This window comes from Aquimarina sp. BL5 (assembly GCF_003443675.1).
Lineage (GTDB): Bacteria > Bacteroidota > Bacteroidia > Flavobacteriales > Flavobacteriaceae > Aquimarina.
Genome location: NZ_CP031963.1, coordinates 461,371 through 519,041, shown reverse-complemented (window position 1 = coordinate 519,041; position 57,671 = coordinate 461,371). Strand labels below are relative to the sequence as shown.

Genomic DNA, 57,671 nt, shown 5'->3' with positions numbered 1-57,671 from the left:
TAAAATGATTACCAATGTTTCTTCTAATTCCCCAGCTTATTGCTGTAAATGGATGGCTTGATAAGTTTCTTTGAGTATCTGTATCAACATCATCATAAAAATAGTAACTACCTCGTAACGAAACATAATTACCACTGTTACAATCTATTCTCTTTCCTTGACTTGCTCGTTTGTTTAAATTATAGTACCATCGAGGTTCTAAAGCTACTATAGGTAATGAATAACCATTACCGACTTGGGTATCATTACCCTCTGCCCATAGACCTACAATTGCTATTCCTACTTCACTTCGTAAAACGACTTGATTAGATAATTTTAATTCATTATGAACCCATACGCCCATAACGCCGATTTGAATTCCAAAGATTGATTTTTCTACAGATGCTTCTTCTGCATTTTGTGAGAATCCAGAATAAGAAGTGTAAAGGAATAATAAAACAAAAGCTACTTTTTTCATACTAAATATTAATTTAAAGGGTATTATTAATTAAGACTAAGTAGTGTTGATTCATTCATGTGTTTTTTGATTTCCCGATATAAAAGTATCGGAATCAAAAAGGAAAGAGAATAATTTTAGTGTTGGAGAAGTACTAAAACAGTAGGATTACACGAATTAGGACGTTTTTTGAAGTTTTCTAAAAGCACCAGGAGACATACTTAAATTAGTTTTAAAAGTACTATAGAAAACACTCTTAGATTTAAAACCAGCTTCTAAGCCTATGGCCTCTATAGAATATTTATTAAATATCGGATTATGTAATAAATTTTTAGCGGCTTCTATTCGATATTCATTTACAAACTGAATAACACTTTTATTAATTTCTTGATTTATAATCTGCGATAAATATCCTTCGCTTGTTTCTAATCGAGTTGCGAGATCTAACCTGCTTAAAAGAGGGTTTTTATATAATTCCTCTTCTTCCATTAATATGTAGAGTTGAGTAATAATTTTAGAAACTGTGGTTTCATTTATTTGTTTTTTTATAGGAGTTTTATCGATCTTTCCTGATACCAAATATCGATGTATCTCTTCTTTTTGAACAATGATTTGTAATCTGAATATTCCATAATACAAAACCCACCAGAATAAAAACGAAAGTGATATCCATAAAAAATTTGTAACATATTCCGAATCGTATATATATAGTTCAATATTAGACAAAAGCCAAACGATAATAATGCATATAATGAAAAGATTTAATCGTAATAACCAACGTCTTTTGTCTTCAGAAATAGTAGTGGCTTTTTTTATTAATCTCCTTGCCCAAAAAATTAAAAACACATTATAAGCAAAACCTAAAATGTCCTTAATGTCATATATTATAACATCAAAGTCTGAATTATAAAGATTAAAAAAAGCATGAAAAAAGGTAATAAAAACCTCAATTGCCAAAGAGCAAAAAAAAGGAACATAAAGCAATTTGTACCATCTTTTTTTTAGGTATCTATGCTGAATTTGGATTAGAAAATAGGTAAATAAAGTAACGGTAACCAAAAATTCTAACATGATATTGTCTAAAAACTGTAAGACATAACCTTCTATATCGTACCAACCTAAGAAGGTCAAACTTGTCAATAAGAACAGAGAAAAGGCTAGATATTTGTTTGCACGATTCTTATAAAAAGAAGTCGTAACTAATGAAATACTTATAAAATATCCCATGATTCCACTAGCAATTACTATAAAATCTAGTATTGTTGTATCCAATCTTTAAAGAATTAATGGTATTAAAATTCAATGAGAAATATAAATTATTGTAGCACGAATGTTTCAGATACCAAATATTCTATACATCATACCAATAACTGTAAATATTCTGGGATGTTACATGAGTTTTACAATTAATTATAAAACTAATTTTTAATATCTACGAGTTCATCTAATTATTCAACTAGTAGGATAGGAGTATAATTTATGTAAAACAATTATTTATGTGTTAGTATATAATTCTTTAATTATTTCATTTAAAGATAACCTTGCTTCTTTCATAATGGGTAGAAATGGCCAAATATGTGGCATGTTTTCACCTTCAATTACTTTAATTTTCACTTGAGCTGATTTCAACTTATCGACAACCAATTTTTGATCAGGATAAGTAATGTCCTTTTCTCCTAGAAATAGAATAGTCTCAGGAAATCCTTTGAAATTTCCATATAACGGTGAAATCATCTCGTTTTTTAAGTCAACATTTCCAGCACACATTCTTTTGGCACTTAACAATCCAGCTTTTGAGAGCATTGGGTCAATTACATCTATTATATCAATTTCTGAATTAGTCATAGATGAATCCATTACTGGAGAAACGAGAATTAGTTTATTGGGTAGTTGTTGCTTATTGGTTATTAACCTTTGTATAAGTGCAATAATTAATGTACCCCCTACAGAATCACCTATTAACGAAATTTGATTTGATTTGTAGTTCTTTAAGGCCTCATTATAGATTGAATTTATATTTTCAGAGATTTCGGATATTTTATGCTCAGGTGCTTTTGGATAATTACACATCCAAACGTTATAGTCAGTTTGCTTGGTAATAGTTTTGATTGTATCCCAATGATGTTTTGCTGGACCCGAAATGAATGCGCCTCCATGAATAAATATCAATAATTTATCTGAATTATTTTTTTGTCCTATTTCTGTTATTAAGGAATTAGATATTTTAAAATCTCTTGTTACATTTTTGTTATAAAAACTACCTTTTGGTTTATAAACATCCTCCTTTCTAAGTTTCTCAAAATCTACAGGATCCTTACTAAAAATCTTTTTTAAACCTTTTATTTTGATAACCGATAACGTCAGATAATATGTAAAACTTTGCTTCATTATTTTCTTTTTAGTAATTCTTAATAAACCTCATTCATATATTCCTAAATGTACGATTTTGTTGTTTGTAAATTAGACGAGTATTTTACTTTAAAAATTAGTCATATCCATGACTTTTGTTTCATTATCTGATAATTTTATATGCTGCATTATACCTCCGCCTGTTTCATCCCAAAGCATAAATGCGATAACATAATAATCTCCTGCAGGCAAATCTTTAAATTCGAATTCTCCTTTTTCATTACACATTGTCTTTCTAGTTTTATGATAACCTTCTGGATCAGGAACAAACTTTGGGATTCCATTTTCTATATATACATAACCAGAATCATCATTCTTGTAAATATGGTTTAATCGCTCTTTGGTATAAGTTGAATATGGATTTAACTCTATTCTAAAATCTTTTCCAAAACGGACATCTCCACTTTTTGACTTGAATTTTGCGACTCCTTTAATAGCAGAAGTTCCAGTATTCTTAAACCAGCGAACTTCATCTTCATTAAACTCGTTTTCTATCTTTATTGTTGTTTCGTTTTTTATGGTCTTATCTGCACAACTACAAAAAATAATAGTTAGGAAAAATAGTATATATCTCATTGACTTTAAGTTTCTAATGGTTAATCTAAATTCTTTTTTATACTTTTTATTGTAGAATTAATTCTTTCTGCATGTATTAATCTCACTTTTTCCTTATCTAATGTTCCACCCAGAATTATCATTGCTTTCTTATTAAATCTTTTTCCAAGTCTGTCATCAAGCATTACATTTCTCATGCTTCTCGCTATTCCAATCTCTTCCAAAAACTTATTTGGATGACCAGCTGTACAAATTACAACACCCTGAGGTACGCGTTTCATCATCTGAGTATTATCCTTTTCTTTATTTTCTCCATATGCATATCCAACAGCATAGACTCTATCAAACCAACCTTTTAACTTTGCCGGGCAATCGCTCCACCAGACTGGATATAAAAATATAATACAATCCGTTCCAGCAATTTTTTGATGTTCTTTTTTCACATCATTTGCTATTGGTATATCTAGATTAGCAAAACCTTCTCGCCGATATTCTTCTTCACTCATATCAGTTTTAAAATTCATTGCATATAAATCAGAAACCTGAAACTCAATTCTTTCTTTTTTTAGGTCTAATTCCAATTGCTGTAAAATCTCATAAGTATATGATTTTTTACTTGGGTGGCAATATATAATAAGAACTTTCATGTCTTTCTATAATTACTTATTTAGACAGTACTTGTTATAACTTTGTTATAACGCATTATTTCCTAATATTACTTTTTCGATCAATTCATTTTGTTTCCTGTTTAAAACATGTTTAGAATCTTTAATTAGTTTTATATTTTTCAAACTTGGGAATATATTTTTTGCTCTTTTAATCATTTTATTTCCTGGAAAAAGAATATCATTTTCTCCAGCAAATACCGTAATGGGTGTCCTAATTGCATTTGCTTTTCTTGCTTGGATTATAGGAACCGGTGTAAAATCCATTGAAAAATGCAAAAACACTTTTGCTAAAAACTTAACTGCGAATTCGTCACGCTCAGTGAAAACCTTTGATAAGAATTGTTCAACATATTTATTTTTTTTGGTTTTTATAAACCTTTTCATTGGAATAAATATTTTGAATAAAATTTTAATAGGATTTCCATTTACAATATAAGCAGGTGATGATAAATAAACTTCCTTGATTTTGCTTTCATCATATTCAAGAGTTTTTAGTATTACTAATCCTCCAAACGAGAAACCAGCTAAAACTACATTTTCAATTTTTAGAGAATTAATGATTTCACTCATCCATCTACCATAAGAGTCATCTTTCATACTTAATCTAATCTCGGCACTTTTGTTTGGTTGGGCCAATACATCAATTGCATAAACTCTAAATTTTTTACTTAGATTGGGATACGTTTCAAGAGCAATTGGAGCGCAACCATTAGAACCGTGTACCAAAATAATAGGAGGTTTGTTAGATATCCCTGTTGCAATAATATTAGTTTCCCCATATGAAGAATTAATATTCAGGTATTCATATTTAGTACAAAGTTCATCTAGTTTCTCTTCATATAATCTTAAAATGTCTTTTCTTCCTTGACTTGATTTAAAAAGTGATGTCATTAGTTTCTTTTAACTTTCTAAAATGATTTCCCTATAACTTTTAATTTTCTTTTGTGCCTTTTGGTTTACGGACCATAACTATTCCTATCCATAAAAACCAAATTATCTGACTGACTCCAAAGATTTCTGTAAAAATATCTAATGGATAAATTGTTAGTATACCTGCAATCCCTACAAGTATTCCTAATAGAGCCAAACCTCTGGAAAATGATTTATTGTTTAACACTATGATACTGATTAGTAATACCCAAATTCCACCAACAATCTCATTTCCACCACCAAGTCCTTCAGAAACAATGCTAACACTAGACCATATTTGCATGGCATTTTCTGGTGATGTGATTCCAATTTCAAGTACCGAATTGAGTCCAATATTTGTTATCATTCCGCAGGCAATCACCAATCCGACCCAAATAACACCAAAGATAAAAGCTAATTTAGATAGGTTTGGTGAATCCTTTTTTAGACGTTCATGAATTGCTAGTACTAATACCGCTAATAATATCCCAAATAATATATAGCTAGTGAAGTTTAAAATCGATAAGGTTATGTAATTCTCAGACAGAAAAATTAATTCTTCATTTGCACTTGCATTTTTATCAGGATATATTAGAACACCTCCATATATAATGAAAGCCATAATATAAATAATGGCTTCAAAAATTGAACATACTCCGCCTAACTTTTGTATATTTTTTATTTCCATTTTTTATGTTTAGGTTATAATTTCAAAGATTATAATTTAGAAAACGAAAAGAATTGATATTTATCAAATAATGTATATGATTAGGTTTTAACCCATTATTTATTGCAAAATAAACATATTGTGGTAACAAAAATTATAGTTAATAGTCTATTCTATAACATCTAAATACTATATAGACTAAAAAATGCAAAACTTGATAGAGACATTTAGGGAAATTGGAAATCTCTCTAAGGAGAATGAGAAAGCATTATTTAATGCGATAGAACGTATAGAATACCCTCCAAAAACGATGCTTCATGAAACAGGTAAAGTATGTGATAGTATTTATTTTATTGAAAAAGGAATTGCCAGAACGTTTTATTATAAAAAAGGAAAAGATATTACCTATTGGATTGCCCCTGAAAATGAATTTGTAGGGGCAATGGCAAGTTTCTTTTCTAGAGAGCCAAGTAATAAAATGGTTGAAACTATAGAATCTTGTATTCTATGGAAATTTGAACACCATAAACTAGAACAATTATTTTCTACTAATCGTGAATTAGAGAAGGCTGCAAGATTATTTGCTAATCATGGAATTTCACTCTTAGAAAAACGATTTGATACTTTACATTTTAATACTGCAAAAGAGCGTTATGACTTGTTGGTACATCAACAATCTGACATTTTGCAAAGAGTTCCTTTAGGGATGATTGCTTCATATCTAGGAATTACTCAAGAAACTTTAAGTCGAATACGACATCAAAAATAGTTTTGGATGAAAATTAGAAACAAAATTATTCACAGAAAAAGATAGAGTAGGACTTTTTAATAATCAAATATCAATAAGAAACGAAATTGAAACTCTGGAAAATGATTTTAATTTAATGGTAGATTTCTTTAAAAAATGAAATCATAAAACAAGATTTAGTAGAACAGAATAAAAATCATTAGTAGATTCTGTTCTAATAAAACTGACCTAAATTTAATAACAAAAGGAAGAATTTAAGAAGTAGAGTTATAACTAAATTCAGCTATTATTTACATTAAAAAAACCTCGCATACTAAGATACGAGGCTTTTATCGAGATACTAGTTTTATAATCTAATTTTCTGTTTTCATTATCGAAAACACGTGTAATACTTAAATAATTACGATTGGCTTAACTCACTTTTATTCTTTTATTATCTTAAATATTGTACTAGTCCTTTTTCCACTTACTTTTCCATAATATATACCTGTACTAAATTCACTTATATCTATAATTTCATTATCGCTAGAAATTGATTTAGTAAGTACTTTACTTCCCTTGATATCATAAATTGTTATGATTGAATTTGCAGCATTTTGAATAGTAGCTGTTGTCTTTACAGGGTTTGGATATATAATTATATCGGATGTAATTTTAATAGTATCAATATCACTATTATTACTTCTCAAACTTGTATTGAATTCGATCCAGTTAACATTGAATAAATAACCACTTCCACCTGTAAATACTAAGTATATATCCTGTGTTCCACTAACATTACTAATGTCTGTGTTTACTGTAGTCCAATTCTGAAATCCACCGGTGTTACTTACATTAACAGACCCTATTAATGTTCCCGTAAGACTTCCAATACGAACCTCCATAGTTCCTCCAGCATTTCTTGTCGCAATACATGCATCCATATTAGAAATACCTGAAAGATTAATATTATCAAAGCGGAGCCAATCTCCATTATTTATCCATCCCACATTTTCTCCACTTTCTGTGCTGTTTTCCGTTTGAATGCCTGACATATCATTATAATCTTCTGCTTCTAAACGAATATCTACGGTAGCTATAGGAGTTATATACCATTGTAAATTCTGACTAGAAGAACTTGAGTTCCATAGATTAACATCTCTGCCTTCTACACCTCCTGATCCACCATTGATTGCGAATCCAGTTGCATTCCTTTTAATCAGCTTATAACCACCATCAGCCAGAGCTATTTTTTGCCATTGTTGATTTTGATTGGTATCATTCGTTTCCCACAAGTATACAGTTTGATTATTCGCACCTCCGTCATCTCCGTCAAGACTGTAATTGGTTCCATATTTCTGATAAGAATAATATCCATTTCCACGATCTATTTCGACCCAAAGTTGACCTTCGTCAGAGGTGTCGGCAGAGGAGAGGGTTACATTTTGTCCATTCGTTCCGCCAGTACCTCCATCAATAGCAAATCCTGTAGTATTACGTTTAGTAATATGAACTAAAGTTTCATTTATAGGGGAATTATCCAATATTTCGTAGTCAAAGGTTTCCCATGTTCCATCAGCATTTCCTAAAGGAAAAAGAGTACTGTTATCCACGTTCCAATTTGCTTGAACCCATCCATTATTGAATAGACTTTTCAGTGCTACTTGATTGGCACCTTTTGGTTCCCATCCAAAATTCTCCCAGGTTCCCGGAGCATTCCCATTTGCACGGATTGCTGCATTTGTATTCGTCCCAACTACTTGAACATATTTATCTGTAGCTACTGATCTAAGAGCGATGCATCCATTAGTATGCTGTTCTAAATAAAACAATGCTCTGTCGGCTTCTTCTCCATTGGCGATGAGATTGGAATTGGAGCTGTCAATAGTAATCCACTTTTGATCACCTCCAGATTTTCTAAATGCAATTATTTCTCCTATTGGTGTATCAGTATCACAGGTTGGAGTAGAAGGATTATCACCCCATCCTAATGTTTCTAAATCCTCGGCCGGAAATTCCGTCTCGGATTTTATTCTCATATTACGATAGTATAATTCTGCACCTTCAGATTGTATTTGTATTTGACCACTAGTAACTGCATTTCCATTCCAAGTAGCATCTTGCAGTGCATTTACCATAACACCATTTACATAATGAATCGCTCTATCACCGATAACAATAACCTCTAATAAATTCCATTGTCCATTAGGTAATTCCGGGTTTGATCCTGCTCTTATTAATGTTCCGGTATTTAGCGGAGCCATAGGTGTGAATGTCAATCCACCGTTATTCTCTGAAGGTACTAAGCCCCGAGTACCTGCTAAACCGATATAATCTCCCAAGTCACCTTCTTGCACCTGAAACTCCAAAGAAGATTTCCAAACATCCCAAAACGATCCATGTTCTCCGTTACAGTGATAAAGAATACCACTGTCTCTTAACTGGTTTAATCTAGGTTCCCATTTTAATTCTCCCCATTTAAACTCCATACTAAGATGGTAATTCTCATATTCATTTAAAGTGGTAAGACCACCATATACTTCTCCTGTGATATATAATTGTTTTTCTCCTTCAACCCCTATAACTGAATATACATTTCTAGGATCATTTTCTAATCCAAGAGGAGTTCCTGATCCATTAGTTACATTATTACTGCTGCCAGGTAAACCTGTAGTAGTATGGGGTACTCCCATCCATATTTCCCAACATTCTAAATCATTTTCCAGTAAGTCTGTCCATTGATTAGTTAATGTCGCACCACAATCATTTATAATATCTGTATCCAATCTGTTAGCAGTCCAAAGCACCGCCTTTTCAATCATTTGCCTAAATGTTTGATTATTCTCATAAGTACTTCCATTATGACCTAGTGCTGTATAAAATGACCTTCCACCATCGAACTCTTTTAACCAAGTTATTGGACGAGTGGCATCGTAACTTTGATTACCTGTAGCTTGAACTTCTAACAGGTTTTGATTTGTGTTACTTAATTGACCTCCATTAAGCTCCCAATAGTACCATTCTTCTTCATGTGACCAAGTATCTCCAGCATTCCCAATGTGATCAGTAACAGGATGATTTACCAACAAATTCATAACTCCTGGTAAATTATTAGAAGTATGATTAGGACTTGTTTGAACAATTGCGCCAACTAACTCATTATACCATGGCCAAATCGACGCAGCATTCGTACCTCTGTAGGTATCGGTTGCAGAATGAAAACCAACAAAACCACCTCCATTTTGTATAAAGGATTCCATGGCGGCTTGTTGACTATCGTTTAGAAGATCACCACCAGTTGTATTAGAGAAAACTATAACTTCATAATTAGCTAAATTTTGCGTTGTAAACACAGATGCATCTCTTGTGGCATCTACAGACCAAGTATCATGACCGACATTAGATCCCAATTCTTCCAACATTGTGATACTGGCATTTATCGCACCCGTATGTCTAAATCCATTAGTTTCATGAAAAACTAATACATTAAAATCTTGGCCATATGTAAACTGAATCAACAAGGAAAAAAAACAGACAGCTAACAGGAGCACTTTATTCTTAAATTGAGATATCTTTTTCATAATTTTTACTTTAACTAATTTACTTCTTTATAATTTTTAAGATCGTTTTATCCTTTTGTGATAACACCTTAGCATAATATAAACCAGTTGGTAAATTGCTTAAATCTATAGTTTCAGTGTTATTAGCGATCGTTGCACTATATACTTCTTTACCATTTACATCATAAATACTAATAACAGAATCTGCTGCTCTCTCAATAGTGATAGTATTTACTACTGGATTTGGATATAAACTAGGTGTTAGAAGTTTATTATCATTTACTGAAAGTAAGGTTTCTTCTGAGAAGTTAAAAGAATCAATATCTAACAAATATCCTGGATCTCCAGTAAATACAAAATAAATATCTTGCACTCCTGTTACCAATGAAATATTTGTTGAAACCGTTTCCCAGCTAGTCCATGATCCTGTATTCGGAACTTCTAAAGTTCCTAGCAAATTACCTGTAATACTTGTTTGTCTTATTTCTATATTTCCACCTGAATTTCCACTAGATACTAATGCAGATATTGATGTTGCTCCTGATCTAAAATCTATTCCTTCAAACTTTATCCAATCACCATCTTCTATATAACCCACAGCATCACCAGTAATTTGTACTCCTAACATATCACAAAAATCCTCTGCTTCAATTTGTGTAAATGCATCCTGACTGTCGCATGATGGAACAATATCGTAACAGTCATCAGCATAAGTAATATCATTGTTATCACCATTATCACTTACTGGTCCACAGCTAATTATTGTATTTCCACTGGCAGATGATTCTAGAATAATCCGATATTCTGTTTCGTTTACAATGGTAGAGTTATCGCCTGTGATTACAATGGCACGTGTTTCGTCAGTATCCAATGGACCTGGCGTTCTGTGAAAAATAATGTTATGGTTATTTCCTAGAATATCTGCTATATTATGAGGACCAATAGCATTAGGAGAAGGTATAATCGTCATTTCAATATTTTGACGAGAACGACTTAAACGAAAGTCACTTAAGGGAGCATATGTGAAGTTACCACTAGATCCAGTAATTGTTCCACCTGCAGGCATATTATAATTCGTCCCACCAGAACCACAATCAATAGCTTGGCTGTTTTTTACTGTTGCACTAGAAGCTAAGTAAAGACGAATACCGCCTCGCATTTGTTTTACTGTACAGTTTTCAACGGTTACACTTCCCGTATTATTATATGAACGAATTCCATCTTCAGAAAGAGGATATACGTGGTTATAAGGAATATCATAGGATTCTTCAAAAGGTAATCTCCAAGAACCATCTCCTGTTGGAAATTTATAATCTGTTAAATAGGGAAGGTCATAGGTTTCTGTGTCATTATACATATCGTCACTCAGGCGCATTCTACCTTCTATATAACAATTTTTAATTGTCGTTTCTGTAGCTCCACTTTGCATGAAAATACCATGACCAAAAGCATAATGATACATTGTAATACCATTTAGAGTATTTCCAATTCCTCCACCATCAATTCCTGTAACTAAAATTCCGCAGCGTTTGCTCAAGCCAAAGGTGTTTTGTGAGCCAATACCATATTGACTTCCATAACCATAAGGAAAAGATCCTTTTACAATCATTTCGAGACCTTCTACTAAATTCTGATTCCCTGTAATTGAAATAATAGGATCACCTCTTAACCCGTACGCCAAATTATCTCTATCGTTATTGTAAGCACTAAAATCAGTTACTTCGTCCAAACCATTTCTATAGAAATCTTCAATAGCACCATTTCGTATAACATTATTATCACCAGAAATAATAAAATAAACCTCTCTAATAGATCCAACCAAGGTATTAATACGTGCTCCTGTCATATCTATGGTATTACCAGACCCAGTACAATTAATAACTCTAGAATTGCTAGGTAAATCTTCTAGATAGTAGTTACCTGCTTCTAAAACAATCTCTTGATTACTATTTTGAACCGCGATTCGAAATTCTTCTAATGAACTCACAACGGTTGTTTGTGCATTTATAGAATGAGTAGGATATAATAACACTATTAAAATAGGAAGTATTATATATTGGTATTTCCGTTTTAGTTTTTTGCAATTTATCTTTAATAAGTAATGAGGACGAATAGCTTGCATTAGGTAGTTGGTTAATTGGTTTTACTAGATTAACCAAACTATAAATTGGTCAACCAATTATCTAATGTATACAACCGTATAGTATTTCAGAATTCCTTTTTAGAATTCGTAAGTAATCCTTTAGAATATGAAGGCGATATAATGAAATCAAAAACTTGAATTATTTGGCTTAGCATATTTTTCCTATGAAATTATGATTATGCATAGAATTTTCAATGTTTATAGAATGTATCGAAGGGAATGAACCATACTTTGTGCAGAATAAGAAGTTTACAAGGATAAAAAATCTTCTTCAAAACTAGATATAAAATCATGAATATACTTCTTATTTCTGTGCTTCTTTTTTACCACTAAGAAATGATTACGTTTTAAGCCGTTTTTACTAATACGTTTAAAAACAACATCTTCAGATAGTTTAAAAGAGTTTAATTGCCATTTTGGAGCACACATAACCCCCATATTTGCCTCAACCATTGATAACGTAATTTCTGTAAATGGAATAGCAGAAATCTTTTTAGGATTTATTTTATTAGATTTTAAGAAGTGTTCATAAACGTATACACCTTCTAGAGGAAAAGAATTTATCAATAAGTGTAAATCTGAAAAATGACTCGCTTCCAGATATTCCAGACTATTAAGGAGGTTTTCTTTATGTATAACAGCAAAAATCTCGTCTTCAAAAACTTTAATACTTGTTAATTCTTCAGAGGCAGGTTTAGATGTAACAATAGCAATGTCTATTTCTGAAGATAATACTTGTGATATTGTTTGATGTGTTGCGCCAAGAGTAACATCTATATCAATTTCTGGATAAAGTATTCCCATTTTCTGAATGAAAGATGGGATAGCATGGAAAAACGACTGACATTCTGCGCTCAATTTAATAGCACCTTTTGAACCTTCCATAATATGTTTGATGTTACTAAAACCTTCATCAATTGATTGAAATAGCTTATTTGCCAATTTATATAATTCAGAACCTTCTTGGGTTAACTCCCATTTATTTCTTGATCTGTGAAAGACTTTAAATCCTAATCGTTCTTCTAACTCACGTAATTGATGACTTAAAGCGGACTGTGTTAAAAACAGTCGTTCGGTAGCATTAGCAATACTACCTTCTTCTGCAATTGTTTTTATTAATCTGTAATATTTAAGTTCCATACCTACAAAGATAGAATAGTTGCTTATAAGTTTTAGTTGAAATAATTTCAACTAAAACTTTAAATAGCTCAATTTAGAAACCATAGAATTCTTACTATACATCATAGTTTTGTCTATACTAATTATAAGATTATGAAAACGATAGGATTGATAGGAGGTATGAGTTGGGAATCTTCAAAACTGTATTATGAGTTTTTAAATACCAAAGCAAAAGACTTGTTAGGAGGCTCACATTCTGCAAAATGTGTGATGGTTTCAGTAGATTTTGCAGAGATTGAACGATTAACTTTTAAAGGTGATTGGGATGCTATTGGAATACTTATGAAACATGCAGCGCAACAGTTAGAAAGGGCGGGAGCTGATATAATTTTACTTTGTACAAATACTATACACTTAGTAAGTCATTATATTTCTGAAAATGTGAGTATTCCGTTTATGCATATTGCTGCCACTACTGGTGAATCCATCAAAAAAATAGGTTTAAAAAAAGTAGCATTATTAGGTACGAAATTTACAATGGAAAAAGATTTTTATACAAAATCATTAATAAATGATTTTGGACTGGATGTTTTAATTCCTGATGAGCATGATAGACAAGTTGTTCACGATATCATTTATAACGAATTAGTAAAAGGGCAATTTACAAATACTTCAAAACAAACAGTTATAGAGATAGTAAAAGAATTGCAAAATCAAGGAGCGCAAGGTGTTATTTTAGGTTGCACAGAATTACCAATACTAATTTCGGAGTTAGATGTAGCTATTCCAATTTTTGATACAGGCAAAATTCACGCGTATGAAGCTATTGAATGGAGCTTAAAGAGCAGATAGTTTATTATGGAGTTATATTTTAAAAAATTAAACAATCTATTTACTAAACTCTTTACTATGTATATAAAAGCCATGAGTAATTGTTTGTTAAAATCAGAAAAAAACGATTCTTCATATGAGGACAATATTGGTAGAATGATTCATAAATAAATACATAGACTACAGTCAATATATAACGAATACTATAAAATCAAAACAATAAATTATGAAAACAACAAAACTATTATCCATTTCTAGTATGTTCTTTTTACTAATTACATTACAGTTATTGTCGCAAGAAAAACTATTAAAAGATCATATTCTTTTTTACAGTTCTTTTGATGGGAGGACATCTGCCGACCTCGCTATAGGTGATTCTTATATATATACCGTAGTAGACTATAAAAAAAAGGCTAATGCAAAAAAAGGACTACATGACCCGAACGTTGTTTTAGCCAAGAATAAAGGTATTTTCGGCGACGCGATTCAGTTTAAAGAAGCAAAAACATCCGCTGTTTTTTATAAGGCTTATAAAAATGTGGGATATAATAATACCTCATGGAGTGGTACTATATCATTTTGGCTACGCTTAGATCCCAACAAAGAGCTAGCGCCTCATTATTGTGACCCCATTTGTATTACAGACTCTAAATGGAGTGACGCTGGCCTATGGGTAGATTTTACAGATCATAGTCCAAGACAATTTAGGTTAGGAGCGATGGGGGATATTGCAGTTTGGGACCCAAAAAATGATAGTAATGAAACAGATTGGAATAAACGAACAGTAACTGTAAACCCATCTCCATTCCAATCAAAGACATGGACACATGTCAGCATTGTCTTTTCTAAGGTGAACACAAAAACAGAATCTGAGTTTAAATTATATATTAATGGTCAACTCCAAGGTGTCATAAAAGGTATTAATGATCCTTTTACTTGGGAAGCAGAAAAAGGAAAAATTATGCTAGGCTTAGGATACATTGGCTTCTTGGATGAACTTACCATATTCGATAAGGTATTAAATCCTGAAGAAATAATCGCTGTATACGAACTAAAAAAAGGTATACAAACGTTACTCAAATAACCTGTTGATAACTATCAAGAATAAAGGTTAAAATATACAATCAACAACCCTCAACCTAAGCAAAGGGTTATTGATTTATAAATTCATATTTTCAATAATTGAATAGAATCTAATTTTGCTTTAGCAGCTTCGTACGTTTTTTTCAAGCTTTCACTGTTTTCAAAGTATTTTCCGTAAGTCTTTGCCTTTTCAATAGACTTCATTGTTTTTTCATAAAGACCATTTTTGTAATAAGCGATGTGCTCGTATTCTGCAAAATAGATATCATTTTTAGTTTTTGCGCCATGTTTTTTGGCCAATTCTAGATATGTTAATGCCTTTTTATATTGTTTCTTTTGATAATACATAACCGATATGAATTCATATCCTTTTGGTAAATTATGAATTAATTCTGTACTCTTTTGGTAACATTCTAAGGCCTTATCATATTCATCATTATAATAATATGCCATCCCTAAAGACCAAATAGCAGCGGCGCTATCAGGATATATATCTACTACTTTTTGAAAATACTTTTGAGCTTTTATATAATCTTCTTCTACCAAAAGAGAATACTCTGCTTGTATAAGATCTCGTTCAGATTTTAATGTAGTTTTTTTAGAAAGATTGTAGGCTTTAGTAACCAGTTTTTTATATTCTTCTGGATCCTGTACATAAAAACCGCTCATTAAAACACCACTAGGGTAGTTGGGATCTAATTCTATAATTCTAGCTGATTTTTTTTGATACTCTTTTTTATTACCGTAAAAGTAAAAGTTTAGTTCTAGGTCATTTAAGAGTTGATGTACTTCTGGCACTTTAGAATCTACTGCTAATGTAAAACCATAGGTATTTAAATCTGAAGGAGCATATTTTTTTACGAATTCATCTTCGATTTCACGTTCTGTTTTTTGTGCTTGACAGGAGCATAGGCAAATGACTAATAATATCGTACTGAACTGTTTTAACATAATTATTTTTTTAATTAATTTATGTCAAAAGTAGATGCATTGTGAATGGCTTTTTTAAAAAATAGAGAATAGAGGGTTAAGTAGTGACAAAAACAGCAAAAGGGTATAGCAATAGCTTAGATTAAGACATTTTTAGTACTGAAGAGATCTTATTAATATAACTTGATCCTACTGGAATCTCTAATTCTTCTATTTCTACATCTTTTTGGGTATAAGCTGTTACTTTGTTTATAGCTATAATATAAGAACGATGTATGCGAATAAATAGATGTGAAGGAAGTTGTTTTTCTACTTTACCAATATTACCTTTTACAACTATTCTTTGATTTTTGGTATGAATCCTAACATAATCTTTTAAACTTTCAATATATAGAATATCATTAAATACAATTTTAATATGTTTCTTATTTACATTAACATAGAAAAATGTATTACTTTCTTTTTGGTTGTTTATTGATTGATTAGTTACTTGAGTTCTTTCATAATAGCGATCAACAGCTTTTACAAATCGATCAAAAGAAATTGGTTTTAATATATAATCTACAATGTCTAAATCATATCCTTCGATAGCATATTCTCTATAAGCCGTAGTAATAATTACTTTTGGAGGGTTTTGGAGAGTTTTCAGAAAATCTAATCCTTTTAAAACAGGCATTTCAATATCTAAAAAGAGTAAATCGATTTCCTCTTTTTTCAGTACTTCGAAAGCTTCAACAGCACTGTAACAACTAGCTACAACATCTAAATCATTAAGCGCTTTAATATGATTTTTTAGTAAATCTATTGCGGGAGACTCATCATCAACCAGTAAGCATCGTACCATATTAATCTATGTTTAAAGTTAGTTTTAAGCTAAAAGACATATCGAATTCTTCAATTTTAAAAGTATGCTGTTTGGGGTATATTAAATCTAATTGTCGTTGAATATTGGTAAGACCAATTCCGTTTTTATAAGTTTTTGTCTTATTACTTAATTCCGTATTTGGTTTTGTATTCCAAACACTAAATTCTATATGACTATCTAACTGCAATAACTCTATTTTTATTTTTTCTACACTATCCCTAACACCATGTTTAAAAGCATTTTCTACTATAGATAGCAGCAATAATGGTGTTATTGATAATCTATTTTTAGAAAGTTTTTTTTCAAATTTCACTTGTAATCGTTTACCATACTTAATTTGCTCTAAAGCTATATAATTATCTATAGTATGTACTTCTTCTGTTAAAAGAACTGATTGATGTTGACTTTTATATAAAATATAATCTAATATTTCAGAAAGTTGTAATACCATATCTGGTGCTTTAGGAGATTTGGCTATCACGTAAGAATATAAATTATTTAATGTATTAAATAAAAAATGAGGGTTTAGCTGTGCCTTTAGATATTTAAGTTCTGTAGCTATTTTTTCTTTTTCTAACTGAAGTATTTTCTCCCTTTCTAATTCTTGCTCTTTATTAGTTTTTAAAAAAAACATAATCAACGCGGGAAAATGAAACGAAAACATATAAAAAGGAAAATCTACAAAACTAATTAATGGGTAAGGGCCTTCCGAACAGTACTTATCCAAATGATAATACCCTATCAACCGAAATAAAAATACTGATAGTATGATCATAAAAACCATAGACCCTCCAAAGGCAAGATATTTTTTTTTCTTTAGATAATAAGGAACTTGCCAATTATTAAAAGCGTAGGCAGCCATTATTAATAAAGGGAACTTAAATAATGTTGTTTCTAAAGATTGTTCGAACAACTCTGAACTACTAGAGGCAAAGACATAAAAGAGAAAAATTATAATCCAAAAAACTATATGCATTTGGATAATTTTTTTATTAAAATTCATATTTGAAATATAGATAAATTATAATTTTAATGATTATAAAGTATATGTTTATTTACCCTAAGTCTATGAAGAGTGGATAACTGTATAAAAACACAAAAATAAGGAGGTATTCGCTATACTTAGTCAGTTATTACCATTTCATCTATTTCATGAAATAAGGCAACTGTTGTTTTTTATATTGGCAATTCTTTTTAAAAAATTAAACCTAATATGTTAAGATTAAAAATAATAATTGCAATAATCTTTATTGCCGGAGCCTTGTTTAGTTGTTCATCTATAAAAAGATTAAGTAATAGACCAATAGGCTTAATAAATAATGTCTCTTATAAAGATTCATCATTTGATAATCCAAACGCGTCTAATGGATTTTTGGTAGAATATGAAAATCGCGTCTATGGAGTTACCGCTAAACATATTCTTATCATGGCAAAAACGGACAAGATGAAGTTTGTTGATTTTGAAGGAGAATTAAAACAATGGAAAATGCATCCTAAAAATGACAGTAAGAACTATGTTATTTTAGATAAACTCTTAAGTACAAATAGAAAAGATTCACTTACCTGGAGTTATTTGGATACCAATTGGGACGCTTTTAATGATTGGTTAGTGTTTTCAGTTAAAGAAAATAAAACAACCCATAAACCTTTAAAGTTTAGAAAAAAACCACTTAAGAAAGACGAAAATGTATACGTGATTGGCTGGTCATATAAAGATAGCATCGGTCCACAGCGTCTGTATACCTATAAGTTTAATGAAATAGAGGGTAATTACTATAATTTGAAGCAGATAGAAGGGCCTAAAAGTTTAGGAGGATTAAGTGGTTCGCCTGTAGTAGATAAAAAAGGAAGAGTAGTGGCTTTAGTAAGTTCTGGTTGGGAGGATGAAAAAACTAAAGAGGTTTTTATACAAGCTACCAGTATAAAAAATACCATTGAATTTATTTCTAATCTAAACTGATCTTAAACCTTCAATAACGACAAATCTGTACATCAAAAAGATTTATGAAAAGAGTATTAGTTATAATAATGATACCGGTTTTTATTTTCAAATTTATTGATTGAGAATTGGATGATTTTATTCTTAAAGATTAGACAAAAGCTATTCTAAAACCACTTTGCTTTTATGTCCTTATATTTTGTTCTTCCAATAGGAATACGTTCTCCATTCTTTAGCTCGGCAATATATTTACTTCCGGAGGAGACACTAATGTTTGTGATTTCAGCCATTTTTACTAAATAGGATTTATGGATACGTTCGAAAGTAGGTGATAACAGTTGTTCTAGTTTTTCGAGGGATTTATCATGTAAGGCCTTGTTCCCATCTACCAAAACAAGCTCTGTATAGGTTCCGGCACCTTTGATATATACAACCTTTTCCATAGGGATTAACTGTACTTTGTGTCGTTTTTTTACGGCTAAATATTTAACCGTGTTTACAGTAGTGGTTTCTTTTGTAGTTATTCTCTGTACCGCTTGCTCTAACCGCTCTTGATTAAAGGGTTTGGGTACAAAATCCAACACTCCATATTCAAAGGCAGTAATGGCCTGCTCTTTATAGGCAGAAATAACGATGGTATGAAAGGATTTAGACACTGCGGTAGTGAGCAAGTCAAAACCACTGTGACCGTTCAGATTTAAGTCTAACAGCACAAGGTCTAATGTCTTATTTTCAATAAACGTTACCGCCTCCTGCAGCGTGTTGATATGTTTGATCGATTGTAAGGCACCGCCAACAATCGTACGTATCATACGTTCGATTCTTTTGGCGATTCTGGATTCGTCTTCAACAATTAAAATGTACATCTCCTTACAAATATAGGGTTATGGTATTTTTCCATCCATGGGTTAACGGTTCTGAGGTAAATTCCCATTGATCATGATAACTCTCGGTTAGTCGCGCTTTGATATACTTAAGTCCTGTTCCTTCCTTTATATTTCCTTCTTGTCTTACAGTTTCAGCAACCGTTAGAAAAGTATAACGATTATACTCCCGATTCGATTCAAATAATAGTGTAAACGTAATACTATTATCTTCCAGTGGCAAGCTGTGGGTAATTCCGTTTTCTAATAAAGTATGTAAAATTCCGGGTGGTATGTTTTGCGCTGAATCGATACCTTTTTCTTCCCAGAAATAGTTAATTTCTTTTCGGTATTCCATAATCTCCAAATGCGAACGGCAGAGTGCAATCTCCTGTTTTATAGGGATCAATGTTTTATTTTCGATCTGATTTAGCAAATCAAATTCTTTGGCCAAGGCTTCTATAAACAACACCCCTTTTTTAGGACTTTCTTCTACCCAATCTATTAATGATGTTAGAGTATTCATAAGAAAATGCGGTTGAATGTTCTTTTTTAATAATTCGAGCCGTAGGCGAGTGGATTGTACTAATGAAGTTTCATAGGCCAATCGTTGTTCTTTGATCCGTAACGAGAGTACGTACAACATGCTTAATAGGATAAGACTAAACCCCACAAAAAGACTGATGCCAAAGGAAACCGTATAACGGATAATGATACAAACGAGTAGCGTAAGTACTACTAGCAGGGCGCCTTTCCCTTTTTTATATGCGCCATAGATCGCTATACCTAAAGAAAACACCCATAAGCTAACCATCATATTATAGGCCGTAAAATCAAAGGAATGGTGCTTAAAAATATACAGGGATAGTAAAACCACCCCATAAATTCCTAAGAAAAGTTTCTGTTTGGGGTAGGGAAACTGCATAGAGAAATAGAGCGGAATTAAAAAAGAAATTCCAAACATGATACCGGTGATCACTTCTAAGCGTATTACGTGCAGGCTGTAATGGATAGGTATAGTTGTTCTTACAAAATGGGTCATGGTTAAGCTAAAAAAGAGAAAACAACTGATACTAAAAATAAGCATAGGGAACTCTTTTTTGTTCCCTAAGAATAGAAACAGAAAATATATAGCTGCAATGAGGAACGCTCCGGCAAACACGTGCATATAAGAGTTTTTGATAAGCCGATCAGTGACCAGATCGTTGTATTCATCAATCTTAAACTCATGAATACCTATGTGATCCGGATAATAATAATTACTTAGGCGCAAGGCGAGTAAGTGTTCTCCTTTGTTAGTCAAATGGTTAGGAATCGTAAAAGTAGTCCACAATTCACCTTCAGGCGGTACATCTACTTCCCGACCTGGGTTTCCGTTTCTACCAATCAACACCCCATCCCAAAATACTTCATACGCTCCGTAAACTTCTAAACGAAGGCCATAAGGCTGTAGGGATTCTGGAGCCTTGAGAATCTTGATGGGAGTCCTGGACCAGAAAATCTGTCCATCCGGAACCAATTTCATTCTTTTTTTCCAATTCGTATCATTCCAGTTTTTGGTAGCCCATGCCGGTTGATCTCCTATTTGGTATAACGTTTTATATCTTTTGAACACAGGATTTCGATCACTTTTAGTACAAGAAGTCCCAAGTAGCAATAGAAATATCAAACAAGACAAAAACCTTAGGTTCATGTGGTTACGGTTTAAGGACGCAAGATACTCATTATAATAGGTCTGCTTAGAGTAGTTCGTGAGTATATAGAGCAGTTGGCATAAAATAAATTCCATACATGAAATAAAAAAACATCCTTTGTATGACATAAAACTTGTAAAGAGAAACACTGAAATGAAAACCCATAATTTAAAACAAGCAACAACCGTATTCTTGTTCACTTTCTTATATGGTTGTATTGCTACGAGTCAGCGAAGTGATACGGCTACATCATCGCCTTATACCATCGGATATACGTCATTACCTTCAGGTATTATAGAAATCTATGAAGGAACTGCTGAAGGTACATCAACTATTACAAGTACCCAAGAGAATGGAGGTTATGTAGCGTGGTCTCCTAATGGAAAAAAAATTGCTTTTTATGGCAAATACGATGATAAAAAGACCTGGTCTATCCGTACGATGCATATTGATGGTACAAATAGAAAACGATTAACGCACGCAAAAAACAAATGGGATAATGCACCGGATTGGTCTCCCGATGGAAAAAGCATTGTGTTTGCCAGAGAGTATAAAAATTCAGAGGGATTTTGGTATCCGGAAATTTGGATCATGAATGCTGATGGTAGCGAACAGCGGCAGATCACTTCACTAAGAGGAAGTAATCCTATTTTTACTCCAGATGGTAGGATTGTCTTTTCGTGGGAATTCGAAGATAAGACTAGTGCGATAAGTATCGTCGATATTGATGGGAAAAATGTCATTCGGTTGACACATCATAGTGCGCAAGAATGGCACCCAGAAGTTTCTCCTGATGGCAGTCAAATTGCTTTTATGTCTGATAGAGATGGAAATTTTGAAATTTATGTGATGGATATCGATGGCTCTAATCAAAAACGATTAACCAATAATAATGTCGATGATTGGTATCCATCGTGGTCCCCGGATGGATCTCATTTAATTTTTTCGGCAGCTACAGGTGAAAAGAGGGAGGACAGAACTATTTATATGATGCATGCCAATGGTTCTTCCATTCGGCCTATCATTAAAGGAGGGGCTCAAGCTGCTTGGTTAAAAACGGTTAAATAAATAACTTATAAAGCTTATAATTCAACTATAAAATTGATAAATATGAAAGATGTTATCCCAATAATTTCTGATGCACACTTATCTAAAATTCGGAATGTAAATAAAAACCTCAAGGAGACGTCACCGAATTTTAAAGAAACGTTATATAGTAGTTATCAATGGGGTGCAGTATTCGATGATGGCGATTTTTATAAAGGAGCACATGGAGGTCAAGGCCTTTATATCTAACCTTTGAAAGATTTGGTTATCGCATTTTTTGGGAACGTCTAATGCTGATCGTGAAAGGAGTCAACTTGATGTCATTTCTCGACAGCTTTCTAAATCTGCACTGTTTGATCTTGAATAAAATGACCTACAAAGCATACAGTACATCAAATATCTAGACATACATCTAAAACAATAAAAGCAATGAAAAACATAACAAGGCTAATGCTTCTAATTCTTTCTATACTATCACATAGTAGTTTCGCCCAACAAAGTAATAAACTCGCACCAGAAGCTACAGCTGTCGAAGCGAAAGGCTCATTAAGGGATATTCCGATACTCAAAAAAGCTTATTATGATGCAGCACCAAGGGATAGAAAAGATGGTATACCTGTTGGGAAATTAGACATTGATAGTGGAGATAAAGCAATGATTGTTAACCTAGCTAGAGAGATCGCAGAAAGTAAAGATAGTATCTTCGATAGTTTTCTTATTGCTCATAGGGGCAAGCTCCTCTTTGAATCTTATTATAACCGTGGTCGCATTAACTTAGCTCATCCACAAGCCTCTGCAACCAAAACTTATACAGGCTTAGCGCTTGGTCGTGCCATCCAACTAGGGTATCTATCCATGGACGATTTAGACAAACCCTTAGTCAGTTTCTTGAAAGATCTGGATCCAACAAAATTTGTTGAAGGTGCAGAAAAAATAACTCTATATCAAGCATTGACCATGACCACAGGCATTCATATCAATGATAAAAACCGGAAAAGAATACAGAACAATCCAGAAAGATTGAAAGGTCAAGGGCAAGTTCAAGCGCTTTTTGAGTATAGTGATCCTATTACTGCAGAAACACAACTGTTTCGTTACAGCCCTGGACCTCAATTAATAATGCAAGTTATTAATGTTATCGTGCCAGGAACAGCTAAAGACTTTATAAAAAAAGAATTCCTCGATAAATTAGGCATCATAAATTATGATTGGCCAACTGCTCCAAGTGGCTTACCTGAATCTGGATGGAAAGTAAGCATAACATCACGAGATATGATTAAAATTGGAACATTGGCCATGAACAAAGGTCAATGGAAGGGAGAACAACTAATTCCAGAAGCCTTTATTAACAAAGCAACTAGCAGGATCAATTATTCTGGGGATGAAGATATTTTTGGTGGTGGCAAAGATGTTTCCAATCAGGGATACGGTTATTTCTGGTGGAGTGCGGATTTGAAAGTTGGTAACAAAAGTTATTTTGCCGCAAGTGCTCAAGGAGGAGGAGGTCAGTATATCATTTTAATTGAAGAGCTAGATCTCATCATAGTTGCTACAGGTCATAATAATCATGGTAACGGTGCTTTACAAATAACTGCAGAACACATTTTACCAGCTTTTATTAAGTAATTACAAACTACATAAAAATTTAAGCAATGAGAAAATCGTATTTTATTTTGATACTATCAGGAACGCTATTTTTATCTTACTGTAGTTCTAAAAAACAAGAATCAAAAACTAATGATTCATTAACTAAAACTATTGAAAAACCCTATCTCAGCCAAAAATTACCAGGTTTAATACCAGAAGTTTTTGCTCACGGTATGGTTTCAACAAAGCACCGTGATCTTAGTGCTTTTTTTACACCTGACATGAAAGAATTTTATTTCACAAGGAAATTTGAAGGAACAGAAAAGTGGTTCTTAATTGTTTATAAATTAGAAAACAATCAATGGAAAAAATCTGTTGTTGGTCCAAGAGTAGGTAGGCCAATCATTGCTCCGAACGGTAAGATCATGCATCTAGGCAGCAAATATATGGAGCGTACCCAGTCTGGATGGTCAGAAATAAAAAGTCTTGGTGCTCCTTTTGATTCTATTCCCATTATGCGTTTGACAGCTTCCACTGAGGGAACTTATGTTTTTGATGAGATAGGCATGCCAAACGGGGATGGTGTTATTCGCTATTCGCGATTAATAGATGGAAAACGTGATGAACCAAAGCCATTTCCAAAAGAGATTAATACAGGAAAATGGAATGCCCATCCTTTTATTGCACCGGATGAATCCTACATAATCTGGGATGGTGAAAGAGATAACGGATATGGTGATTCCGATTTGTATATCAGTTTTCGAAATCAAGAAGGTTCTTGGGGAACTGCCATTAATATGGGAGACAAGATAAATACTAATTCTTGGGAATCTGGAGGATACGTAAGTCCAGATGGTAAGTATTTTTTCTTTAACCATGGGGGAGACGGAGATGGAGATATATTTTGGGTAGATGCACAAGTTATTCAAAATCTCAGGCCCAAATAACAATCTATATATAGAAATATAAAAATATGAATTATTACTTTAATCATAAACAGTTAACTATTTATAATATAATCTGTTATGGAAACAAAAACATATACTATGAGAGTCTCTAAATTAGTATTAATATGTGTTTTATTATTTAATACTATTTCTGCACAGGAAAATATTGAAAACGATCATTCACCTATTGTGGAAAAGTCCTATTTAAAATTACCAAAGATCGAAGTGATCCCAATAAAAGATACTAAGACAGACAAAAATTATGAACTTTATATAAAGCTGCCTGAAGGATATTCAGAAAACAAGGATAAAAAATACCGTCTATTATATTTTACTGATGCCATGTGGCATGTCGAAATACTATCTGCCTCCACGGAATTCATGCTGGAAGATGTTATTCTAGTTGGAATTTCTTGGCAGAAGGACATCGCAAAAGATCTAAAGCAACAATATGGGGATCATGCCAGCCGATTTACTGATTATTCATTTTGGAAAAAAGCAAACCCTGATCATCCTAAATTGAAATTTGGTCAAGCTAAAAATCACTTGACATTTATTAGCAAAGAGGTTATCCAATATGTAGATAACAATTACCGCACTGATCCAGAAAGTCGTACCTATTTCGGTTACTCATTAAGCGGTGCATTCGGTGCTTATATATTGCTGACTCAACCTGATACTTTTGATAATTACATTCTTGGTAGTCCATTGAGTAAAGGCATAATCCCATACCTTTCTGAGATTAGTAGTAAACTCGAAGCTTTGGAGTCAAATAATAACAGTACATTAAATGTTAACGTATTTATTGCCTACGGCACATCAGAAAAAGAGAAAGCCGAACCTACCGCCGAATTTATTAATTTACTGGATAATAAAACTAATTTAGGTTTATCCATACAAAATAAAGTAATTGAAGGTGATCATCAAACCGCTTTCCCTATGATTGCTGTACAAAGTGTCGCTTGGTTAGCTAATTTGCTGAAAGACGGCTCTGAATAAAATAAATAATCCTCGGGAATTGCTCCGAGGATTATTTTACTTAATTATGTGCTTTTTTTTCCAGTTTAATCATCAATATATGGAGCTCCAGAAGCTTTCAATATGGATTCTAATTTGTCCATAGAGTTTTGAATTGCTTTTAAATCACTTTCCGCTTTAGCAAACATGGTATTAATTATTTGCATTTGAACTTTGTTAGTGTCTGTTGGTCCATAAGTTGATCGCTCTAGACTTAAATAAATTGTGAACATCTTATCATTAACTGAAGGTGGATTTTTTTCTCCAATTTCTGCTTTGGCCTGATTACCATAATAATCTGATTTTAACGTATTGATTTGATCTCTTATAGTCTTCAATTGTTTTAAACTCGTTTCTGGGTTGGCTGTACTATTCATTAGGGCTTTGTGTAATGCTTTTGTCTTTTTCTCAGCTTTAGCTATAGACAGATCAATCGCACTTGCAGTTCTCGAAGCAGCTTCATAACTACGCCAAAAAGCAGACGTTACTTCTGGTGTAGCTCCTGGTAACGTATTTTTATAGAGCGGTTTCACATTGAAATTTACCGGACCATCAAGTTGTTTTATAGTTCCGTTGTGTGATAAGTACATGGTTACACTATAAGTGCCAGGCGCTGCTAATAAACCTCTTGATTCATCTTTACTACTATTTTTGTCGTTTAGACCTATAGGATTATAATTTGGATATCTTAAATCCCAAGCAGTTCTGTTAATTCCAGACTTTGCTTCTTTAAAGATATTGCGTATCACTTCACCAGCCTGATTTTTTATCACAAAGACCAGTTGAGGTTTTTGTTCTAATTTTTCATCCTCTAATATCTTCCATCCTGGAAAAGGAATGTTCTGATTGTTAATATTCTTTTCTTTTGTTTTGCGCTGTTCTTTTTGCAATACAGGAGCTTGCTTAAGATAATAGGTGAATAGAGCACCAAAGTCGGGATTAGGCGCTACAAAATGCGAATCACCTTGACTTCCTTTATTCGCTTCAAAACTGAGTTGAGAACGTTGTATATACCACCAAGCATCACGAACTGGAAACAACTTGGCTTCGGCATTTAAAACCGTTGTAGAGATGTCTCTTAGGCCTGAATAATCATCTAGAATATAAAATCCACGACCAAAAGATGCTGCAACTAAATCATTTTCGCGTTTTTGTATGGCTAAATCTCTAAACGAAATTGTAGGCACATTTCCCTTTAAAGCTGTCCATTGCTTTCCTCCATCAACCGAAAAGAATAAGCCAAATTCGGTACCTATAAATAAAAGGTTTGGTGCAACATGATCTTGTACTAATCTCCATACCAGATGATTATCCGGAATGGTTTTAGTTAAAGATTCCCAAGTTTGTCCTTTGTTGGTGCTTTTATATAAATAAGGTTTAAAATCACCATATTTATGATTATCTAAAGCTACATAAACAGTGTTAGCATCATGCAAATCAGCTTTGATATCATTGACAAAAGCAGTTGATGGTACGCCTGGTAATTGATTCACTTTAATTTGTCTCCAATTTACACCTCCATTTTCAGTAATATTAATCATACCATCATCGGTACCGGCATAGAGAAGACCTTCTTGTTTAGGAGATTCTGAAAGTGACGTAATTGTATTGTAATTAGACATTGCGTAGACATCCCAAGCATTATCCCAAGATTGTTGTCTGCCCATTATAGATAAGGTAATACGCTCTTCATTTTTGGTTAAATCTTTAGATATAGCGGTCCAAGAATCCCCTCGATTTTCTGATTTCCAAACACGTTGTGAGGCAAAATAGATAGTAGACGGTTTGTGTGGACTTACTAATATAGGAGCATCCCAATTAAAACGTTGAATTGCGTCGCCCTCGGCTGGTTGTGGTTGTATGTCTACAGCTTCACCAGTTTTCATATCCAAACGCGAAAGCGTACCCTCTTGACGTTCAGCATATACAATATTTGGGTTTCCCGGTTCCGTGGCTGGTTGATGCCCATCCCAATTAAGAATCACACGCCAATCACTATTTTGTATACCATGAATGTTATCCGTTCGTGATGGACCTCCTTCGGTACTATTATCCTGAGTACCTCCATAAATATTATAAAACGGTTCGGCATCATCTATTGCTAGTTTATAAAATTGAGTTACAGGTAAGTTTTCAATGTATTTCCAAGATTTTGTTAAGTCAAAGGATTCATATAACCCGCCATCGGTACCAACAAGTAGGTAATTAGGGTCATTTTTTCTAAATGCTATGGCATGATTATCACCGTGCTTGTTTTTTCTATTCATTCTGTAGAAAGTCTTTCCACCATCTTCAGAAATTTGCATGGTATTATCCATAAGATATAACCGATCTTTTTGATGTGGTGAGGCATATAATTCTTGATAATAATGCGGACCCGTTCCACCACTAATAGTATTTGATTGTTTAGACCAAGAACTTCCACCGTCTTCGGAGCGATATAGAGCACCTGTTCTCCGGTCTAACTCAATTGCTGCATACAGTACATCTGGATTGTGTGGAGAAATTGCCAAACCTGTTTTACCCATAGATGTTTTTGGCAAACCATTGGTTAATTTCTCCCAAGTATCTCCGCCATCATCACTTCGATATAATGCTGTACCAGGACCATTACCGATATAAGCTGCTACAGTTCTGTGCCGTTGCCAGGTCGCCGCATACATACGATCAGGATTTCTAGGATCATATACTAATTCTGTAACACCTGTCCATGTATCATCACCAAGCGTTTTTGTCCAGGTTTTACCTCGATCTTTACTTTTATACAAGCCCCGCTGACCTCCTTTACTCCAAAGTGGTCCTTGTGCCGTTACCCAAATAATGTTACTGTTATCAGGATGAACTTTTACACGAGAAATATGTTGCGTTTCTTTAAGCCCCATATTAGTCCAGGTTTGTCCACCATCATCGCTTCGATAAACACCATCACCAAAACCAACATGACGTCCACCAACATCTTCACCTGTACCTACCCAAATGGTCTGCGGATTGTTAGGATCTATTGTAACAGTTCCGATAGAGTAGGAGGTTTCCTTATCAAATATAGGCACCCAAGTAGTCCCAGAATTAATAGTTTTCCATACACCACCAGAGCCTACGGCAACATACCAAATGTTTTCATTATTTGGATGAATAGCGATATCAGCGATTCGTCCGCTCATAAACGCTGGACCAATGCTTCTTAATTTAAGTCCATCAAAAGGATTTTCTGTAGAGGCTTTCTCTTGTGCTGAAGTCGAAAAAACCATTAAAAACGTAAGCATGAGTGTGCAAAAAATGTGTGAAAGTGTCTTCATTCTTTAAAGTAGTTCGTTAGATTATAAATTTAAAGAAAATCTGATTCATATTGTTTCCTAAAAGACAATATGAACACTATTACAACAAAAGTTTAACGATCTAAGTTTCTGAGTATTTTAAGCAGAGAAATGTTTTTTGGCTATTTTAAAAAGCTACAGCTCATGTGTTTGTGAGGATATGATTTCATAAGATTTTACTCTATACGCTTCTGAATAAACAAGTTATGTCAATATTTCGATTCAAAGACAAAATACTATATGCAAACCATAATCTAGACTAAACACAACTAAGTTGCTTTAATGTGGATTAATATTATATTTACCATTCAAATTAAAATCCTTAATAAAATAGAAGACTAGATTTACATTCTATAACTTCAAAATACATGATATCATTTTAATAAGTATTATAAGAAAATGTCAATAGCAAAAATAGGTATAATAACAGTAAGTGACAGATGCCATAAGGGCGTTTACGAAGACATCAGTGGAAAAGCTATAATTGATACATTACAGGACTATTTGGTTTCTGATTGGAAAAGCGTTTATAAAATAGTCCCGGATGAGCAGGAGGATATTGAAAAAACAATTATCGATATGGTTGATAATGAAAAATGTTGCTTGGTTGTTACCACAGGAGGGACTGGTCCAGCCAAAAGAGATGTTACACCAGAAGCTACAGAAGCCGTATGCGATCGTATGATGCCTGGTTTTGGTGAACTCATGAGAACCGAATCTTTGAAATTTGTACCTACTGCCATTCTATCCCGCCAAACGGCTGGACTTAGAAAAAACAGCTTAATTATTAATCTACCAGGAAAACCAAAATCAATTAGAGAATGTTTAGATGCCGTTTTCCCTGCAGTACCGTATTGTATAGACCTTATGAATGGTCCATATTTAGTATGTAATAACGAAATTATCAAACCATTTAGACCAAATAGCAAGTAAAACGTATAGGTATATGTTAAAGAAAAATATGGAAGCCATTATAACTGTTGTTGGATTTTTGGGTGCTGGTAAAACAACATTGTTGAAACATTTGATAGAAAATTTTTCTGCTAATGGATGGAATCCTTTTGTTATTCTTAATGATTACGAAAATGCCAATATGGATGTGCAACAATTTGCTAAACAAATTGAACTAAAGAACATTAAACCTTTAAGCGGCAGTTGTATCTGTTGTAGTGGTATAGATGAACTCAGAAACATTGTAAATAGAATTCCTGAAAGAGTACAGGGAGTTACGCTGATTGAAGCTAACGGAACATCAGACGCATGCTCACTAATGGAGTTTTTAGGTGTAGGAATGAATGATAGATTTTTGCCACCCATTCAGGTTTCTGTAATAGACGTTAAAAATTGGCAAAAGCGAGGAGAGCATAATGAACTGGAGGCTAATCAAATTCAGGTTTCTTCATTATTAGTTTTAACACATTTAGAAAAGATAAATCAAAATAGAAAAAATCTGGTGATTGATGAATTAAAAAAGCTGAACCCAGTAGCTACAATAGTAACTATGGAAAGTTTGGACACTCTATTACTACCTAAATTATTACCTTCAGTAAATATGGCACAAAAGTTAGATCATCAAAAAGCACATTGGTCTTCGTGTTCTATTGATTTGCCTGTTTTACCTAGTGAAAAATGTATACACGATATTTGTCGTGCACTTCCTAAAAGTATTCTCAGAGTAAAAGGTTGCACTAAAATAGGCAATGCAAAAGCATATACTTTTTTTGAACGCACTCCTGATGGTAAAGTATTTATAAGGCCATTTAATGGTGTTCCGATAACCGATTCTAAATTGTTGACTATTGGACCTGGTAGTGAACCTGCTTTTCTTGAAAAAACACTAAGAACCGTGCTCTCTATAAATGATGAAGTGCATTATCATAACGATAAGTAAATTATACGATTAATTGTACTTTTTAGTTATCGTAGAGATAGGAGCGTAGGAAAATGTGAATCAAATGGTTGTTATATGTTAAATCTTAAAAGAAGTAAATATTCTGTTTTGAGTAATTCTATCTAAGTTTATGATATGCGTCTGTAATTTCTCTTCAGCACTTCCAAACTTAGTATACAATTTAATTTTTAAAAATTTAGGTTCTTTAATATTTGGAATATAATCATTAGGAAGTTTGATGTTTAGATACCAATCTCCCTTTTCTGTATTTGCAATTATATACTCATCTGATGTATACTTATAAGTGAGTTCGTGATCTATAGTTTTTTTGTCTTTATTCATGGTATGACTTAAAACAAAATATTGCTTTTTTGGATTAATGTATTGCATTTCGAATTCTACAACGGGATGAGACCATTCTGTAACAACTCGTAAGTCATATTTAGGTAACATAAAAAACTTTTGATCAACATTTCTTAACCTCCATTTTTGATTACGTTTGGATAGCAAGTATTTAAAATCATTTTCTATTTGATTTTGTAATCCATTAAATGATTTTATTGCTTTAACCTTGTTCTTAGCAACCTTATTAAACAAATCAACAGATTTCTGATATTGTTTCTCATTAGAATAATTATTGGCTAAATCTAGATATATCTGTGATTGCAAAGGTGAAACATCAATAATTCTTTGATACACTTTTTGTGCACGATCAAATAACTCCCTTTTTTCAAGATTAAAAGCCAACACTTTAAGAACAGAAGTATTATTTGGAAATAATTCTATTAGATTGGAAAGAATCTGTATTCCTATATCTTTCTTATTATTATCAAAAAAATAATCAGAACATTCTACAAAAAAAGTGACATTATCTTTGTTAAACTCTCGCATATTAAGATACATTTTATATGCTTTATTGTAGTCAGATTCTTTTTTAAATAAGGTTATAAAATTAGATTCCGGACCATCAGATACAAGAAGTGGAGATGTAAAGATTTTAACCGGAATATTTTTGTTTTTCTGTTCTTTTTCTTTATTCCTACCGGATAGTTTTTTTCCACCTTTAGTAGTAATCAATATGATACCATTAACTCCTACAGAACCATACAGGTTAGTGGCTGCAAATCCTTTCAATACTTTTACACTTTCAACATTATAGGAATCAAGAATATCGAGATTACCGCCTGTAGGCACATCATCTATAAATACTGCAGGTTCAGTTGATCCTAAAAAGGTCTTTCGTGTACGTATTATAACATTATTTAGACTACTTTGACTATAAAGCTTTACTCCTGTAAATTTACCGGCTATTTCTTGTCCTAAGTCAATTTGATCATCGACCTCGACAGTCTGAACTGCATATCCTACGGATTTTTCATCCACTTTCCTCATTCCTACATCAACCATTATTCGCTCTTTTCGCACTTTGGATTTGACAATAGCGGCTTCTAAACTAGTCACTTTATCATTCATATTGATGTCAATAAAATTATCATCAGTAGTTACCTTTGCTATAACTTCTTCTTTATTAGCACTACTAAATACCAAAACATCCCCGGGTTCTACCGCAATTTTATAATTACCATTTTTATCTGTAATTGTACCTCTGTTTTTACCTTGTACCAGAACATTTATACCAGGTAAAACATCTATATCATCTTTAACGACGCCTTCTATATATTTTTTTTGTGAATCTGTATTTTTATTAGTGACAAACTCTAAGCGAATCATTTTTTTATTTTCTGTAATAACTTTTACACCAGAATTCGCATCTAGTTCTTGAAGGTTAATATGATACCCTAAACTATAAAAGGAAGTTTCATAAAGAAACTTTTTATTAATTTTTGGAGTACTACTTATAGTATATATTCTAGGACTGTATAAGTTTTTTTTAAATTCACCTAAATATCCATGTCCATCAGTAAAAAAAAGTAAGAAGTCAGCCGTTATCTTAGTATTTATTAAATCGAGATCCAACGCACTGTCATAATTGACATCACTAAGTTTTTGTTTTAGTGAACTCCAATCCGAGGATTTAATCTCTATGTGTTCATCCGTAACTAATTTAGAGTTTACGATAACTAGTTTTACTTTGACATTTGGGTGATCTTTGAAAAAAACATCCAAAAATTCAAGCTCCTTAGAGATATTCTTGTCTTTTTGCGAAAAAGATGCATCCCAATAGATAGCAACATTCTTAGATTCTTCAGCAGGTAGATTTTTTGCAAATAGGTTGACACCACATAAAAGAATAACGATGAATAGTATATATTTTCCCATAAAATTAAAAGTACAAAAAAAGATAGAAAAGTTTTCTAATTTTTTTTAAGATATTCTAAAAGTACAATCATTTATACTTTGATCTTTTTTCATTCTTTTATGAACGTATACGTAAGGACTAATTGAGTTTACTTGATAATAGGAGCGAAGTGAGAATAAATACTGGATGATTATGTTCTAGTTTATTTTTTTATTTAAAAGAATAAAAGAGTTACATTATTTTTGCTATTTATATACGTTTCATAAATCCTGAAGTTTTGTTAGATAAAAGACAGCAATTACCCCAAAAACAATTGATAGATACAGATTATTTCATTTACTGTTTAGAAGCAGTGGATGATATAGAAACAAACAAGATTACCGAAGCACAAGAAAAATTAGAAAAATTAACTTCGCAATATGGAGTAGCTAGTATTTATAAAACATGCGACACCATTGAAGGTTTAGAGGCTAGCTTAAATGCATTGGTCCTGGATGATCATTATTTTAAAAATTATGAAATCATCTACTTTGTGATAACAGGTGAAGCAAATAGTATTTGTTTGAATGATTACTATTACAGTTTACAGGAGATTGCAGAAATTTTTGAAGGAAGATTACAAGGAAAGATTTTACATTTTTCAAATGCAAAAGTGCTGGATTTAGACGAAGAAGAGGCACAATATTTTTTGGATATTACCGGCGCAAAAGGTGTTTCTGGATACGGTAATCCATATAATGGAATCACTAGTTCTAATCTTGATATCGCATTCTTTAACTTATTTAAAGAAGATGAGAATATGCTAGATGTTGTAGAAGAGTTGCACCAAAGACATTATAAAGCCTGTAAACTACTTGATTTTAGATTGTATTACTAAATGTGCTTTAGTTTACTTGGATTCCCTATTATTTTGAGTTGTTACACTTAGCTTTTACGGCTTTTAAAAATATTACTTTCGCTACTGTGGTACAGTATCGCAATTCTTCAAATCAAAAATAAGATTGCGTACAAGTTATGCTTTCGCGATAATGCCGTACATCCCTTGATGTTTTTTATTTAACACAAACTCAAAAAATATGTTTTATCCACCCATTTTGTATGCCAAGATCGTGATGTAAGTAGGAAACAGTGTCTAAACCTTAGACATTTGCAGCATATTAATAATAAAAACAATCAGTATGAAAAATTACATCCTAGTATTAGCGATGCTCCTTACAATTCAATGTATACATGCCCAATCTAAAATTGATAAAGATGTAAATACATCCGTTATTAATTTAGTTATTGTTAATGATAACGGAGATATTTTATTAAAAAAAGCAACAATCGGTTGGATAACAATAGGTGCATTTTATGAGAAAAGACATACTATAAATGAAGTTATCGATAGTATCTCCAAGAAATATGGAGTATCCATAACAAAACCAAACCTTAAAGGTGTTTTTACTTATAAATTTGATTTTAATAACGCTGTAAGTATACGACAGATGTATGTCGCTAAATCTACTACGAATGATTTACCAACAAATAAAAATGTAGAATTCCGTTGGGCTCCAAAAGAAGAGGCTATAGAAAAATTTAAAAGTACCATTCCATCTTTGGGCGAAATGATAGCGCAAGTTATAGAGTATCCTAAAGTAGTTTGGGGTGGATCTTTTTTAATTAAAAGAGAAAACAATAAAATGGCCTCTATTATTACGGAAAATTTTTATCCAATAAGCGACGCTTCCACATATAGAGAATCAGCACATCATCCTGCAGTTGTGCAGACTCTCCAAAAATATATGGAAGGTAGTTCTTATAACAAGAGAGAAATGTTACTAAATGCCTTTTCAGACAATGCGACATTATATCTAACCAACAGAGATGGAGATTTCAAAAAATATTCCCCAAGTGAATATGCTGATTTTTTTAAAAACGCTGAAAAAGGAAAGTTCAATGGGAGGGATGCTAAAATTTTAGAGGTTACTGTTACAAAAGATATCGCAACAGCAAAAGTTGAAATTGCTGGCCCTAATAGAGCATGGGTGTATATTGATTTATTCTTGCTAAAAAAGTTTAAAAATGATTGGAAAATTATTAGTAAAACAGCAACAAGAGTAGATAAATAATATAAAGAAGAATGCTGTAGTATTTGTTGTGACCGGGAAAATTACAGCTACTAATAAACTTTGCGTATCCTATAAACGTAGGAGGGAAGCGTAATATGTATGTATAACCATATAAATTAAGAAGAAAGATGTTTTTATTTAATCAAATCCTTGTTTTTTACTAAAATAGCATTGATTTTTACTCATTAGAATTTTTGTCGTCTAACTATTTTTGTACTTCAAAAGAAATTATAGCGTAAACATTAGAAAGTATAAATAAAGAGATTTTTATGAATAAAACCATACTAATAACAGGGAGTACAGACGGAATTGGAAAATTAACAGCTGTAAAACTTGCTAAAGATGGACATACCATTTACGTTCATGGTAGAAATAAAGAAAAATTACAAGGTGTAATTTTAGAGATAAAAGAAGTTTCAGGGAATAATAATGTAGATGGTTTTGTTGCCGATTTTTCAGATTTAGAGGATGTGAAACGAATGGTAACTAACATAAGGAACAAGGTTTCTAAAATAGATGTACTAATTAATAACGCAGGAATTTTTAAAACTTCAGCAACTAGTAAATTTGAAAACTTTGATATTAGGCTAGTGGTTAATTATTTTGCACCTTATGTTTTAACCAATGCAATACTTCCATTACTAAAAAACTCTGAATCATCACGTATTATAAATTTAAGTTCGGCAGCTCAATCACATGTTACAGATACGATGCTAGCTGGAGTTGGTAATGTTAATGCTAATGAAGCCTATGCTCAAAGTAAGCTGGCATTAACGATGTGGAGTTTTGCTTTTGCAAAAGAAAACCCAAGTATTACTACGATTGCTGTAAACCCTGGTTCTTTATTAAATACCAACATGGCAAATGAAGCCTATGGACAACATTGGTCGCCAGCATCAAAAGGTTCTGATATATTATATGATTTAGCAATTTCAGAAGACTATAAAGACAGCACAGGTAAGTATTTTGATAATGATAAAGGCAATCCGAAAGGTAATTTTGCCAAAGCCCATCAAGATGCTTATGATGATGAATTAATTACAAAATTAGTTACCAAAACAGAAGAAATAGTTGGTTAAATCATGCCTAGAACTATATTTGAAAATATCGTGATTAAAAAGTTTAAAGATGTAACAGCGTTAGCTTTTTGTCAATACACACCCATACGATTTTTTGAAATATTATTTATTGAAAAAGGCTCTGGTACACTAATTATCAATAATCATCGAGTAGCTTATAATGACAATCAAATTTTTATTTTTATACCTAGCGACCAGTACAATTTTGAAATAAAAACACCAACAACGGTCTCTGCTGTCAAATTTCTTAACAGTTTTTTTGGTGATATGTTATCAGATGAAAATAAAGCGCAACGCAAGCAATGGTTTAAAAAAATAGAAACCATATTACACGGTGCTAATAGAACATCACATTTAAAATTTCAATCTAAAACTGATGAAAGTAGTATTCTTTCTTTATTCACAGTACTATGCAACGAGTATAATGATGAAAATTTAAAAAGTGAAACTATCTTAAAATCTGTATTACATTCCATACTTCACTTAATATCTAGAAACATTGACTTTGTTTCAACAGATATTACTGATTCTAAGATTCAGGGCATTATCAATTACATTCATCATTACGTTCATGATTCTGAAAAACTCTCGAAGAAAGAGTTGTCAAACCAATTCCATATTTCAGAAAATTACATTAGTCAATACTTTAAAAGCAACATGGGAATTGGTTTAAAAAAATACATACTTAATTACAAATTAAAATTGGCGGAAACACGTCTTAAATACACCAATTCTACTGTTTCAGAAATTGCTCACGAATTAGGATTTACTGATAGTAGTCATCTAGATAAAACATTCAAGGTATATAAAGGAATGACTGCAAAAAACTACCAAGCCAACCTAAAAGACTCTCAATAGTATCCTTTCCTCGTTTTTTACTAAAACCTCTTTTTTTCTTACCAAATCTAACCACAGACGCTAAAGTACATTTGCATTATAATTTTAAAACAATAGTTATAATGAAAAATTCACAAGATGTTTTTGAGAGCCATATGAAGGCTGTTGATACATTAAACGCTTCAAATGTAGCAGAAGATTATTCAGATGATGCATTGTTTATTACTCCAGAAAAAACCTATAAAGGTAAGTCCGAGATATTAGAATTCTATACAGAGTTCTTGCCAAATTTCGAAGATTTTCAATTCAATACCATCAAACAAGAAACGAACGGTAAGGTGGTTTACTTCGTTTGGAATGGAAAAAATAAACACATAGACTTACGGCTAGCTACGGACACTTACATTATTGAAAACGGAAAGATAAAACAGCACACATTCGCCTCAGTAAACAATTAAATAATAACTCTAAAAATCAAATAAAATGGATTACAAAAATTTTCAAACATTCACAGCAAAACAAAACGGTGGAATTTTAACAGTAGATATTAACTTTGGACCTGTCAATGTACAAGGACAAGAAATGTTAGCAGACCTAAGTAGTCTTTGCTTACGATTAGAAAGAGACAGAAGCGTAAAAGTGGTTGTTTTTCAATCTTCAAATCCTGGTTATTGGGTATGTCATTATGATACCAACTTGCTAAGAGATATGTCTGAAGAAGTTGTGCCAAGAAGTGAGGTTAAGTTACTTGATCTACAGTCTGTATTAGAACGATTAAGCAACGTGCCACAAGCAACTATTGCAAAAATTGAAGGTTTTGCGCGTGGTGGCGGGCACGAAATGGCATTAGCATTAGATATGCGTTTTGCTGCAAGAGGTAAAGCTACGTTTATGCAAATGGAAGTTGGTATGGGAATTTTACCATGTGGTGGGGGAGCGTCTCGTATGGCAAGGCAAGCTGGACTTGGTAAAGCATTGGAAATTATTTTAGGAGCTAGAGATTGGGATGCTGATGAAGCGGAAAAATTCGGAACGATAAATAAAGCTTTGGATGCAGATGAAATAGGACCTTATGTAGATGCACTAGCAGAACGTATTTCTAAATTCCCTGCAGAATCTATTGAAGCTTGTAAACGCGCTGTGTACGCATCTATAGATTTACCAATTGCAGATGCTTTGAAAGAAGAAGCGTACCAATTATTTCAGGCAACCCCCAAAACGCCAGCGATTAAGCGTTTTACGATTGCAGATGAAAATGGGGCACAATTTGACCATAATAACCAGAAAAACTGGGAAAGCATGTTACTAGATTTACAAGAAATTAAAAGAGATTAACTTTTTTGTAGCTAAGATTGATTTATTACATAAAACGAATGTCTTTCATAGTAAAGGCATTCGCTTTTAATAAAAACATTAAAAAAATGAAAAAAAATAATACACTCGCACAAGCCCGTGCGCTCACTCAGCCATCTCGTGAAGCATCATTGAAACGGGAAGCCTCTGTATCACATTTTTGGAACAGTAACAGAAAATTGCTCGAAGATGCTTGGGCAGCGTGGGAAATCGAAAATAAAGATAACTTACTTATCCCTGACGAAACACTGCTTGATCCACGCTTGCGACAAGCTATTAATGATGCTTGGGAAAACCCAGAAAAAGAAAATGCTGTTGCCGATTTATGGGAAGAAATTATTCCCGGAGTTTATACTGCACAGTTTTTTGACCTTAAACGCCTAGCGGAATTCCGAGATTATTTAGAAGCTGTAGCAAATTCACAAATCCCTAAACGCGCACCATACGGAATCCAATTAAATCGTTACGGGGTTATGCTTGATCCACGCTCCGAAGGACATCTGGCTGCGCCTAATTTTCAAGCATTTTACGACGATATGATGAACCGATATATGCGTCCGATTGCTCGTTTGTTACTGGGGACTTATGGCTATGATAACCAAACATTTGGTTTTTCCATTCAGTATAATCCTGACAAGGATAAAGATTTGCACGCGCATACTGATGCTTCAGCCGCTACTTTGAATATCAATATGAACCTACCTGATGAAGAATTTACAGGTTCACAAGTTGATTTCCATGATAAAACCACAGGAAAAACGGTACAAACTATTTTTGAACCAGGTAAAGCAATAATTCATCGCGGTAATGTCCCACATGCTACACATCCAATCATTAGTGGACAACGTAGTAATCTGGTGGTCTGGTTATATGGAGACCATATGCAAATCCCACGAGGTAGCACCAATAGCTATGGTAGTTCTGAAAACTCAATAACTGAATTTGATGATACAAAAACTATAACAGCACGCCAGCGTTGGAGTATACCAGACGGACCGAAAGATACTTTTGCGCCATTCTAAAAAGTGAAATTCTGTGTTATTAAATTTATGGGGCTATTTTTAGTTATAGTAACACAGTTTTAGTAAATCATCATTCATTAATCAGGAACACGAGATTAGTAGATCATTTGTGTTTTGTTAGTTTTTATTTCATTTATATAGAAATGCGGAAATTAATAATCATATAGCTATAAATATGTAGAAATTCCTAATCACTGAGAATCGCATAATTGAAAAAACTTGAACCATTGTACGAAATATTAGATTTATTAGAATTAGTAATATTGGTCTCTTGATTAATGAATTTATCTATAAACAATAAATAATTAGGGTATGGTTTAAAATATTCTATTTTACATAATATAAATTATAGTACAAATGTATATTGTAGCAAATTGGCGGATGCTTGCATTTTACATAGTTGCAGATATCATAACACCGTCAGGTGTTTTATATCGTCAGCAATTATGTAAAAGCCAATTTACGACACGCTAAGTTTATCTGTATCTATAATTTAGTATTATGTAAAATATCCCACAGTAATTCCATTTCATAGCCATTTTAGCTACTGGGGTCATCATAATTCCAAAAAAGCTATTATTTAAACATCCTGCTCACATTTGTAGCTATAATTTGCCGTTATGTAAAATTGCCGCTGCCTATGCGCTCGATTGTTTTGTATAACAAAATGCTTCTGGCATTTTATTCTACACACAATATTCAGCCACATAGCCAACTAGGTTGTTTATAAATCGCGTATTTGATTAATTATGCGTAAAAAAAGTTTTTATGCGATTCTCGTGAAAGTTCCCGCATAAGCATAAAATTACTCTGCGAGATAATTTCTATGCATATGCTAACCACAGAATACAGATTAAACTTTTCTAAGAGTTTGCATTATCTTTTTTTCTTGACCCTTCGATAAACTCAAGGTAAATGACAAAAGAACAAAAAAACCTGTGCTGAGCTTGCCGAAGCATCAAGGCTTCCCAAAACTTTGGAAACAATGTACGGCTCAATCACTATATTTTAGAAAACATTGGAACTGATTAAGATTGCTTTGAACTAGCCTTTAGCCTAGTTATTCTTAAGAATATGTATTGCTAACCCTCTAAAATATATACGCTCATTCACCTATTGTTTATGCCAAAGTTTTCAGAGGCCATTTTAAAGCTTCTAGGTTCTATTTTACATAATGTTTTAATAGAAATTTAATTTAACCTTTATGAAAAAAAACATTCCAAACTAATTAGTATTTTGTAAGACATAAAATTCTAAAAAGCAATGATGGCATTTAACATTAGTCTAAACTATCAAGATGAAAAGCTGAAAAACCCTTCAATCATGGATAAGATTGATGTCTTCGAAGACCAGATTCTTTATTCTCTATTTTATCCAGCGGAAATGCTTGCTAAGCAAATCGATCAGTACTCTTATTCTAATAGTATACTAATGCACGTGTTAAATTATTTTGAAATGATTGCTCAATATCTAAAAGGAAAAAATAGTGATGGACAGTCCCGTGTATTTTTTAATTATGGATTAAAAGCTATTATTCCGGGTCTATTTGATCATGCAGAACAATTGATGGCAGAATTTGATCCTGAATCTCCTATTCCTCCGAGGTATAGCCCAGAAAGTAATGCATATGTTATGCAGAAAGAATTTGCCGAAGAAAACTACAAGTTAGTAACTAAAGGTTTTTACAAACTTGGTCGCTGTGGGGTATTTCATAGTAGTTTCCCAAAAAAAGGTTTTTCTATAACTAATAATCCAAGTATCCTTATGACTTCAGGAGAAATAAGTGGTAATGAAATGGGGATTGTTCTTAATCCTTGGGCTATGTTACAACATATCAAAGCCCACTTCCTCGAATATATTAAAAGTCTTCGTAGAGAAGAAAAACCAAATATTGAGAACTTCGAAATTAGATTTGATATGGAATGGAATCATATATATGAAAACTGATAAATACATGTATTATTAATTTCTTAACTTTATACTAAAGGGAATAAATCAACTTAATAGATGGCAAAAAAACTAAAAAATATATTTAAGATCGAAAATTACACAACTAGTCAGTTTTTCCTATTAATACTTCTTATTATTCTTATAATCCCACCTTTAGCATCCTACTTTCCCTTAATGTTTGACTTCTATGATTTTTCGAATACGGGAGGAATTGGAGACACTATTGGTGGAATTACAGCACCTTTTATAAATGGACTAGCCGCTATTCTAGTTTTTTTAGCTTTTAAGGCTCAGATTAAAGCTAATGAAATTTTCAAAAACCAAGAAGAGGAAAGAACAATTCTTGATCAGATTAAGATGATTCAACAAAGCGAGTTTAAAACAGATGATTTCATCTTTTTGACAAATAACATTCTTGAATTTGCAACTCCTTTAGATGATTTATATTTAGATAAGGTAAATAGGATTATTTATTTTACTACCGAAATTAGTTTAACTTACAAATTAATAGAAAAGTATGGCGGAGATAAAGATTTTATGTATAAAAAACTGTATTATCTATATGTAATTAACTACCAAAATTTAGTATTAAAACTCGACTCTGGCCTGTTTGATCTACTAAATAATAATGGTGTTCATATAAAGAACAGAAAATATGTTGTTGACCTTAACCACCAATTTAAATTTCTAAGTGAAAGTTTAAGTTTCCCTAATAAATTTGCTGAAATCTCGCTTAAATGGAAAGCAGCAAAGGATAAATTGATTAAGGAACAAACTAAAAATGATTGAAATTACTAAGATTTTAAGTGAATATACCATTCCACACGCATTCCCCTACTTTACTATTGTCTTCTCGGTTTCCATTCGAATGGAAAAAAATGCCAATCAAAATTTAACTCATTCCTATCGCGAATTTTTTGAATCTTATCAATTAAACGATATCTGTGATTAGCACCAACAAGAAACACTGCTTTTTTAGGTTTATTTATTTTAAAGTAGTTATCAATAAGATGAATCCATTGATTTTCTCGTAGGTCATTCCATTTCAACCATTCAGAATAGAATTCTGATAACTCTTGATTGTTCACCTTATCTATGAAGTATCTTTCCAGGGAATTTTTATCTCTAAATATTTTATCACTCTCAGTGCTGTTTAAAAAAAATAAACCATTAGAAAACGTTTCATTTAATATCATATTAGACGCATTTGAATATACCTTCATTTTTCTTCCAATCAAATCAAACATACCTTCAAGACGACTGTCAAAAGGATCTTTATTCACATCAATAGGAACTATTTCAATAGGTTTTTCTTTGATTAACCTTCTTAAGACGTTCATTTCTGGATTGTTAACATCAGTCCTCTTTAAATATTGAGGTAATTTTTCAGGTGAAGCCTCACAAAAAACTACTTCAGGAGAAATTTCTTCGATAATTTTATATAATTCTTCAGATGTACAAGCTCCACCTTCTGAATGAGCAGTTCCTAAAACGATAATAATAGACATACAGCTATTTCTTTGATTCCTTGACGTCAAATGTCAGACCAATTGATGATTCATTTAACTTTTTGTAAAATCAATGACAGAAATTCAAATAATGCAAGAAAAGGATGTCGATATGTCATTAAAGCGTCTATTTCTTTTCCATTCCACACACATTCCCCTACTCTCCTACCGTCGTTTCGGGCAATAAGTGTTCCATTACCTTTTTTAAAGAAGCTTTTAGCTCACAGGATTTTTATTTTTTAGAGGAGTTCGTGAATCTTCGATTTCGTTAGAAAACTTTTAAAGAATATGTAGAAGTAATAAAAGTCAACGCACCTCCTAGCCCACAATTTTAAGGATTATCAATCTTCAAAATTATGTTGTACCAAAGTAAAGTGATCCTCCTTCACTACGTTGCGGCGGACAGGCGCCACGCAAGTACATTATAGTACAAATATCTTTATATGAGTAAAACGGTCGTATTTCAACATTTGAAATTTCTGTGATGCGATGTTAAAATTAAATATTTAGTATAATAAATAATAAAATTCTAAATTTTAAGTTAGATGGTAATAAACACAAAATAACTAGCGTGTGGAATTCTAGTTATTCACTTACTCACCAACTAACTAACTAACATGAAAAATAAATTCCTCAAAGCCCAAATTTTTATTTGCTTATTCCTAGTAGCAACACCTATTCAATATATTTTATCACACGGAACTGTAACCTACCCTCCTAGTCGGGTTTGGAATTGTTTTCAAGAAGGTCCGGAAAGTCCAGATTCTCCTGCTTGTGAAGATGCAATCATCGGTTGGGGAACGCAAGCTTTCTATGATTGGAATGAAGTAGCACGAATGGATGCAGGTGGCATGCATCAAGCCATTATTTCTGACGGTAACCTTGCCAGTGCTGGACGACCAGACAAGTATGGTGGATTAGACCAGGTAAGAAATGATTGGGTAGCTACGTCGGTTACTCCTGGACCAATAACTGTAACCTGGACCAATACCGCACCACATGAAACCTTGTATTATAGAGTATATATAACCAAAGCGAGTTGGACTCCTGATCAACCATTAACTTGGGATAGCCTAGAACTTCTTGTAGAAACCGCTCCTAGGCCTTCTGCTGCAACAGATAATATAGATGTCATATTACCACAAAGAACAGGTAAACACGTTATTTATAGTGTTTGGCAACGATCTCTTACCGCAGAGGCTTTTTATTCTACAAGTGATGTTGATTTTGGATCCTCAGAAGTAAATCTAGCACCAGAAGCTATATTCTCTAGTGATAATGGATATTGTGGAGGACCAAATGTTGATTTTAGTGCTGCAAGTTCTTATGATCCTAATGGAGATGAACTAACGTATACTTGGGATTTTGGAGATGGAACAACTGCTGAAGGCGCTGAAGTTTCTCATAGCTATGAAAATTTAGATACTGCTATGGTTACACTTACCGTTAGTGATGGAGAATTTAGTACTGGTACCACAGAAACCATTAATTTAGTTAGAACTCCTGATTGTAATGACTTGTTTTGTCCTTTTGATGCACCAAGAGAAAGTGCTTTACCTTCTGTAAACGAAACGTATCAATTTGCCTATGTAAAAGGTGATAACGGACCTGATTTAAGTGATATGTTTAAATTCTTTATTAACTGGGATTTAAATAATTCAGGCTTATATAATTTTGATTATCAAACAATAGGTACGTATACTTCCTTTTTAGATATTATAACACATAATTTTAATGAAACTAATCCAGAAGTTACCTTTTCCGGTGCTCAAATAGAAAGATTGGATGGTTCGTATTTTGTAACAATCGATAATGATGGTAATTTAGTTATGGTATCTAAGACTGGCGACTTTACTATATATTTTAGTAAATCTGAAGTAGAACCTAATTGTGGGCAAGTATTATCTACTGACGATTTTGAATCTGATACTACACTAGGTATACAAAATTACCCGAATCCATTTACTAAAACAACGACCATCGAGTATTCATTAGCTCAGGAATCACCTGTAAGTCTAAAAATATTTGACCTAAAAGGTCAGCTAGTGAAGACTATTGATAATAACCTACAACGCGCAGGAAAACACAAAGTGGTTGTAGACTTATCAAATATGAATACGGGCATATACATCTATGTGATCAAAACTAAAAATGCAAGTGCAACGAAACGCATGATTCTAAAAAGATAATTTTAATGAATTAGTTATAAAACTATAACGTACATCCGAATGGAAAATAATACACTATTTTCCATTCGGGTTTTATGAATTCAAAATGTTTTTAGCTTTTTAAAAATCTATATATACCCAGTGTTTTCATTCTCTAAGTTAAAATATATTCTTTTGATTTTTTGGCTATGTTCTTGTCAGTCCAAGGTCAATAAGTTAGATATTACTGACAATGATTTAAGTTTTAGGAATGGCGTAATGCTTTACAAAGAAAAACCATATTCAGGAATAGTTTTTTCTAAAATTGATACGGTTACTACATATAGTGCAATGTATATGGAAGGAAAAAAGCATGGTAAGGAACAAAAGTTTTTTTTTAAAGGTGATATAGCAGAATCAAGCAATTATACCAAAGGCAAAAAGTCTGGAATCCACCGAGCTTGGTGGAACAAAGAACAAATGAAACTAGAATACCATTTTGATACTATGGGAAATAAAATAGGAACACAACGAGAATGGTATAGTAACGGACAATTATTCAAAGAATTTAACTATCGCAATGGTAAGGAAGATGGCCCACAAAAATCTTGGGATGTTGCAGGAAAAATTAATATCAATTACGTTGTGATAAATGGTGAACGGTTTGGGTTTATTGGTTCTAAAAATTGTAACCCTTTTAATTATGATTAATAATAAACTTTATGTAGTATTTGGATTTTTTGTTTGTATTTGTTTGATTTCGTGCAGACAACAGTCAGCAACAGATCAAGGAGTTGAGACTTCCATAAAAATTAATACACAAAAAATTGACAAATTACCCTATTTTAATACTCCTGATTTTGCACCTTCCTGGGAATCGAATACGGATGAGTTAGAAGGATTTCATAAAATTCCGGGGTTCAATTTTAAAAACCAATTGGGAAATGAAATAACGAATAATACATTAAAAGGTAGCATTTATGTGGCAAATTTCTTTTTTACGAGTTGCCCAAATGTTTGTCTGAAATTAACTAATAATATGCATGAGTTACAAGAAATATATGCAGATGATGATACGATTAAATTACTTTCTCATACTGTTATGCCTAGTGTTGACACCATAGAGGTTCTCAAAGAGTATGGCGAAATCCATAATATTGATCCAAAAAAATGGTATTTAGTAACAGGTGAAAAAGAGAAAATATACGATTTAGCGAGAGAAGCTTATTTTGCTGATGACTTATATAAACAAACTAATGACAAGAACCGTTTTGTACATACTGAAAATTTAATGCTTGTTGATAAAAAAGGACATATTCGAGGTGTTTACAAAGGTACACAGCCGGATGAAATTAACCGTATTAATAGGCATATTGAAATCTTAAAAAAAGAATAAGTGCCCATTTTATTTCCAAAATAAAACCTTATCGGTAACATAGGATAATAATTTTTTCGGCTAAATATTAATAATCAAATATTTTATGATAATTAGTGAAGGTTTTGATATTTAAACATAAGATTAGCTTTATATATGTTAAATATGAACTTAAAGAAATGTTAATTCGCTGATAACAAAAATAGTAAGCATTAAATTTACAACTGTTATTGAACCACCCCGTTTTTTTTGAACAATAATTCATTACTAACAATTCAATAACAACATGAAAAATTCAAACTCTAAAACCTCAATCTTAGGTCAGATTCTTTCTTACCTAAAAAAATCAGCTGCTCCACTATTAATAGGTGTTGCTTTTATTTTTCCAAGTCTTCAAGCCATTTTTCCGCATGGTTCTGTAACAAGTCCTCCAAGCAGAGTTTGGGGCTGTTTTCAAGAAAATCCTGAGAGCCCAGATTCACCTGCCTGTATTGATGCCGTTGCCTTGTATGGTACTCAAGCATTATATGACTGGAATGAAGTTGCACGTATGGATGCCAATGGTATGCATCGAGAAATTATCCCAGATGGTCAGCTAGCAAGTGCCGGAAGACCTGATAAATATGGTGGACTTGATCAAGTACGGGATGATTGGATAACTACACCAGTTACTCCTGGACCATTTACTGTAACCTGGACCAATACAGCTCCACATCAAACATTATATTTTGATGTATATATAACTAAAGCAGATTGGACTCCTGATCAACCACTTACGTGGGATAGTTTAGAACTCCTAGTTCGTACAGGACCACGAGAAGCATCTGCGATTGATAATATAGATGTTGTACTACCGGCAAGAACTGGTAAACACGTTATTTATAGTATTTGGCAACGATCTCTTAGCGAAGAGGCTTTTTACTCTACTAGTGATGTAGATTTTGGTCAAACAACAGAACCAAAACCTCCTGTAGCATTGTTCGCAAGTGATAATGGTCGATGTGGAGGTCCAGATGTGGAATTCGATGCCAGTGATTCTTTTGATCCAAATGGAGATACCTTGACCTATTCTTGGGATTTTGGAGATGGTACTACTGCAGAGGGCGTTACTGTTTCACATAGCTATGCCAATCAAGATAGTGCGATTGTTACTCTAACGGTTAGCGATGGTGTTTTTAGTAGCGGTGTGGTACAAACTATTGACTTAATAGTAGACACAGCGTGTGAAGAAATAATTTGTCCTTTTGATACGCCTAGAGCAACTCCATTACCTTCTGTAAACAATTCATATTCTAATATTTATGTAATTGGTGATCGTGGTCCTAATTTAGATAATATCGCCGATTGTTCTATCAACTGGGATTTAGGAAATAATGGTTTGTACCAATTTTCGTTTAGTACTAACAATGGTATTCCAAACTGGTATAATGATTTAATTGCAGTATCTACACAAAACTTTGATGCAGCTGCATCACAAATTACCATTGCAGGTTCTAGCTTTGTTGGATTAGATGGAAGCTATTATGTGACGTTAGACGGAGATAATCTGGCACTAGTTTCTACGACTGGAGATTTTACAATTTATTGTAGTAATTCAGATATAGCACCGTTGTGTGCTGGTGATACAAATCCAGTAAATACAGCTCCTGTGGCTGCACTCACTGCTACTCCAACTACTGGAGTTACTCCTCTGGATGTAGTATTAGATGCTTCGGGATCTACAGACGCAGATAACGATACACTTACCTATAGCATTGATTATGGTGATGGAACTTCTGGAACGGGAGCTATTTCGACACATACATATACTACAGGCGATTATACCGCAACTGTTACTGTTAGTGATGGAAATGGTGGGACTGATACTGCTTCGGTTATGATTACCGTTACAGATGATATTATTATTGATCCGCCTACAGGCGACTGTACTTTTGGTGCGCCTACAGAAACTTCTTTAGTTAATATAAATACCTCTTATGATAATATCTATGTATTAGGAACTGGCGGACCAAATATGGACAGTGTCACTCTATTTACACTAAATTGGAATTTAGCTAATAATGGTTTATATCAATTTTCATTTAATTTAAACGTAGCTCCTTGGTATGTTGATTTTTCTGATGCTACGCAGAATTTTAATGAGACAAACCCACAAATTTCTTTAAATGGTACTGGAATTCCTGGCTTGGATGGAGATTATTATGTAACGATTGATGAAAGAAACTTTGTACTGGTTGCAAAGGATTATTCCATTTATTTTAGTAATTCGACAACAGCACCTATTTGTGAAACTGCAGTAAATAGAGTAAATGATATCCAAAGCACATCTTTTGAGATATTCCCGAACCCTGCAACTACGAGTGTTTCTATACAAAACACAACAGATCTAAAGAATAGTTTTATTACGATTTCTGATCTTAGTGGGAAGCAACTAAAATCGTTAAGAGTACCAACGAGTACGACCAATATGACAATTGATATTTCTGGAATTAAATCTGGATTGTATTTGGTGAGAATTATAGATCGTTCTGGAAACAAACGCAGTTTGAAATTATTCATAAACTAAGCGCATATTCTTAGAACAAAGTAAATCATTACAACAAACAACCTTCTAGATTTTAGAAGGTTGTTTTTTTATTTTGGTGTACTTCTGTTAAAAGTAACTAAAAACAAGATTATTCGCTTTACCCTACACTCCTAGCCTTGTTATAAGAGTTCACGAATCATTTACTCTTTTTTCATTAACTCCTGAGGGTTTCATTGTTTTACAAGAATTCGTTAATCTTCAATTTCATAATAAAACTTTTAAAGAACTATTTATCGTAAATTTATAGTATGGTAACAAAAATTTATTCTTCTGGTATTTTACAATACATACCTTTTTTTTACGTGATTTGGTCTGATGATTTATTGTCATATTCTGAAATTTCTGTAGTGAAAAAAGCAATCGAACAAGATGATACACTTAAAAAAGAGGATTATAATTACCTCATAAAATGGTTAGACAAAAAGGCTCCTCCTCCCTATCAGGAACTTAAGAATTGGAAAAAAGTAATTTCTAATTCGCAACTAAAGTTAGTAGAAAGTGATACGTATCCGCTTTCTATGTTTAGTCAAAAAATGATATGTCACCATTTTGATGAATGTCCGTTTAATACGCATTTAAAGGGTATAGAAATTAATCTTGGTATTCAACCAAACCATTATAAGCACTTATTCGAGGTAGAGACTATACAAGAAATCACGTCTAATTATTACGATCCTATTGCCATAGATAATCTATTAAAAGGAGAGCATGTTGCTGTTGTTGATGCCTTTAGAGATATATTAAAAGATCCTATTTTTAAATGGGATCTAAAAAGAGATAAGGAAACGTTTAGAGCACATGTATTGAAACAAGTAGAATTTCTGGCTAAAGAAGGATATGGAGCGATGGCGTATCCCAAACCTTATGGAGGAACTGAGAATATGCCTGGATATGCAGCTATTTTTGAAAATATGATGTATGTAGATGGCAGTATGGCTGTGAAATTCGGGGTGCAATTTGGACTTTTTGGAGGAAGTATTCAAAAACTAGGTACTAAAAAACATCATGATGCCTACTTATCTGAAACGGGAAAAGCGAAACTTTTGGGTTGTTTTGCTATGACTGAAACCGGACATGGATCCAATGTTAGAGGTGTTAAAACTACAGCTACCTATGACAAGGAAACAGACAGTATTATTATTCACACGCCTGGGAAAAATGATAATAAAGAATATATAGGGAACGCCTTACATTCATCAATGGCTTCTGTTTTTGCTCAATTAATTGTAGAAGGAAAAAACCACGGTGTTCACGCTATTTTAATTCCTATTCGTGATGCGGAACACCAACTGATGCCAGGTGTTATTATAGAAGATAATGGATACAAACTGGGTCTCAATGGTGTAGATAATGGCAAAATTTGGTTTCATCAAGTACGAGTTCCAAGGGAGAATTTGTTAAATAAATATGGAGATATTAAACCAGATGGAACCTATCATTCTGATATAGAAAACCCAAGCAAACGTTTCTTCACCATGTTAGGCACACTGGTTGGAGGTAGAATTTGTGTTGCTCGTGCAGGTCTTGGGGGCGCCAAAAAAGCCTTAGCTATTGCAGTAAAACACGCCCTAAAAAGAAGACAATTTAATGATAGCATAAAGGTGCAGGAAGATTTGTTAATGGATTATCCAAGCCATCAATTACGTTTAACTCCAGCAATAGCTAGCTGTTATGTATATGATATTACACTCACGCATATGATGAAAGCGTACAGTGATACAACGGTATCAGATAAGAGAAAAATAGAAACACAAGCGGCCGGACTTAAATCGATCATTACATGGTTTGCTAATGACACGATACAAGAATGTAGAGAAGCCTGTGGAGGAAAAGGATATTTGATGGAAAATCAAATCGCTGATCTAAAGGGTGATGTTGATATATTCACAACTTTTGAAGGCGATAACCATGTACTGTTACAATTAGCTGCCAAGGGAGTCTTATCGGATTTTAAGTCCGAATTTAATAGTGCAGGTTTTACAGCTGTCCTTAAACTATTAGGTGCAAGAATTGGAGATACATTAAGTACTATTAACCCTGCGTACACTAATAATGTAGACAAGGATCATTTATATAGTGCAAAATTCCATAAACACGCTTTTAATTATCGTACAAGAAGACTTACGTATACAATTGCTATGCGCATTCGAGATTATGTAAAAAAAGGAATTCCTTCATATCAAGCTTTTTTAAAGGTGCAAACACATTTACTGGCCTTAGGCAAAGCATATAGTGTAGAATTGGCATATACTACTTTTGTTGATTATGTAGATACCATTGAAGATAAAAAAAACAGATTGTTATTTCAGAAATTAGGCGTTTTGTACGCACTGCACGAATTGCGTAAAGATGCTTCTTGGTATTTAGAACAAGGTTATATTAGTGGAACGAAATCGAAAGCATTGCGGCAACGTGTAGAACGACTCTCTACAGAATTACGACCACATATAGGAGTTTTAATAGATGGTTTCGGAATACCTCAACACTGCCTAGAAGCGCCTATTGCAAAATAAGAGGTGCTTTTTTGAATAACTAAAATATAACATTGAGCTTATCGAAATCTACTGAATAATCAGTAATATATAGAACTTCGACAAGCTCAATCTTAAAGCATAAGAATAGTAAATTATTGTTGTTCTACTCTATTAGGTAGTAGATATTCATTTAATAACTAACATGAGTATATGATTTATGGATAATTTTCCATTTTCCTTCTACTTTTAGTAACATCATATAATCTGTATAAAGTCGCTTTCTGGTTGGTACATCAATTTCTACTTTGGCCATGGCAGCATTGTTAACCACATCTGGCTAGTTCCCAAAAATTTGTAAAATGTACGTTAAAATACATAAGTATCTGATAAACAATTATTTAAAAAAACCTAAACTTGTTTATTTACTAATTGTACAACTTCAAAAGGAAATTTAAAACCTTTAATTTTACAATCACTTGTTCTTTCGATATAGATCAACCCTTTTTTCTCCAGATTATTTATGATTTTCCATAATTCTCTATCTTCCAAATCATTGTTGAAGATGTGTTTGTAAATTAACATTTTTGATTTTAAATTTATCATTCCCTTTAAGATAAACCTTTCCATTTCTGAGATTTCAGCATATTGAAATTCAAGGTCTGTTTCGTCGATTTGAGAGTAACCAATATAATTTGGAGAATAAGTTTTACATGAATCACATATCTTTCTAGCCTGATTTGAAATATTTTTAAAATGATTTCTATTATTGATATTTACATTATAATTAGAATGGCAAAGAGAACAATTTTCTTGTTTAATTATCAAGCTTGAGTATTTTTCGACTATTAAATTTAATTCGTCTAAGCTAATTCCATATTCATTTTTTAGGTTTTGAAGTTCATATTTGAATCTTTCATTTTCATCACGAGACCAATATTTTGATATCAACGTGAAGAAATTCTCAGGGGTTTGACTAGATATTAGAATTTCGTATTCCATTGTAAACTTAGCTAACTACATGTAAATATAATGACATTTATGTCATTACAAAAGTGACTGAATCTTAAGAATTTTCCATTATTATGGGAGGTCATCTTAAAAACACTAAACTACTTCAACAAATAGCTACAAAATTAAAAGCTTTAAGAGAAAAAAATGGACTCACACAAGAAGATGTATATAATGACACTGGTATACATATATCTAGAATTGAAACTAGTAGAGGTAATATTACGGTAAGCACGCTTTCATCTTTATGTGATTACTTTGAAATAAAACTTTCAGATTTCTTTAAAGAAATAACCTAGATACGATGAAGTTTCAAATATGGAATTTAACTCAGTTAATTTAAAAATTATTTAAATAATGATTTTTCGGGTAGGTTTGAATTCAAAGAAGTTGGTTTAAACAACACGTAAATTTGATAAATATTAAGTCTTTATATTTTTTTGATTATAAAGTTTTATAAAACCTCCTAACCAAATATTTACCATTGTAGCCTTTGTAATCTAACCGCGTTCAAAATTGCTAATAATGCTACTCCCACATCTGCAAATACTGCTTCCCACATTGTAGCTAAACCTCCAGCACCTAAAATCAAGACAATAACTTTAACTCCAAATGCTAATATGATATTCTGCCAAACAATTTTACGGGTAGAACGACTTATTTTAATTGCTCTAACCACTTTTGAAGGTTGGTCGGTTTGAATGATGACGTCTGCTGTTTCAATAGCCACATCACTTCCTAAACCACCCATTGCAATACCTACATTACTTGCTGCCAAAACAGGTGCGTCATTAATACCGTCTCCGATAAATGCTACTTTGTTTTCTGGGTTTTGTTTTAGCATTTCTACTTCATTCAATTTGCCTTCAGGTAACAATCCACCTTTAGCATTTTCAATATTCAATTCTTTAGCTACTTGTTGCGTAATGGAATCTTTATCACCGGAAAGCATAATTATGTGCTTAACACCTGCTTTTTGCAATTCTGTTATCGTTTCTTTGGCATCCTCCTTTAGTTCATCCGCAATCACCACATAACCTGCAAAGAGATTATCGATTGCTACTAATACTATAGATTCTACAATAGATTCGGTTTCTTTAGGAACTTCAATAGCATTAGCCATCATTAAGGCTTTATTTCCTACTAAAACAGTTTTACCGTTTATAGTTCCTTTTAAGCCTTTACCAGCAATTTCAGAAACTTCCTTCGCTTCAAAATTATCTCCATTTTCTTTATATTTCATAATGGCTTTTGCAATAGGATGTGTAGACTGCTCTTCCATAGCCATTAGGTATTTCATAAATTCGGATTCATCCCAACCGATAGCTTTAATTTCCTTGATTTTGAAAACACCTCTGGTAACGGTTCCTGTTTTATCCATTACCAATGTATTAATTTTGGTCATTGCATCTAAAAATGAAGCACCCTTAAATAAGATACCATTCTTTGATGCAGCACCCAATCCACCAAAATAACCTAAAGGGATAGAAATCACCAATGCACAAGGACAAGAAATAACCAAGAAAATTAATGCTCTGTATAGCCAATCTCTAAAGACATAATCATCAATGAAAAAATAAGGCAGAAAAGTAACACCAATAGCTAAGAAGACCACTATTGGCGTATATATACGAGCGAACTGCCTGATAAACAGTTCTGTTTTAGATTTACGTGCAGTAGCGTTTTGAACTAAATCTAATATTCTAGCTATAGAACTATCTTCAAATTTACTAGTAACTTCAACTTCAATAACACTTTCTAAATTGATACTACCTGCATATACTTTGGCCTCTTTTAAAATAGAATCAGGTTTACTTTCACCTGTTAAAGCTGCTGTATTCAATGAAGCTTTTTTAGATAATAACACCCCATCTAAAGGAATTTTTTCACCTACTCGAATTTGAATTTTTTCACCAATGTTTACATCTTCAGGTGGAACACTTTTATAGTCACCATTGCGCGAAACAATAGCTTCCTTTGGTCTAACATCTAACAAAGCTTTGATATTTCCTTTGGCTTTTTTAACTGCCGCTCCTTGAAACAATTCACCTACCGCATAGAATAGCATTACTGCAACACCTTCAGGGTATTCACCAATTATAAATGCACCAATTGTAGCAATAGACATTAAAAAGAACTCGGTAAATACATCACCTCTTTTAATGCTTTTATAACCTTCTTTTACTACCGGAAATCCAACAGGTAAATAGGCGATGCCATACCAAACAATTCGTAACCAATCTTTAAAAAGGGTACTAACAAAATAGTCCAGCATTATCCCAATAATAAGCATTGTAAAACTTGTGATTGCAGGGATATAGACTTTTAATGCACTAGTATTTCCGTGGTCGTGATTGTGACCATCATCTAGACTATGTTGTTCTTCAGAATTTGGTTTTATATCTCTTAAATTAACTTTCTTTTTTTTCATTTGTTATTTCGATTAACAACAACTTTTGTTTTGTTGAATTGGTGGACAAGGAACTGTACCGTAAGAACAATATACACAGCAGTCGCCTTCATTTGGTTTTAGAATAGTCCTACATTGTTCACATTCATAAAAGAATTCACAAGCGTTCGTTGGCATTTCTTCCACCTTTTTATGACCACAATTGGGACAAGTGATTTCAGAATTTATTATAGTACGCATTAGTTTTATTTTTTGTCAGTTACTTTATAACCTGTTGAGTTAATTGCTTTCTCAATTTCCGATTCATTGGTTTTGGTTTTATCAAATTCAATAATAGCGTTACCATTTTCGTATGAAGTTTTTGAGTTGACAATTCCGTTTAGTTTATTTACTTCTTGGTTTACGTGTGCTTCACAACTTGAACAGGTCATTCCACTTATTTTAAATTCAGTTGTTTTGATGTTCGATTTATCAACAACAATAACTTGCTTTTCCGTTTTTGAATAAAAAACACTTGAATAGTATGGAAAAGCCAACATAATAATCGATAATACTGTTACAATTCCTAAAAACGTTTTTGATTGTATAAACTTTGGTTTTTCGTCTGTATCACATTCACAGTCTATCTCTTTCTTGGATTTTAGTTTTTGATACCAAGCCAAGACTAGAACTGAAATTGTAATTCCGATTAAGTAAGGTCGAAATGGCTCTACCCAAGAAAATGTTGATACCATGCCACTTGTTCCCGCAATTAAAGCCAATACAGGTGTAATACAACAAATTGAAGCAGTAAGCGCAGTTAGCAAACTTGTGATTACTAATTTATTTTTCATTTTAAATTACTTTAGAAATTATAAGTTCCATTGATAAGCCTATATATTGCCTTACTTGGTATTAAAATAATGATTTGATGTCATCAGGAATAGGCATATGCTTTAAAGGAGGTACATTTGCACCACCCGTATTGCCAAGAGGAACGTGATTTATAAACGACTTCCAACCACCAACAGCTAACCGTAATAACTGCCCTAGTACTTCTTTGGTATTCTTTTGCATTAAACCAAACTTTAACATTAACCAATGGGAGTAGGTATGTTCTATTGGGTAAGACTGACCTATTATATGGCTACGCTCTAAATGATACCAAGCATTACTAAATTGCTTATTTACTAAATAGTAACTGTATTGTTCTAATTCGTTTTTATAGGCTTGTTTAAGATTTTTAGGTATTTTAATATTAAACTTCATATCCATTAATTTTAGATAAAAGTAGTTTAATAGTTAGTGCAATGGAAGTGCATTTTTACCCACTACATTTATCACAAATACCTTTGACCACCAAGTTTACATTTTCCGAAATAAAACCATCAGGGACTTTAATTTGTGGAATTTTATGATCTGTTAAGCAAATGGTTTCATTACAATTATTACAATGGAAATGTAAATGTAAATCAGTTTTTATGTCGCAATTACATCCTTGTTCGCATAATGCATATTTGGTTATCCCTGTACCATCATCTATTTGATGAACGATTACTTTGTCCTCAAATGTTTTTATTGTTCTGTAAAGCGTTGTTCTGTCCGCTTTTTCAAATGCATTTTCTATATCACTTAACGTAACCGCAACTTGTTTCTCCGCAAGAAACTTATAAATTAACAAGCGCATTGCTGTAACACGTATGTTTTTTGACTCTAATAGTTGTTCTATTGTTTGCATAATTAATCGTCATCTTTGTTTCCGAATGGTTTAATTAAAAGTCCTACACTAAAAATGAAACCATCCGTAGGTGCATAAATCTCTGGAAAAACAGGATTTTCGTGTGGTGGTAAAACCAAAGGTGAAAACCTGCTTTGTCTTCTATCCGTAAAGTTTTCAAAGTTTACAAATACACTTCCAAATTTAAAATTACGCATTAGTAGTAATCCCATTGTTATAAAATCTGTAGTTTCCGCTCCGTTTGACAAAAATTGCTTTCCTGTATAGTAGGTTTCATAGCCAATTCTCCACTTTTCAGATTCGTACATTAGCACACTACCGGCATTGTGTTTTGCTGTTAATGGTTTTTGAGGATTATCAGGTAAGTAATTTAGCTTGGTATCAATAAAGGCATAGTTTAAAAACCATCTAAAGTCTTTGTAAGTAAATTTAATATTTGTTTCTGCTCCTTTACTAAAGATTTCATCTGGTGCATTTTCAAATTGAAATAATCCGTTATTTGTTGAATTTAAAAGTAGTCCATCATTTATAGCAGTAACATAGAATAATTGATTTACAGAAAAACCAATCTCATCGGATAAACGAGTTTGATAGTTCAAATCGAAATTAACACCATAAGAACGTTCTGCATC

The 57,671-nt window shown here is 32.7% G+C and carries 52 protein-coding genes (2 of these 52 only partly in view); 26 read left to right on the top strand and 26 right to left on the bottom strand.

Annotated elements, in window-relative coordinates:
• The 7 genes from D1818_RS02400 to D1818_RS02370 form a co-directional block, all read right to left on the bottom strand.
• Positions 1-457, bottom strand: the 5' portion of a protein-coding gene (locus D1818_RS02400; protein ID WP_118456035.1) for a hypothetical protein. 104 nt of this gene lie to the left of the window's left edge; 457 of the gene's 561 nt are visible here — the first part of the coding sequence; it begins with the start codon at positions 455-457; its stop codon lies beyond the left edge, outside the window.
• 156 nt (positions 458-613) lie between these two features.
• Entirely contained in the window at positions 614-1,708 is a 1,095-nt protein-coding gene (locus tag D1818_RS02395) for an AraC family transcriptional regulator (RefSeq protein WP_118456032.1), read from the bottom strand.
• A 222-nt stretch (positions 1,709-1,930) separates the two neighbouring features.
• Complete coding sequence (locus D1818_RS02390; RefSeq protein ID WP_118456030.1) at positions 1,931-2,824, bottom strand: alpha/beta hydrolase fold domain-containing protein; 894 nt, start codon at positions 2,822-2,824, stop codon at positions 1,931-1,933.
• A 90-nt stretch (positions 2,825-2,914) separates the two neighbouring features.
• Positions 2,915-3,421, bottom strand: coding sequence for a hypothetical protein (locus D1818_RS02385; RefSeq protein ID WP_118456028.1), 507 nt, complete (start codon positions 3,419-3,421; stop codon positions 2,915-2,917).
• Between the two features lie 20 nt (positions 3,422-3,441).
• Complete coding sequence (locus D1818_RS02380; RefSeq protein WP_118456026.1) at positions 3,442-4,047, bottom strand: NAD(P)H-dependent oxidoreductase; 606 nt, start codon at positions 4,045-4,047, stop codon at positions 3,442-3,444.
• 45 nt (positions 4,048-4,092) lie between these two features.
• Complete coding sequence (locus D1818_RS02375) at positions 4,093-4,959, bottom strand: alpha/beta fold hydrolase (protein ID WP_118456024.1); 867 nt, start codon at positions 4,957-4,959, stop codon at positions 4,093-4,095.
• A 40-nt stretch (positions 4,960-4,999) separates the two neighbouring features.
• On the bottom strand, positions 5,000-5,665 hold the full coding sequence (locus D1818_RS02370; protein ID WP_199726313.1) for a DUF4386 family protein: 666 nt from the start codon (positions 5,663-5,665) through the stop codon (positions 5,000-5,002).
• 184 nt (positions 5,666-5,849) lie between these two features.
• On the opposite strand from D1818_RS02370, the gene D1818_RS02365 reads away from it, so the two are divergent.
• A complete protein-coding gene (locus tag D1818_RS02365) occupies positions 5,850-6,413 on the top strand; it encodes a Crp/Fnr family transcriptional regulator (RefSeq protein WP_118456022.1) in 564 nt (187 codons plus the stop codon).
• A 401-nt stretch (positions 6,414-6,814) separates the two neighbouring features.
• On the opposite strand, the gene D1818_RS02360 is transcribed toward D1818_RS02365, so the two are convergent.
• From D1818_RS02360 to D1818_RS02350, 3 genes are all read right to left on the bottom strand, one after another.
• Entirely contained in the window at positions 6,815-9,952 is a 3,138-nt protein-coding gene (locus D1818_RS02360) for a ThuA domain-containing protein (RefSeq protein WP_118456019.1), read from the bottom strand.
• A 19-nt stretch (positions 9,953-9,971) separates the two neighbouring features.
• Positions 9,972-12,053, bottom strand: coding sequence for a carbohydrate-binding protein (locus tag D1818_RS02355; protein ID WP_118456017.1), 2,082 nt, complete (start codon positions 12,051-12,053; stop codon positions 9,972-9,974).
• 270 nt (positions 12,054-12,323) lie between these two features.
• Entirely contained in the window at positions 12,324-13,214 is an 891-nt protein-coding gene (locus D1818_RS02350) for a LysR family transcriptional regulator (protein ID WP_118456015.1), read from the bottom strand.
• A 132-nt stretch (positions 13,215-13,346) separates the two neighbouring features.
• Here D1818_RS02350 and D1818_RS02345 point away from each other — a divergent pair, with 132 nt between their 5' ends.
• Positions 13,347-14,045: an aspartate/glutamate racemase family protein gene (locus D1818_RS02345; protein ID WP_118456013.1), complete on the top strand. Its 699-nt coding sequence runs from the start codon at positions 13,347-13,349 to the stop codon at positions 14,043-14,045.
• Positions 14,046-14,250: 205 nt separating this feature from the next.
• On the top strand, positions 14,251-15,108 hold the full coding sequence (locus D1818_RS02340) for a LamG domain-containing protein (protein ID WP_118456010.1): 858 nt from the start codon (positions 14,251-14,253) through the stop codon (positions 15,106-15,108).
• An 83-nt stretch (positions 15,109-15,191) separates the two neighbouring features.
• Here the strand turns inward: D1818_RS02340 and D1818_RS02335 are convergent, their stop codons facing one another.
• The 3 genes from D1818_RS02335 to D1818_RS02325 form a co-directional block, all read right to left on the bottom strand.
• A complete protein-coding gene (locus tag D1818_RS02335) occupies positions 15,192-16,058 on the bottom strand; it encodes a M48 family metallopeptidase (RefSeq protein ID WP_118456009.1) in 867 nt (288 codons plus the stop codon).
• A gap of 121 nt (positions 16,059-16,179) precedes the next feature.
• Positions 16,180-16,881: a LytTR family DNA-binding domain-containing protein gene (locus tag D1818_RS02330; RefSeq protein WP_118456008.1), complete on the bottom strand. Its 702-nt coding sequence runs from the start codon at positions 16,879-16,881 to the stop codon at positions 16,180-16,182.
• A gap of 1 nt (position 16,882) precedes the next feature.
• A complete protein-coding gene (locus tag D1818_RS02325; protein WP_158596959.1) occupies positions 16,883-17,878 on the bottom strand; it encodes a sensor histidine kinase in 996 nt (331 codons plus the stop codon).
• A gap of 237 nt (positions 17,879-18,115) precedes the next feature.
• Between D1818_RS02325 and D1818_RS02320 the strand changes: the two genes are divergently transcribed.
• Positions 18,116-18,862, top strand: coding sequence for a trypsin-like peptidase domain-containing protein (locus tag D1818_RS02320; protein WP_118456006.1), 747 nt, complete (start codon positions 18,116-18,118; stop codon positions 18,860-18,862).
• A gap of 146 nt (positions 18,863-19,008) precedes the next feature.
• Here D1818_RS02320 and D1818_RS02315 read toward each other — a convergent pair whose 3' ends face one another.
• Both D1818_RS02315 and D1818_RS02310 read right to left on the bottom strand, forming a co-directional pair.
• On the bottom strand, positions 19,009-19,707 hold the full coding sequence (locus tag D1818_RS02315) for a LytTR family DNA-binding domain-containing protein (protein ID WP_118456005.1): 699 nt from the start codon (positions 19,705-19,707) through the stop codon (positions 19,009-19,011).
• 4 nt (positions 19,708-19,711) lie between these two features.
• Positions 19,712-21,397 (bottom strand): histidine kinase, encoded by a 1,686-nt coding sequence (locus D1818_RS02310; protein ID WP_158596960.1) that lies wholly within the window; start codon positions 21,395-21,397, stop codon positions 19,712-19,714.
• 154 nt (positions 21,398-21,551) lie between these two features.
• On the opposite strand from D1818_RS02310, the gene D1818_RS02305 reads away from it, so the two are divergent.
• The 5 genes from D1818_RS02305 (at position 21,552) to D1818_RS02285 (ending at position 25,978) form a co-directional block, all read left to right on the top strand.
• Positions 21,552-22,466 carry a DUF5050 domain-containing protein gene (locus D1818_RS02305; protein ID WP_118456003.1) on the top strand — a complete coding sequence of 305 codons (915 nt, stop codon included), beginning with the start codon at positions 21,552-21,554 and terminating at the stop codon, positions 22,464-22,466.
• Between the two features lie 42 nt (positions 22,467-22,508).
• Complete coding sequence (locus D1818_RS02300; RefSeq protein WP_118456001.1) at positions 22,509-22,694, top strand: hypothetical protein; 186 nt, start codon at positions 22,509-22,511, stop codon at positions 22,692-22,694.
• Between the two features lie 180 nt (positions 22,695-22,874).
• Positions 22,875-24,071, top strand: a complete 1,197-nt coding sequence (locus D1818_RS02295; RefSeq protein ID WP_118455999.1) for a serine hydrolase — start codon at positions 22,875-22,877, stop codon at positions 24,069-24,071.
• A gap of 26 nt (positions 24,072-24,097) precedes the next feature.
• A complete protein-coding gene (locus D1818_RS02290) occupies positions 24,098-24,979 on the top strand; it encodes a PD40 domain-containing protein (protein WP_118455997.1) in 882 nt (293 codons plus the stop codon).
• Between the two features lie 78 nt (positions 24,980-25,057).
• Positions 25,058-25,978 (top strand): alpha/beta hydrolase, encoded by a 921-nt coding sequence (locus tag D1818_RS02285; protein ID WP_199726281.1) that lies wholly within the window; start codon positions 25,058-25,060, stop codon positions 25,976-25,978.
• A gap of 65 nt (positions 25,979-26,043) precedes the next feature.
• Here the strand turns inward: D1818_RS02285 and D1818_RS02280 are convergent, their stop codons facing one another.
• Positions 26,044-29,292 (bottom strand): glycosyl hydrolase, encoded by a 3,249-nt coding sequence (locus D1818_RS02280; RefSeq protein ID WP_118455993.1) that lies wholly within the window; start codon positions 29,290-29,292, stop codon positions 26,044-26,046.
• A gap of 417 nt (positions 29,293-29,709) precedes the next feature.
• Here D1818_RS02280 and mog point away from each other — a divergent pair, with 417 nt between their 5' ends.
• On the top strand, positions 29,710-30,243 hold the full coding sequence (mog, locus tag D1818_RS02275; protein ID WP_118455991.1) for a molybdopterin adenylyltransferase: 534 nt from the start codon (positions 29,710-29,712) through the stop codon (positions 30,241-30,243).
• 13 nt (positions 30,244-30,256) lie between these two features.
• Positions 30,257-31,201, top strand: coding sequence for a GTP-binding protein (locus D1818_RS02270; RefSeq protein WP_233558573.1), 945 nt, complete (start codon positions 30,257-30,259; stop codon positions 31,199-31,201).
• A gap of 78 nt (positions 31,202-31,279) precedes the next feature.
• On the opposite strand, the gene D1818_RS02265 is transcribed toward D1818_RS02270, so the two are convergent.
• Positions 31,280-33,481, bottom strand: coding sequence for a lipopolysaccharide assembly protein LapB (locus D1818_RS02265; protein WP_118455989.1), 2,202 nt, complete (start codon positions 33,479-33,481; stop codon positions 31,280-31,282).
• A gap of 257 nt (positions 33,482-33,738) precedes the next feature.
• On the opposite strand from D1818_RS02265, the gene D1818_RS02260 reads away from it, so the two are divergent.
• The 9 genes from D1818_RS02260 (at position 33,739) to D1818_RS02220 (ending at position 42,602) form a co-directional block, all read left to right on the top strand.
• Complete coding sequence (locus tag D1818_RS02260; RefSeq protein ID WP_118455987.1) at positions 33,739-34,338, top strand: DUF6642 family protein; 600 nt, start codon at positions 33,739-33,741, stop codon at positions 34,336-34,338.
• Between the two features lie 301 nt (positions 34,339-34,639).
• A complete protein-coding gene (locus tag D1818_RS25680) occupies positions 34,640-35,572 on the top strand; it encodes a nuclear transport factor 2 family protein (RefSeq protein WP_233558574.1) in 933 nt (310 codons plus the stop codon).
• Positions 35,573-35,841: 269 nt separating this feature from the next.
• Complete coding sequence (locus D1818_RS02250; RefSeq protein ID WP_118455985.1) at positions 35,842-36,651, top strand: SDR family NAD(P)-dependent oxidoreductase; 810 nt, start codon at positions 35,842-35,844, stop codon at positions 36,649-36,651.
• A 3-nt stretch (positions 36,652-36,654) separates the two neighbouring features.
• Positions 36,655-37,509 carry an AraC family transcriptional regulator gene (locus D1818_RS02245; RefSeq protein WP_118455983.1) on the top strand — a complete coding sequence of 285 codons (855 nt, stop codon included), beginning with the start codon at positions 36,655-36,657 and terminating at the stop codon, positions 37,507-37,509.
• A 101-nt stretch (positions 37,510-37,610) separates the two neighbouring features.
• A complete protein-coding gene (locus tag D1818_RS02240) occupies positions 37,611-37,946 on the top strand; it encodes a nuclear transport factor 2 family protein (protein ID WP_118455981.1) in 336 nt (111 codons plus the stop codon).
• A 25-nt stretch (positions 37,947-37,971) separates the two neighbouring features.
• Positions 37,972-38,823: an enoyl-CoA hydratase/isomerase family protein gene (locus tag D1818_RS02235; RefSeq protein WP_118455979.1), complete on the top strand. Its 852-nt coding sequence runs from the start codon at positions 37,972-37,974 to the stop codon at positions 38,821-38,823.
• A 38-nt stretch (positions 38,824-38,861) separates the two neighbouring features.
• Positions 38,862-39,863, top strand: coding sequence for a 2OG-Fe(II) oxygenase (locus D1818_RS02230; RefSeq protein WP_233558634.1), 1,002 nt, complete (start codon positions 38,862-38,864; stop codon positions 39,861-39,863).
• Positions 39,864-41,129: 1,266 nt separating this feature from the next.
• Entirely contained in the window at positions 41,130-41,810 is a 681-nt protein-coding gene (locus D1818_RS02225; RefSeq protein ID WP_120752574.1) for a hypothetical protein, read from the top strand.
• A gap of 60 nt (positions 41,811-41,870) precedes the next feature.
• Positions 41,871-42,602, top strand: a complete 732-nt coding sequence (locus D1818_RS02220; protein ID WP_118455975.1) for a hypothetical protein — start codon at positions 41,871-41,873, stop codon at positions 42,600-42,602.
• Between the two features lie 53 nt (positions 42,603-42,655).
• On the opposite strand, the gene D1818_RS02215 is transcribed toward D1818_RS02220, so the two are convergent.
• Positions 42,656-43,321 carry a hypothetical protein gene (locus D1818_RS02215; RefSeq protein ID WP_118455972.1) on the bottom strand — a complete coding sequence of 222 codons (666 nt, stop codon included), beginning with the start codon at positions 43,319-43,321 and terminating at the stop codon, positions 42,656-42,658.
• Positions 43,322-43,938: 617 nt separating this feature from the next.
• On the opposite strand from D1818_RS02215, the gene D1818_RS02210 reads away from it, so the two are divergent.
• The 5 genes from D1818_RS02210 to D1818_RS02190 all read left to right on the top strand — a co-directional run bounded on the left by D1818_RS02210 (position 43,939) and on the right by D1818_RS02190 (position 51,943).
• Complete coding sequence (locus D1818_RS02210; protein WP_118455970.1) at positions 43,939-45,510, top strand: lytic polysaccharide monooxygenase; 1,572 nt, start codon at positions 43,939-43,941, stop codon at positions 45,508-45,510.
• Positions 45,511-45,663: 153 nt separating this feature from the next.
• Positions 45,664-46,179 carry a toxin-antitoxin system YwqK family antitoxin gene (locus tag D1818_RS02205; RefSeq protein ID WP_240338277.1) on the top strand — a complete coding sequence of 172 codons (516 nt, stop codon included), beginning with the start codon at positions 45,664-45,666 and terminating at the stop codon, positions 46,177-46,179.
• Positions 46,172-46,864, top strand: a complete 693-nt coding sequence (locus D1818_RS02200; protein WP_118455966.1) for an SCO family protein — start codon at positions 46,172-46,174, stop codon at positions 46,862-46,864. Before D1818_RS02205 ends, D1818_RS02200 begins: the two co-directional genes overlap by 8 nt.
• A gap of 265 nt (positions 46,865-47,129) precedes the next feature.
• Complete coding sequence (locus tag D1818_RS02195) at positions 47,130-49,409, top strand: lytic polysaccharide monooxygenase (protein ID WP_118455964.1); 2,280 nt, start codon at positions 47,130-47,132, stop codon at positions 49,407-49,409.
• Positions 49,410-49,678: 269 nt separating this feature from the next.
• A complete protein-coding gene (locus D1818_RS02190) occupies positions 49,679-51,943 on the top strand; it encodes an acyl-CoA dehydrogenase (RefSeq protein WP_118455962.1) in 2,265 nt (754 codons plus the stop codon).
• Between the two features lie 151 nt (positions 51,944-52,094).
• Here the strand turns inward: D1818_RS02190 and D1818_RS02185 are convergent, their stop codons facing one another.
• Together D1818_RS02185 and D1818_RS02180 are read right to left on the bottom strand one after the other, a co-directional pair.
• The gene (locus D1818_RS02185) at positions 52,095-52,235 is read right to left on the bottom strand and encodes a nuclear transport factor 2 family protein (protein WP_256371970.1); all 141 of its coding nucleotides are present in this window, start codon (positions 52,233-52,235) and stop codon (positions 52,095-52,097) included.
• Between the two features lie 77 nt (positions 52,236-52,312).
• A complete protein-coding gene (locus D1818_RS02180; protein ID WP_109437269.1) occupies positions 52,313-52,903 on the bottom strand; it encodes a hypothetical protein in 591 nt (196 codons plus the stop codon).
• 83 nt (positions 52,904-52,986) lie between these two features.
• On the opposite strand from D1818_RS02180, the gene D1818_RS02175 reads away from it, so the two are divergent.
• Entirely contained in the window at positions 52,987-53,211 is a 225-nt protein-coding gene (locus D1818_RS02175; RefSeq protein WP_109437268.1) for a helix-turn-helix domain-containing protein, read from the top strand.
• Between the two features lie 179 nt (positions 53,212-53,390).
• On the opposite strand, the gene D1818_RS02170 is transcribed toward D1818_RS02175, so the two are convergent.
• The 6 genes from D1818_RS02170 to D1818_RS02145 form a co-directional block, all read right to left on the bottom strand.
• Positions 53,391-55,343, bottom strand: coding sequence for a heavy metal translocating P-type ATPase (locus D1818_RS02170; RefSeq protein ID WP_109437267.1), 1,953 nt, complete (start codon positions 55,341-55,343; stop codon positions 53,391-53,393).
• 12 nt (positions 55,344-55,355) lie between these two features.
• A complete protein-coding gene (locus tag D1818_RS02165) occupies positions 55,356-55,562 on the bottom strand; it encodes a GDCCVxC domain-containing (seleno)protein (RefSeq protein WP_109437266.1) in 207 nt (68 codons plus the stop codon).
• Positions 55,563-55,567: 5 nt separating this feature from the next.
• Positions 55,568-56,155 carry a mercuric transport protein MerTP gene (gene merTP / locus D1818_RS02160; RefSeq protein WP_118455955.1) on the bottom strand — a complete coding sequence of 196 codons (588 nt, stop codon included), beginning with the start codon at positions 56,153-56,155 and terminating at the stop codon, positions 55,568-55,570.
• 61 nt (positions 56,156-56,216) lie between these two features.
• Positions 56,217-56,570 carry a DUF3703 domain-containing protein gene (locus tag D1818_RS02155; RefSeq protein WP_118463437.1) on the bottom strand — a complete coding sequence of 118 codons (354 nt, stop codon included), beginning with the start codon at positions 56,568-56,570 and terminating at the stop codon, positions 56,217-56,219.
• Between the two features lie 55 nt (positions 56,571-56,625).
• Entirely contained in the window at positions 56,626-57,039 is a 414-nt protein-coding gene (locus tag D1818_RS02150; protein WP_109437264.1) for a Fur family transcriptional regulator, read from the bottom strand.
• Between the two features lie 2 nt (positions 57,040-57,041).
• On the bottom strand, positions 57,042-57,671 hold the 3' portion of the coding sequence (locus D1818_RS02145) for a TonB-dependent receptor (protein ID WP_118455953.1). It continues 1,557 nt past the right edge of the window; 630 of the gene's 2,187 nt are visible here — the last part of the coding sequence; the start codon falls outside the window, past its right edge — the gene reads right to left on this strand; the stop codon is at positions 57,042-57,044.

Excerpts from the sequence above, each read along its gene's own strand:
- D1818_RS02375 (WP_118456024.1), bottom strand. The coding sequence starts at position 4,959 with ATGACATCACTTTTTAAATCAAGTCAAGGAAGAAAAGACATTTTAAGA.
- merTP (WP_118455955.1), bottom strand. The coding sequence starts at position 56,155 with ATGAAAAATAAATTAGTAATCACAAGTTTGCTAACTGCGCTTACTGCT.
- D1818_RS02170 (WP_109437267.1), bottom strand. The coding sequence starts at position 55,343 with ATGAAAAAAAAGAAAGTTAATTTAAGAGATATAAAACCAAATTCTGAA.
- D1818_RS02285 (WP_199726281.1), top strand. The coding sequence starts at position 25,058 with ATGGAAACAAAAACATATACTATGAGAGTCTCTAAATTAGTATTAATA.
- D1818_RS02215 (WP_118455972.1), bottom strand. The coding sequence starts at position 43,321 with ATGTCTATTATTATCGTTTTAGGAACTGCTCATTCAGAAGGTGGAGCT.
- D1818_RS02195 (WP_118455964.1), top strand. The coding sequence starts at position 47,130 with ATGAAAAATTCAAACTCTAAAACCTCAATCTTAGGTCAGATTCTTTCT.
- D1818_RS02265 (WP_118455989.1), bottom strand. The coding sequence starts at position 33,481 with ATGGGAAAATATATACTATTCATCGTTATTCTTTTATGTGGTGTCAAC.
- D1818_RS02235 (WP_118455979.1), top strand. The coding sequence starts at position 37,972 with ATGGATTACAAAAATTTTCAAACATTCACAGCAAAACAAAACGGTGGA.
- D1818_RS25680 (WP_233558574.1), top strand. The coding sequence starts at position 34,640 with ATGAAAAATTACATCCTAGTATTAGCGATGCTCCTTACAATTCAATGT.
- D1818_RS02340 (WP_118456010.1), top strand. The coding sequence starts at position 14,251 with ATGAAAACAACAAAACTATTATCCATTTCTAGTATGTTCTTTTTACTA.
- D1818_RS02220 (WP_118455975.1), top strand. The coding sequence starts at position 41,871 with ATGGCAAAAAAACTAAAAAATATATTTAAGATCGAAAATTACACAACT.
- D1818_RS02295 (WP_118455999.1), top strand. The coding sequence starts at position 22,875 with ATGAAAAACATAACAAGGCTAATGCTTCTAATTCTTTCTATACTATCA.
- D1818_RS02380 (WP_118456026.1), bottom strand. The coding sequence starts at position 4,047 with ATGAAAGTTCTTATTATATATTGCCACCCAAGTAAAAAATCATATACT.
- D1818_RS02320 (WP_118456006.1), top strand. The coding sequence starts at position 18,116 with ATGTTAAGATTAAAAATAATAATTGCAATAATCTTTATTGCCGGAGCC.
- D1818_RS02385 (WP_118456028.1), bottom strand. The coding sequence starts at position 3,421 with ATGAGATATATACTATTTTTCCTAACTATTATTTTTTGTAGTTGTGCA.
- D1818_RS02370 (WP_199726313.1), bottom strand. The coding sequence starts at position 5,665 with ATGGAAATAAAAAATATACAAAAGTTAGGCGGAGTATGTTCAATTTTT.
- D1818_RS02360 (WP_118456019.1), bottom strand. The coding sequence starts at position 9,952 with ATGAAAAAGATATCTCAATTTAAGAATAAAGTGCTCCTGTTAGCTGTC.
- D1818_RS02355 (WP_118456017.1), bottom strand. The coding sequence starts at position 12,053 with ATGCAAGCTATTCGTCCTCATTACTTATTAAAGATAAATTGCAAAAAA.
- D1818_RS02190 (WP_118455962.1), top strand. The coding sequence starts at position 49,679 with ATGGTAACAAAAATTTATTCTTCTGGTATTTTACAATACATACCTTTT.
- D1818_RS02200 (WP_118455966.1), top strand. The coding sequence starts at position 46,172 with ATGATTAATAATAAACTTTATGTAGTATTTGGATTTTTTGTTTGTATT.
- D1818_RS02315 (WP_118456005.1), bottom strand. The coding sequence starts at position 19,707 with ATGTACATTTTAATTGTTGAAGACGAATCCAGAATCGCCAAAAGAATC.
- D1818_RS02280 (WP_118455993.1), bottom strand. The coding sequence starts at position 29,292 with ATGAAGACACTTTCACACATTTTTTGCACACTCATGCTTACGTTTTTA.
- D1818_RS02335 (WP_118456009.1), bottom strand. The coding sequence starts at position 16,058 with ATGTTAAAACAGTTCAGTACGATATTATTAGTCATTTGCCTATGCTCC.
- D1818_RS02300 (WP_118456001.1), top strand. The coding sequence starts at position 22,509 with ATGAAAGATGTTATCCCAATAATTTCTGATGCACACTTATCTAAAATT.
- D1818_RS02390 (WP_118456030.1), bottom strand. The coding sequence starts at position 2,824 with ATGAAGCAAAGTTTTACATATTATCTGACGTTATCGGTTATCAAAATA.
- D1818_RS02230 (WP_233558634.1), top strand. The coding sequence starts at position 38,862 with ATGTCTTTCATAGTAAAGGCATTCGCTTTTAATAAAAACATTAAAAAA.
- D1818_RS02325 (WP_158596959.1), bottom strand. The coding sequence starts at position 17,878 with ATGCATATAGTTTTTTGGATTATAATTTTTCTCTTTTATGTCTTTGCC.
- D1818_RS02210 (WP_118455970.1), top strand. The coding sequence starts at position 43,939 with ATGAAAAATAAATTCCTCAAAGCCCAAATTTTTATTTGCTTATTCCTA.
- D1818_RS02240 (WP_118455981.1), top strand. The coding sequence starts at position 37,611 with ATGAAAAATTCACAAGATGTTTTTGAGAGCCATATGAAGGCTGTTGAT.
- D1818_RS02290 (WP_118455997.1), top strand. The coding sequence starts at position 24,098 with ATGAGAAAATCGTATTTTATTTTGATACTATCAGGAACGCTATTTTTA.
- D1818_RS02310 (WP_158596960.1), bottom strand. The coding sequence starts at position 21,397 with ATGAACCTAAGGTTTTTGTCTTGTTTGATATTTCTATTGCTACTTGGG.
- D1818_RS02165 (WP_109437266.1), bottom strand. The coding sequence starts at position 55,562 with ATGCGTACTATAATAAATTCTGAAATCACTTGTCCCAATTGTGGTCAT.
- D1818_RS02225 (WP_120752574.1), top strand. The coding sequence starts at position 41,130 with ATGGCATTTAACATTAGTCTAAACTATCAAGATGAAAAGCTGAAAAAC.
- D1818_RS02180 (WP_109437269.1), bottom strand. The coding sequence starts at position 52,903 with ATGGAATACGAAATTCTAATATCTAGTCAAACCCCTGAGAATTTCTTC.
- D1818_RS02150 (WP_109437264.1), bottom strand. The coding sequence starts at position 57,039 with ATGCAAACAATAGAACAACTATTAGAGTCAAAAAACATACGTGTTACA.
- mog (WP_118455991.1), top strand. The coding sequence starts at position 29,710 with ATGTCAATAGCAAAAATAGGTATAATAACAGTAAGTGACAGATGCCAT.
- D1818_RS02305 (WP_118456003.1), top strand. The coding sequence starts at position 21,552 with ATGAAAACCCATAATTTAAAACAAGCAACAACCGTATTCTTGTTCACT.
- D1818_RS02270 (WP_233558573.1), top strand. The coding sequence starts at position 30,257 with ATGTTAAAGAAAAATATGGAAGCCATTATAACTGTTGTTGGATTTTTG.
- D1818_RS02350 (WP_118456015.1), bottom strand. The coding sequence starts at position 13,214 with ATGGAACTTAAATATTACAGATTAATAAAAACAATTGCAGAAGAAGGT.
- D1818_RS02175 (WP_109437268.1), top strand. The coding sequence starts at position 52,987 with ATGGGAGGTCATCTTAAAAACACTAAACTACTTCAACAAATAGCTACA.
- D1818_RS02155 (WP_118463437.1), bottom strand. The coding sequence starts at position 56,570 with ATGAAGTTTAATATTAAAATACCTAAAAATCTTAAACAAGCCTATAAA.
- D1818_RS02365 (WP_118456022.1), top strand. The coding sequence starts at position 5,850 with ATGCAAAACTTGATAGAGACATTTAGGGAAATTGGAAATCTCTCTAAG.
- D1818_RS02345 (WP_118456013.1), top strand. The coding sequence starts at position 13,347 with ATGAAAACGATAGGATTGATAGGAGGTATGAGTTGGGAATCTTCAAAA.
- D1818_RS02250 (WP_118455985.1), top strand. The coding sequence starts at position 35,842 with ATGAATAAAACCATACTAATAACAGGGAGTACAGACGGAATTGGAAAA.
- D1818_RS02330 (WP_118456008.1), bottom strand. The coding sequence starts at position 16,881 with ATGGTACGATGCTTACTGGTTGATGATGAGTCTCCCGCAATAGATTTA.
- D1818_RS02245 (WP_118455983.1), top strand. The coding sequence starts at position 36,655 with ATGCCTAGAACTATATTTGAAAATATCGTGATTAAAAAGTTTAAAGAT.